General features: G+C 62.2%; 55 protein-coding genes and 2 pseudogenes (1 of these 57 only partly in view). 37 read left to right on the top strand and 20 right to left on the bottom strand.

Features of this window, described 5'->3' with window-relative positions:
* The 10 genes and pseudogenes from C0Z18_RS02270 to C0Z18_RS02220 form a co-directional block, all read left to right on the top strand.
* Positions 1-1,078, top strand: partial view of a hypothetical protein gene (locus C0Z18_RS02270; protein WP_102643755.1) — the 3' portion only. It extends 467 nt beyond the left edge of the window; the window shows 1,078 of its 1,545 coding nt (coding positions 468-1,545); its start codon lies off the left edge, out of view; the stop codon is at positions 1,076-1,078.
* Positions 1,079-1,140: 62 nt separating this feature from the next.
* Entirely contained in the window at positions 1,141-2,517 is a 1,377-nt protein-coding gene (locus tag C0Z18_RS02265; RefSeq protein WP_102643990.1) for an MATE family efflux transporter, read from the top strand.
* 12 nt (positions 2,518-2,529) lie between these two features.
* Positions 2,530-3,510: a methyltransferase gene (locus tag C0Z18_RS02260; protein ID WP_102643754.1), complete on the top strand. Its 981-nt coding sequence runs from the start codon at positions 2,530-2,532 to the stop codon at positions 3,508-3,510.
* Positions 3,511-3,540: 30 nt separating this feature from the next.
* Positions 3,541-3,996, top strand: coding sequence for a ParB N-terminal domain-containing protein (locus tag C0Z18_RS02255; protein ID WP_102643753.1), 456 nt, complete (start codon positions 3,541-3,543; stop codon positions 3,994-3,996).
* A gap of 5 nt (positions 3,997-4,001) precedes the next feature.
* Complete coding sequence (locus C0Z18_RS02250) at positions 4,002-4,763, top strand: thioesterase II family protein (RefSeq protein WP_102643989.1); 762 nt, start codon at positions 4,002-4,004, stop codon at positions 4,761-4,763.
* Between the two features lie 73 nt (positions 4,764-4,836).
* Positions 4,837-6,282 carry an ABC-F family ATP-binding cassette domain-containing protein gene (locus tag C0Z18_RS02245; RefSeq protein ID WP_102643752.1) on the top strand — a complete coding sequence of 482 codons (1,446 nt, stop codon included), beginning with the start codon at positions 4,837-4,839 and terminating at the stop codon, positions 6,280-6,282.
* On the top strand, positions 6,279-6,797 hold the full coding sequence (locus tag C0Z18_RS02240; protein ID WP_146013920.1) for a hypothetical protein: 519 nt from the start codon (positions 6,279-6,281) through the stop codon (positions 6,795-6,797). The genes C0Z18_RS02245 and C0Z18_RS02240 overlap by 4 nt, the downstream gene beginning before the upstream one ends.
* A gap of 276 nt (positions 6,798-7,073) precedes the next feature.
* A pseudogene (locus C0Z18_RS33875) lies at positions 7,074-7,507 on the top strand (STM2901 family protein).
* Positions 7,504-7,875 (top strand): DUF1493 family protein, encoded by a 372-nt coding sequence (locus C0Z18_RS02230; protein ID WP_102643750.1) that lies wholly within the window; start codon positions 7,504-7,506, stop codon positions 7,873-7,875. The pseudogene C0Z18_RS33875 and the gene C0Z18_RS02230 overlap by 4 nt, the downstream one beginning before the upstream one ends.
* Positions 7,876-8,238: 363 nt before the next feature.
* Complete coding sequence (locus C0Z18_RS02220; RefSeq protein WP_102643749.1) at positions 8,239-9,768, top strand: tyrosine-type recombinase/integrase; 1,530 nt, start codon at positions 8,239-8,241, stop codon at positions 9,766-9,768.
* Between the two features lie 26 nt (positions 9,769-9,794).
* Here C0Z18_RS02220 and C0Z18_RS02215 read toward each other — a convergent pair whose 3' ends face one another.
* The 10 genes from C0Z18_RS02215 to C0Z18_RS02165 form a co-directional block, all read right to left on the bottom strand.
* Positions 9,795-10,220, bottom strand: coding sequence for a hypothetical protein (locus C0Z18_RS02215; protein WP_102643748.1), 426 nt, complete (start codon positions 10,218-10,220; stop codon positions 9,795-9,797).
* Between the two features lie 218 nt (positions 10,221-10,438).
* Positions 10,439-11,689, bottom strand: a complete 1,251-nt coding sequence (locus C0Z18_RS02210; protein WP_102643747.1) for a hypothetical protein — start codon at positions 11,687-11,689, stop codon at positions 10,439-10,441.
* Between the two features lie 11 nt (positions 11,690-11,700).
* On the bottom strand, positions 11,701-12,267 hold the full coding sequence (locus tag C0Z18_RS02205) for a hypothetical protein (RefSeq protein WP_102643746.1): 567 nt from the start codon (positions 12,265-12,267) through the stop codon (positions 11,701-11,703).
* Between the two features lie 9 nt (positions 12,268-12,276).
* Positions 12,277-12,852 (bottom strand): hypothetical protein, encoded by a 576-nt coding sequence (locus tag C0Z18_RS02200; protein WP_102643745.1) that lies wholly within the window; start codon positions 12,850-12,852, stop codon positions 12,277-12,279.
* Between the two features lie 774 nt (positions 12,853-13,626).
* The gene (locus tag C0Z18_RS02195) at positions 13,627-14,724 is read right to left on the bottom strand and encodes a sensor histidine kinase (RefSeq protein WP_146013919.1); all 1,098 of its coding nucleotides are present in this window, start codon (positions 14,722-14,724) and stop codon (positions 13,627-13,629) included.
* Positions 14,711-15,403 (bottom strand): response regulator, encoded by a 693-nt coding sequence (locus C0Z18_RS02190; protein ID WP_146013918.1) that lies wholly within the window; start codon positions 15,401-15,403, stop codon positions 14,711-14,713. Before C0Z18_RS02190 ends, C0Z18_RS02195 begins: the two co-directional genes overlap by 14 nt.
* Before the next feature lie 298 nt (positions 15,404-15,701).
* Entirely contained in the window at positions 15,702-18,326 is a 2,625-nt protein-coding gene (locus tag C0Z18_RS02185) for a DotA/TraY family protein (RefSeq protein ID WP_102643742.1), read from the bottom strand.
* Positions 18,327-19,292: 966 nt separating this feature from the next.
* Positions 19,293-19,649, bottom strand: coding sequence for a hypothetical protein (locus tag C0Z18_RS02175; protein ID WP_102643741.1), 357 nt, complete (start codon positions 19,647-19,649; stop codon positions 19,293-19,295).
* Positions 19,650-19,682: 33 nt separating this feature from the next.
* Complete coding sequence (locus C0Z18_RS02170) at positions 19,683-21,155, bottom strand: DNA primase family protein (protein ID WP_158244189.1); 1,473 nt, start codon at positions 21,153-21,155, stop codon at positions 19,683-19,685.
* 175 nt (positions 21,156-21,330) lie between these two features.
* On the bottom strand, positions 21,331-21,555 hold the full coding sequence (locus C0Z18_RS02165) for a hypothetical protein (RefSeq protein WP_102643739.1): 225 nt from the start codon (positions 21,553-21,555) through the stop codon (positions 21,331-21,333).
* Between the two features lie 1,046 nt (positions 21,556-22,601).
* On the opposite strand from C0Z18_RS02165, the gene C0Z18_RS02160 reads away from it, so the two are divergent.
* From C0Z18_RS02160 to C0Z18_RS33870, 3 genes and pseudogenes are all read left to right on the top strand, one after another.
* Positions 22,602-23,156, top strand: coding sequence for a hypothetical protein (locus C0Z18_RS02160; RefSeq protein ID WP_102643738.1), 555 nt, complete (start codon positions 22,602-22,604; stop codon positions 23,154-23,156).
* Positions 23,153-23,515 (top strand): hypothetical protein, encoded by a 363-nt coding sequence (locus tag C0Z18_RS02155; protein ID WP_102643737.1) that lies wholly within the window; start codon positions 23,153-23,155, stop codon positions 23,513-23,515. The genes C0Z18_RS02160 and C0Z18_RS02155 overlap by 4 nt, the downstream gene beginning before the upstream one ends.
* A gap of 75 nt (positions 23,516-23,590) precedes the next feature.
* A pseudogene (locus C0Z18_RS33870) lies at positions 23,591-23,707 on the top strand (helix-turn-helix domain-containing protein); the annotation flags it as partial.
* Here the strand turns inward: C0Z18_RS33870 and C0Z18_RS33365 are convergent.
* A complete protein-coding gene (locus C0Z18_RS33365; protein ID WP_233216848.1) occupies positions 23,708-24,058 on the bottom strand; it encodes a hypothetical protein in 351 nt (116 codons plus the stop codon).
* Here C0Z18_RS33365 and C0Z18_RS33865 point away from each other — a divergent pair.
* Positions 23,978-24,490 carry a helix-turn-helix domain-containing protein gene (locus tag C0Z18_RS33865; protein WP_408646958.1) on the top strand — a complete coding sequence of 171 codons (513 nt, stop codon included), beginning with the start codon at positions 23,978-23,980 and terminating at the stop codon, positions 24,488-24,490. The genes C0Z18_RS33365 and C0Z18_RS33865 overlap by 81 nt on opposite strands.
* On the opposite strand, the gene C0Z18_RS02145 is transcribed toward C0Z18_RS33865, so the two are convergent.
* A complete protein-coding gene (locus C0Z18_RS02145) occupies positions 24,399-24,794 on the bottom strand; it encodes a helix-turn-helix domain-containing protein (RefSeq protein WP_233216846.1) in 396 nt (131 codons plus the stop codon). The genes C0Z18_RS33865 and C0Z18_RS02145 overlap by 92 nt on opposite strands.
* A gap of 129 nt (positions 24,795-24,923) precedes the next feature.
* Here C0Z18_RS02145 and C0Z18_RS02140 point away from each other — a divergent pair, with 129 nt between their 5' ends.
* Genes C0Z18_RS02140 through C0Z18_RS02125 form a run of 4 tightly spaced genes read left to right on the top strand, consistent with a single transcriptional unit; the run spans position 24,924 to position 27,775 of the window.
* On the top strand, positions 24,924-26,048 hold the full coding sequence (locus C0Z18_RS02140; protein WP_158244188.1) for a hypothetical protein: 1,125 nt from the start codon (positions 24,924-24,926) through the stop codon (positions 26,046-26,048).
* Positions 26,049-26,066: 18 nt separating this feature from the next.
* Positions 26,067-26,810, top strand: coding sequence for a hypothetical protein (locus C0Z18_RS02135; RefSeq protein ID WP_102643733.1), 744 nt, complete (start codon positions 26,067-26,069; stop codon positions 26,808-26,810).
* Positions 26,807-27,160, top strand: a complete 354-nt coding sequence (locus C0Z18_RS02130; RefSeq protein ID WP_102643732.1) for a hypothetical protein — start codon at positions 26,807-26,809, stop codon at positions 27,158-27,160. Before C0Z18_RS02135 ends, C0Z18_RS02130 begins: the two co-directional genes overlap by 4 nt.
* Before the next feature lie 33 nt (positions 27,161-27,193).
* Positions 27,194-27,775, top strand: coding sequence for a hypothetical protein (locus C0Z18_RS02125; RefSeq protein ID WP_102643731.1), 582 nt, complete (start codon positions 27,194-27,196; stop codon positions 27,773-27,775).
* A gap of 74 nt (positions 27,776-27,849) precedes the next feature.
* Here the strand turns inward: C0Z18_RS02125 and C0Z18_RS02120 are convergent, their stop codons facing one another.
* Positions 27,850-28,317: a hypothetical protein gene (locus C0Z18_RS02120; protein WP_102643730.1), complete on the bottom strand. Its 468-nt coding sequence runs from the start codon at positions 28,315-28,317 to the stop codon at positions 27,850-27,852.
* Positions 28,318-28,474: 157 nt separating this feature from the next.
* Between C0Z18_RS02120 and C0Z18_RS02115 the strand changes: the two genes are divergently transcribed.
* The 4 genes from C0Z18_RS02115 to C0Z18_RS02100 all read left to right on the top strand — a co-directional run bounded on the left by C0Z18_RS02115 (position 28,475) and on the right by C0Z18_RS02100 (position 30,117).
* Complete coding sequence (locus C0Z18_RS02115) at positions 28,475-28,660, top strand: hypothetical protein (RefSeq protein ID WP_102643729.1); 186 nt, start codon at positions 28,475-28,477, stop codon at positions 28,658-28,660.
* A gap of 105 nt (positions 28,661-28,765) precedes the next feature.
* The gene (locus C0Z18_RS02110) at positions 28,766-28,966 is read left to right on the top strand and encodes a hypothetical protein (RefSeq protein ID WP_102643728.1); all 201 of its coding nucleotides are present in this window, start codon (positions 28,766-28,768) and stop codon (positions 28,964-28,966) included.
* 202 nt (positions 28,967-29,168) lie between these two features.
* Entirely contained in the window at positions 29,169-29,456 is a 288-nt protein-coding gene (locus C0Z18_RS02105) for a hypothetical protein (RefSeq protein ID WP_102643727.1), read from the top strand.
* A 34-nt stretch (positions 29,457-29,490) separates the two neighbouring features.
* A complete protein-coding gene (locus tag C0Z18_RS02100; RefSeq protein ID WP_102643726.1) occupies positions 29,491-30,117 on the top strand; it encodes a LytTR family transcriptional regulator DNA-binding domain-containing protein in 627 nt (208 codons plus the stop codon).
* A gap of 6 nt (positions 30,118-30,123) precedes the next feature.
* Here C0Z18_RS02100 and C0Z18_RS02095 read toward each other — a convergent pair whose 3' ends face one another.
* The gene (locus C0Z18_RS02095; protein WP_233216833.1) at positions 30,124-31,014 is read right to left on the bottom strand and encodes a hypothetical protein; all 891 of its coding nucleotides are present in this window, start codon (positions 31,012-31,014) and stop codon (positions 30,124-30,126) included.
* 166 nt (positions 31,015-31,180) lie between these two features.
* Here C0Z18_RS02095 and C0Z18_RS02090 point away from each other — a divergent pair, with 166 nt between their 5' ends.
* The 7 genes from C0Z18_RS02090 to C0Z18_RS32580 all read left to right on the top strand — a co-directional run bounded on the left by C0Z18_RS02090 (position 31,181) and on the right by C0Z18_RS32580 (position 37,151).
* A complete protein-coding gene (locus tag C0Z18_RS02090) occupies positions 31,181-31,756 on the top strand; it encodes a hypothetical protein (protein ID WP_102643725.1) in 576 nt (191 codons plus the stop codon).
* A gap of 283 nt (positions 31,757-32,039) precedes the next feature.
* Complete coding sequence (locus C0Z18_RS02085) at positions 32,040-33,332, top strand: MT-A70 family methyltransferase (protein ID WP_102643724.1); 1,293 nt, start codon at positions 32,040-32,042, stop codon at positions 33,330-33,332.
* The gene (locus tag C0Z18_RS02080) at positions 33,289-33,948 is read left to right on the top strand and encodes a MerR family transcriptional regulator (protein ID WP_146013914.1); all 660 of its coding nucleotides are present in this window, start codon (positions 33,289-33,291) and stop codon (positions 33,946-33,948) included. Before C0Z18_RS02085 ends, C0Z18_RS02080 begins: the two co-directional genes overlap by 44 nt.
* 216 nt (positions 33,949-34,164) lie before the next feature.
* On the top strand, positions 34,165-34,701 hold the full coding sequence (locus C0Z18_RS02075; protein ID WP_102643722.1) for a PAAR domain-containing protein: 537 nt from the start codon (positions 34,165-34,167) through the stop codon (positions 34,699-34,701).
* Positions 34,698-35,402, top strand: a complete 705-nt coding sequence (locus tag C0Z18_RS02070; protein ID WP_102643721.1) for a VRR-NUC domain-containing protein — start codon at positions 34,698-34,700, stop codon at positions 35,400-35,402. The genes C0Z18_RS02075 and C0Z18_RS02070 overlap by 4 nt, the downstream gene beginning before the upstream one ends.
* Positions 35,403-35,406: 4 nt before the next feature.
* On the top strand, positions 35,407-36,474 hold the full coding sequence (locus C0Z18_RS02065) for a type VI immunity family protein (RefSeq protein ID WP_102643720.1): 1,068 nt from the start codon (positions 35,407-35,409) through the stop codon (positions 36,472-36,474).
* Positions 36,475-36,551: 77 nt separating this feature from the next.
* On the top strand, positions 36,552-37,151 hold the full coding sequence (locus C0Z18_RS32580; protein ID WP_146013913.1) for a hypothetical protein: 600 nt from the start codon (positions 36,552-36,554) through the stop codon (positions 37,149-37,151).
* Here the strand turns inward: C0Z18_RS32580 and C0Z18_RS02060 are convergent.
* On the bottom strand, positions 37,083-37,622 hold the full coding sequence (locus C0Z18_RS02060; RefSeq protein ID WP_102643719.1) for a hypothetical protein: 540 nt from the start codon (positions 37,620-37,622) through the stop codon (positions 37,083-37,085). The genes C0Z18_RS32580 and C0Z18_RS02060 overlap by 69 nt on opposite strands.
* The gene (locus C0Z18_RS02055) at positions 37,619-38,485 is read right to left on the bottom strand and encodes a hypothetical protein (RefSeq protein WP_146013912.1); all 867 of its coding nucleotides are present in this window, start codon (positions 38,483-38,485) and stop codon (positions 37,619-37,621) included. The genes C0Z18_RS02060 and C0Z18_RS02055 overlap by 4 nt, the downstream gene beginning before the upstream one ends.
* A gap of 628 nt (positions 38,486-39,113) precedes the next feature.
* On the opposite strand from C0Z18_RS02055, the gene C0Z18_RS02050 reads away from it, so the two are divergent.
* From C0Z18_RS02050 to C0Z18_RS02025, 6 genes are all read left to right on the top strand, one after another.
* Positions 39,114-39,374: a hypothetical protein gene (locus C0Z18_RS02050; RefSeq protein WP_146013911.1), complete on the top strand. Its 261-nt coding sequence runs from the start codon at positions 39,114-39,116 to the stop codon at positions 39,372-39,374.
* A gap of 44 nt (positions 39,375-39,418) precedes the next feature.
* Positions 39,419-39,844 carry a hypothetical protein gene (locus C0Z18_RS02045; RefSeq protein ID WP_146013910.1) on the top strand — a complete coding sequence of 142 codons (426 nt, stop codon included), beginning with the start codon at positions 39,419-39,421 and terminating at the stop codon, positions 39,842-39,844.
* A 93-nt stretch (positions 39,845-39,937) separates the two neighbouring features.
* A complete protein-coding gene (locus C0Z18_RS02040; protein ID WP_102643715.1) occupies positions 39,938-40,351 on the top strand; it encodes a hypothetical protein in 414 nt (137 codons plus the stop codon).
* Positions 40,352-40,638: 287 nt separating this feature from the next.
* Positions 40,639-40,953: a hypothetical protein gene (locus C0Z18_RS02035; RefSeq protein WP_146013909.1), complete on the top strand. Its 315-nt coding sequence runs from the start codon at positions 40,639-40,641 to the stop codon at positions 40,951-40,953.
* A gap of 452 nt (positions 40,954-41,405) precedes the next feature.
* Positions 41,406-42,980 (top strand): hybrid sensor histidine kinase/response regulator, encoded by a 1,575-nt coding sequence (locus C0Z18_RS02030; protein ID WP_102643713.1) that lies wholly within the window; start codon positions 41,406-41,408, stop codon positions 42,978-42,980.
* Between the two features lie 193 nt (positions 42,981-43,173).
* Complete coding sequence (locus tag C0Z18_RS02025; RefSeq protein WP_102643712.1) at positions 43,174-45,735, top strand: type IV secretion system DNA-binding domain-containing protein; 2,562 nt, start codon at positions 43,174-43,176, stop codon at positions 45,733-45,735.
* Positions 45,736-45,874: 139 nt separating this feature from the next.
* Here C0Z18_RS02025 and C0Z18_RS02020 read toward each other — a convergent pair whose 3' ends face one another.
* Both C0Z18_RS02020 and C0Z18_RS02015 read right to left on the bottom strand, forming a co-directional pair.
* On the bottom strand, positions 45,875-46,648 hold the full coding sequence (locus tag C0Z18_RS02020; protein ID WP_102643711.1) for an EAL domain-containing protein: 774 nt from the start codon (positions 46,646-46,648) through the stop codon (positions 45,875-45,877).
* 339 nt (positions 46,649-46,987) lie between these two features.
* On the bottom strand, positions 46,988-48,565 hold the full coding sequence (locus C0Z18_RS02015; protein WP_102643987.1) for a methyl-accepting chemotaxis protein: 1,578 nt from the start codon (positions 48,563-48,565) through the stop codon (positions 46,988-46,990).
* Positions 48,566-48,762: 197 nt separating this feature from the next.
* Between C0Z18_RS02015 and C0Z18_RS33820 the strand changes: the two genes are divergently transcribed.
* Positions 48,763-49,884, top strand: a complete 1,122-nt coding sequence (locus C0Z18_RS33820; RefSeq protein WP_158244187.1) for a GAF domain-containing protein — start codon at positions 48,763-48,765, stop codon at positions 49,882-49,884.
* Between the two features lie 162 nt (positions 49,885-50,046).
* Here the strand turns inward: C0Z18_RS33820 and C0Z18_RS02005 are convergent, their stop codons facing one another.
* Together C0Z18_RS02005 and C0Z18_RS02000 are read right to left on the bottom strand one after the other, a co-directional pair.
* Positions 50,047-50,274 carry a hypothetical protein gene (locus C0Z18_RS02005; protein ID WP_102643986.1) on the bottom strand — a complete coding sequence of 76 codons (228 nt, stop codon included), beginning with the start codon at positions 50,272-50,274 and terminating at the stop codon, positions 50,047-50,049.
* Between the two features lie 342 nt (positions 50,275-50,616).
* Positions 50,617-52,671, bottom strand: a complete 2,055-nt coding sequence (locus C0Z18_RS02000) for a DNA topoisomerase 3 (RefSeq protein ID WP_102643709.1) — start codon at positions 52,669-52,671, stop codon at positions 50,617-50,619.
* Between the two features lie 178 nt (positions 52,672-52,849).
* On the opposite strand from C0Z18_RS02000, the gene C0Z18_RS01995 reads away from it, so the two are divergent.
* On the top strand, positions 52,850-56,023 hold the full coding sequence (locus C0Z18_RS01995; protein WP_102643708.1) for a relaxase domain-containing protein: 3,174 nt from the start codon (positions 52,850-52,852) through the stop codon (positions 56,021-56,023).
* Positions 56,024-56,403 lie beyond the last annotated feature (380 nt).

Raw genomic sequence — 56,403 nt, 5'->3', positions numbered from 1 at the left:
GAACGGCATCAGCGAGGCGGCATTCCTGGCGTTGCCGGGGCGCTTGCGCAGCCGGATCGAAAAGCATGGCCTCGTGACGCCGGAGGCCAAGCAACCGTATTTGGAGCGATTCTTCGGCGAGCACTGCCGGCTCGACGACGCGCTGCTCTCGGAGTTGCCGGCGTTCTATCGGCCCTACCTACCCGATTGCTCCGGCGCCGCGACCGACTACCGGCTCAACCACGACATCTTTTTTTCGAGCGGCGAGATGGGCGACGCACTGCGCGCGCAGATCCCGAACCTCGCGTGGGCGGATTCGTGCAAGCCGAGCATTTGGGTGCGCGATCCGGTGAGAGACATCGTCTCGATGTACTGGCTGACCGACGCGCAATTGCGGGACCTGCGCGCGTTGAAGGATTCCAGCCGGCAGGCCGCCGATCTCGACGCCGCGACGCGGCGCTTGTTCGTCTATTGCGGCGTGCTTCACGATCCCGCGCGCACGGCGCAGGCCAGAGCAGCGTGGGCCGAGCGTCTGCGCGAAGTCGGCAAGCAAGTGGACGAGAACGGCTGCTTCACGTTCGAAGGCATCTTGCCGCCGATCGAACTGGCGATGAGCCGCAAGTACCTGCGTTTCATGAAGGAACGCAAGTTCCTGCTGCTCGACCGCGCGAACGGCAAGACCGAGGAGCGATTCTGGATCCATCGCGACGAATTCACGTTCTACTTGCAAGGCCAGATCAGCACTTTGTTGAACCAAGTGCTGCCCTCGCCGGTCAAGCCCGGGCACAACGCGCTGACGATCTACGAATCGGGCGCCACGTTGCCGCGTCACAAGGACGACGTGAAGGCGTTTTCATGGGTCATGTCGCTTCCCGTGGAGACGCGGCCGGAAGGCAACAAGGACGAAGCATGGCCCATCTACGTCGAAACGCCGAAGGCGATCCACAAGGCCATGCTTCAGGCGGGCGACGGTCACGTCATCGATCCGCAGATGCCCCATTGGCGCGATAGGCTCGCCGACGGCCGCCTGAGCATTTTGTTGCTCTGGTTCGTTCCGCACGACTATCGCGGATTCGTGAACGGCAGTTGGATCGACTGATCGGCGCGGCCTCGCGCCGCGATCGTTTCGAGGGCGGCGAGAGCCGGAACATAAAGGGAAAAATGCAGAACAACCGTTTCTTCTATTGCAGTGAAATCGTCAGGCTCGCCACGCCGATTCTCGGTGTGCGCATCCTGTACATCGGCGTCAATTTCATCGGGATGCTGTTCATTGCGCGCCTCGGCGTGCACGAACTGGCGGCGGGGGCGCTCGTCACCGCGCTGTGCAACACGGTGACGGTCGTCGCCATGTCGCCGCTGCTCGCGGTCGGCATCGTGGTCGGACGCCTGCTCGGCGAGGGCCGTCCCGATCAGGTGGGCCCGGAGGTGAGGCAGGCCTGGCTCGTCAGCATCGCCGTGGGCGCGCTGGCCGCGCTCGTGCTGCTGGCTTTGCCCGCCTTGCTGACGCGGCTCGACGAGCCGCGGGAAGTGCTGCCGCTCGTCGGCCCGTACCTGAGAGCGATGTCTTGGGGCGTGATTCCGTCGCTGCTGATGGCCAGTTGCCACCAGATCTTCTTTCCGGTGCGCAAGGGCTATCTGGTCTTCGCGTTCAGCGTGCTCAATCTCGCGCTGACGCTCGGTCTCGGTTACGCGCTGATCTACGGCCGCCTAGGGCTGCCCGCGCTGGGCATGGTGGGCTGGGCCTACGCGATCTCGATCGTGAACTGGCTGTTGATGCTTGCGATGGCGGGCTATGTCTGGCTGTCGAAAGATTTCGCCCGTTATCGTTTGTTCGCCAAGCGAGGCTGGTGGGACCGCGCGCGACTGTCCGCCTTTATGCACATCAGCCTGCCCATCACGTTGCAGTTCTCCAGCGAATTGTTTGCGTTCAGCGTGATCAACATCATGGTCGGCTGGCTTGGCGTCGGCGCGCTCAGCGTGCAGCAGATTTTGATCCAGTGCTCGACGGTCGCGTTGATGATTCCAATGGGCGTGGGGCAGGCGAGCTCGATCCTGATCAGCATCGCGGCCGGCAAGCGCGAACTCGAGTCGACTCGCCAGATCGGCATGACCGGACTCTTCGTGGTATCGACGGTGCTATGCGCGATCGCGCTCGTGTACGTGCTCGCGCCCGCTTCCGTGATCGGCTTGTATCTGAACGTCGACAGCGCGGGCAACGCCGGACTCGTCGAGCTCGCCCGCACGATGCTGATGGTGACCGCGCTCGCCCAACTGGTCGACGGTGCGCGCAATCAGTTGCTCGCCGCGCTGCGCGGCGTGCGCGACGTATGGGTGCCGATGTGGACGAACATGGCGCTGCTCTGGTGCGTGGGCCTGCCGCTGGCGTATATGCTGGCCTTTCCGATGAAGCTCGGCTTGCTCGGCATCAACGTGGGATTCCCGAGCGCGATCGCGATCGGCGCGGTGCTGATGCTGGCACGTTTTCTTGGAAAGACTTCGGGTGCGTCGGCCGTCGCGGCGGCGCGCGCGTCGAATTGAATGGGGAACCGTATGCGGCAAGACGATGTGAGACAACTGCGGCAGTGGATTTACGGGTACCAGATCGCCCAGGCCATCCACGTGGCGGGGCGCCTCGGCATTGCCGACCTGCTCGCGCACGAGACGCTCGATTGCGGCCAGCTCGCGCGCAGGGCCGAGTGCGATGCCGACGGCTTGCGCCGGCTGATGCGGGCGCTCGAAACGATCGGCGTGTTCCGTCAGGAAGGGGAGGACACCTACGCGCATACCGACATGTCGCGCTTGTTGATCAGCGGCGCGCCCGATTCACAGGACTTTGCCGCCTGCATCTACGGCGACGAACATTATCGGGCTTGGGCCGAACTCTATACGTGCGTCAAAACGGGAGAGCCGCGCTTCGGCGCACTGTATGACACCGATTATTTTTCGTACCTCGAGCGCCAATCCGAAGTCGACGGAAAACTCGGCAAGTACCTGGAACACGATTCGGCGGGACGTCTCTCGGCACTGCTGGACGCCTACGATTTTTCATCGACGCGGCATCTCGTCGACGTGGGCGGCGACGGCCGCATGCTGCCCACCTTGCTTGCCCGGTTTCCGGCGCTGCGCGTCACGCTGTTCGGTCCACAGCCCGTCCATTTGCACGACGATGCCGATGGCCGGAGCCTGCATGTCGGGGGCGTGTGGCACAGCGCCGTGCCCGCGAACGGCGACGTGTATCTGCTATCGCAGATCTTGCACCGCTTCGATGCAGACGGCGCTCGCGCCGTTCTCGAAACCTGCCGAGCCGCGATGGACGAGCGCGCCGTGCTGCTGATCCAGGAGTATCCGGTGCCGGAGGAGGGATCGCTTGCGCCGGGGCGCTGGATGGATCTGAACATGATGGTGGTATGCGGCGGGCGCGAGCGCACGCTCGGGCAATACGAGGCACTGCTCGAAGCCGCTGGCCTCACGCTCGTGCGTTGCCGTCAAGGCGCCGGCCAAAGCGCGGTTCTTCAATGCGCGCCGGCCTGAGCGGCGCGACGCAGGCATCCCAGGTGGCTCATGGCATACGACATTGAAATTCGACCGTTGTCGTTTCTTCGCGCATCCGAGGAAATCGACGAGCGGGCCGCGGTGGCGCTGGCCGGCTCGATCGCCGGCGAAGGCGTCTGGCGCGCGCCGATTCCGGTCGAGAAACGCACGGGCATCGTCATGGACGGCAACCATCGCAGACATGCGGCGGGCCTGCTCGATTTGACGCACGTGCCTTGCATCTTGCTCGACTACGACGATCCGAAGGTATCCGTGTCGGACTGGCGCACCGGCGCGCCGTACGATGTCGCCCGCATTTTCCGCGAGGTGATGCGTGCACAGCGGCTGTTGCCCTACAAGAGCACGCGGCATGTCTTCGCCCCCGAACTACCGTGCTCGTCGATCGCCTTGTCGATGCTCAAGCGGCCGGCGCCGGAGCGTATTCGATCCGAGCGGCCCGCCCGCCTCTTCACCGAACCGGAGTGAATTCGATGACTTATCCGACACCGTGGTTGATCCGTCCGCCTCGATCCGATGCGCAGTGGCGGCTGTTCTGTTTTTCGTACGCGGGCGGCAGCGCAGCCGACTTCTTGCCGTGGCAGGCGAAGCTCGCACCGCGGATCGACGTATGTCCGTTACAGTTGCCGGGGCGCGGCGGACGGCTGCGCGAGACGCCGATGCTGTCGCCGGCCGAGGTCGTCGATGCGGCGTTGGATGCCGTGCGTCCATACTGCGATATGCCGTTCGCATGCTTCGGCCACAGCCTCGGCGCATTGCTGGCCTTCGAGTTCACGCGGCGATGCCGTACGCTCGGCTTGCCCATGCCGGTTCGATTGATGGTGTCCGGTTGCGGCTCGCCCTCATCCGAGCGCGATACCGAGCCGCTGCATTTGATGGACGACGATGCGCTCGTCGCGGCGCTGCGGCGCTACAACGGCACGCCCGTCGACGTTTTGAACAATCGCGAGCTGATGGAGCTCGTGATGCCGGTGATACGCGCCGATTTCGAGCTGGTGTCGAACTACGTCTATCGGCCGCTACCCGCGCTCGATGTGCCGTTGACCGTGCTGGCCGGTCGTGGCGATACCCATGTGCGGCCCGGGCAGGTCGAGGGGTGGCGCGCCGAGACGACGGCCGCGTGCGACGTGAACTGGTTCGACGGCGATCATTTCTTTATTCGACAGAACGCGGACGACGTGTTGCGCCTCGTAGAGTCGGCCCTCGTCGAACCGCGCGACGCCGTTCTTGCCTAATGTTTTTTGCACTTATGTTTTTTGCATTTTCGCGGCGCGGATGTCGCCGGAACCTTCCACAGGAGATACGCCTATGCATTTGATCGAACTGAAAGGCGTCGACCTGACCTTCCCGCATAAGGTCTGCTTCCGGCAGTTCAGCACCGTCGTGCAATGGGGACAACGTATCGCGATCGTCGGCGAGAACGGCGCAGGCAAATCGTCGCTATTGCGCATGCTGCTCGGTGAACTGCAGCCGAGCGAGGGCAGCGTGGCGATCGCGCCTGATTCGAAGATCGGCTATGTCGCGCAGATCCAAGACGAGGAGGGCGGATTGAGCGGAGGCCAGCGCGTGAACCGCGCTCTGAGCCGGGCGATCGCCGATGCGCCGGATCTGTTGCTGCTCGACGAGCCGACCAACCACCTCGACGCCGGCAATCGCCGTTCGCTGTCGCGCATGCTGCAAAACTACTACGGCACGATCGTGATGGTGACGCACGATCATGAACTGATGAACCAGACGTGCGACCTTCTTTGGCACATCGGGCATGAGCACGTGGACGTGTTCGAGGGCCGCTATGCCGACTACCTCGCGGAGCAGGAACTGAAGCGCGGCGCACTGGAAAAGCAGATGGCCGCGATCAAGCGGGCGAAGCTCGATTCGCACGATGCGCTGATGCAAGAGCAGGAGCGGGCGGCGCATGCGCGGCAGCGCGGCATCAAGAGCATCCAGGACCGCAAATGGGCGACGGTCAAGTCACCGACCAAGCTCGGCCGCGGCAACACGACGGCCGGCCGTAAGCAGTCGGAGATCCGGGAGGAGCAGCGCGAACTGGCGGAGCAGCTGGCCAGCTTGCGGCCGCCCGAGATCATCACGCCACGATTCCATCTCGACGGCGGTGCGCGATCGCGGCAGAGCGTATTGCAGATCGGCGACGGTGCGGTCGGCTACGACGGCGAGCCGTTGCTGAGCGGCATCCATCTCACGATGATGCATGGCGACCGTGTCGCACTCGTCGGCCGAAACGGCAGCGGCAAGTCCACGCTCGCGCGCGCGATCCTCGGCGACGAGCGGCTGCGGCTGCATGGCGATTGGATCACCCCGGCCAAGGACAAGATGGGTTACGTCGATCAGCACTACGACAATCTCGACCCGAACGCGACGGTGCTCGAAACGCTTGCGCGGGTGGTGCCGGAGTGGTCGATGGCGGACCTGCGTACGCACTTGGCGTCGTTTCTCTTCCGCCAGACGGCGTCCGTGGAGGCGCCGACGAGCACGCTCTCGGGCGGCGAGAAAGCGCGGCTTTCGTTGGCTTGCATCGCGGCCGATCCGCCGCATCTGCTGATACTCGACGAGTTGACGAACAACCTCGATACGACGATGCGCGGTCACATGATCGAGGTACTGGCTGCGTATCCCGGGGCGATGCTGTTGATCTCGCACGACGAGGCGTTTCTCGATGCGGTGGGGCGGGTCGAACGTTATGAATGCGAGCCGGTGCAGGATCAGGCCCTGTTGCGGACTCGGGCGGGTTCATGAAAACCGAGGGTGACGAAGATACAGATCGCGCCCTGTCAACTTTAGTAGACCGCCTTGCTTTCGCAACGGCGGCTGTGGCAGGCTGCCCGATTCGACACCATCATGGGGGGGTATGCCAATGGTTCGCGCTGTATCGTGCCGATGGCAAGATCGATGATGAAACATTCGCCAACGGCGTGCGGCGCGACGCTCGCTGTGCAGGGCACTACGGTCAAAGCTTACGGTACGGTGGAGGTCCGCTAATGAAGTGGGTCCGCTACGGCGTAAATATCATTGCGACGCTCGTGCTTGGTCTCCTGCTTTCACGCTGGATTGACGGTCTACCCTATGAATTCCCGGTGCTGCCGGCGTCGATTGCGTTCGTGATGCGGGCTTTGGGCATGGATACCATCAGGAACGCAGACGATATCGAAACGGTCGGTCTGCTGGTCATCATCGCGGCCTCGATGCTAGTGGCTGCCGTGCTCGTGTGGCTCGCGAATATCGCGTTGCGCCGCTGGCGTGCCGCTGCATGAAAAAAGCCGGCACACGCGGTGCCGGCGAACAGCATCTGGCTATTCCGAGGGCCGTTCCGGAACTTGAGAGATGGTCATCCTCTCTCAACCGTTCCGGCTGTTCTCACCGACAGAGAGAGCGCGAGATGGAAAGAGAAACAGGACGACGAAAAGGATTCGTCCGACTAACGTATGCGTCCCGGCGGGCCCATGTCCCGCTCATGTAAAGTACCGGCTTCGCGCGGGGTTCCAAACGCTGAGAGAGCAGCGTCCCACGCGAGGTGAACGGAGAAAAGAATGAGCGATAACCGGTACACATACGGAATCCACCAAAATCTCACGCCCGCTGACCTGTTTGTCTACGTGGCACTCGATGAGACTCGAAAGCAGCTCGGCTTTGATGACTTAGCTGCCGCGTCCGCTGTGTTGCTCGGTCAGGCCGACGTGCCCGTACCAGGCAAAGTGCCGGTGCGACCGAGGGCACATCGGTCGCTTCGCTAACTGCTCGTAAGCTGTTGCCTTTCAAGGTGCGCGTTCGGCTGCCGATGATTACTAAGGTTGGGCTTAGCGGCGTCCGAATCGCGTTTACGCGCAATCTCGGCGCATTCGTCGGCCGAACGATACCGGTCATCGGCGAACTGTTCTTAGCGCGAGACGCGTTCATGATCATGCGTAATACAGTGGTGACCAACAACCGCCTTGCGAAACCGGATGATCGGCTGTCCCTATGAACGATACAACTTGGGAGCGCCTAGAGGAGTTCGCACGGGAAGAGCTGGGTCGGCCTCTGTTTGGCGGTCGACTGAACTTACAGCCAACATCGCGCCTTGAGGAAGACCTCGGCCTAACAGGGCTCGACGCCGTCGAATTCATCGATAAGTGGGCGGAGACGTTTAACGTGCAGGCGCAGGGCTTTCCGTATAGACGCTACTTCGGCCCGGAAGGTCAGCAGCTACTCTCATCGTTCCTGGGGCTGTTTTCAAAACGGTTTCGCCGGCCGGCGCTCGTACCGTTGACCTTGGGGATGTTGGCTGACGCCATGCGCCGTGGGAAATGGGATACCGCCGAGATCGAGGCCACGGTCAATAGAGGCAATTGACGCACGATACCGCCGAACCCATACGTTAACGCGGTCGGCACGTCGTTGACAGTCGGCAAAGAAAAAGGGGTTGCGCTCACACGCAACCCCTTACTTTCTTGGTAGGCCGTACTGGATTCGAACCAGTGACCAACGGATTAAAAGTTCGTGGTTTTGCAATATTTTCCGGTTTTGGTGGCCCGGCGATCACACGTCGATCGGCCTGAAAGCCTTATTCTACCGTTGATCTCGTTCTCGAAAGGGAAAATAAGGCCGAATAAGCGGGGAGCCATGGCGGGTGATTTCCGGAGCCATGGGAGCCATGGCGGAGCCACGCGATGCTAGAATCCGAGCACTCAATCGGCTCGTTTCAGTGCGCTCGACATGCAAATAAAAATCACCCAGGATGTCCTGGACCAGCTCCAGTTCGACGCCGTTCCGACCGGCCTTGATGCCCGAGGAAAGCTCGTCACTGAACCGAACCATAGAGGCGTCGACTACCTCGTCCGCGACAGTGAGATGAAAGGGTTCGGCGTGCGGGTCTCGAAGAACGCCATATCGTTCTTCGTGCAGCGGAAGATGGGCGGCAGCACATCGGTGAAGCGAGCGTTGGGGATCTACCGCAAGGAGCTTCACACCGTTACTGAAGCTCGTAAGAGGGCCGGCATCTGGCTCGGCCTGATGCGCAGCGGCGTGGACCCGCTGCTCGAGATCACTGAGCAGAAGGAGCGAACGGACGCGGCCAAGGCTCGCCAGAAGCGGACGTTCGGCTTGGTTTTCGAAGCCTATATGGACGAACGCAAGAGCCAGGTCGCGCCGAAAACGTACAAGGATTGGGTGCAGGTTCAAAGGTGGATGGCCGACACGGAGTTGTGGTGCACCCCGTTCGATAAAGTGACGCCCGAGATCGTGGGTCGCAGCCTGGCGTACTGGTACGCGCCCAACCCGGAGTTCGACCGGGATGATCCGGTGAAAGCACAGCTATCCCCTTACCTCCGTGATATCAGCAGCGGTAACAAGATATACCGCACGTTGTGCGCAGCGTATAACCATGCGGCGCTCAGCGATGTCAATGGGCTGCTCGACAAGCGCGCTACACCGTTTTCGATCTACCGCAGGCGGAACCCATTGCCCCAGGCTCGGGCTCGCACCACCGTATTGCCGACGACGAAGACGTCCGGTGAGAAGTGGCTAAAAACTCTCGGGACGCTTCACGCGGACCCTGCCCTGACCGTCAATGTTGCCGCCGACTACCTGCTTTGCGTCCTGCTGTGGGGCGGCCGCCGAACGGAGACCCAAAAGCTGACGTGGGACTGCGTGGATTTCGAAGAGAAGAGTGTGACGTTCCGCGGCACCTTGACGAAAAATAAGATCGAGCATGTGTTCCCGTTGACGCCGTTCATCGCGGAGCTGCTGCGGCAGCGGCGCGAAAAGAACTTGTTGCCGCGCGGCTCGGTGGTCGCGACAGCGCGAGAGCCTGAGCACTGGGTGTTTCCGTCTCGGCAACGGGGCAAGCACATTGTCGACGTGCGAAGCCTGCTTGACCGATGCAACGCAGCGAGCGGATTGCGCGTGGGGCTGCACGACCTCCGGCGGACGTTCGGTACGGAACTCGCGCGGGACACGGCCGGCGACGTCGCGATGGTCAAGGTGGCGATGAACCACGCCCAGGCACGTGACGACGTGACGCTCCGGCATTACATCCAGGAAAAAGTCGAACTCTTGCGCCCGTTGTACGAAGCGCGCGAACGCCGGTTGATGCGGCTGGCCGGGTTGATCGAGGAGCCGGAAGTAGCCGAGCCAGCACCAGCGGGGCCGGCTGCATCGATCGGGGCCGAGCAAATCCAAAATATTCTTAAAGATCCGGCGCTGCGTGAGCAGCTTTTGCGCGCGTTGCTAACTCCTCAATCTTGATGCTCCGCGTCGCCGTGGCTCCCTCTTCAAGAGGTCGGGACGCCCACGCACGTTGAGCTTGCCTGGCCGGTGTACGCCGCGCCGTCCATTTGTGCGAGCAGTTCGCGCCCGCAGTTGGCATGTACGCGCCAGGTGCGCACCACGACCCCGCTCACGGAGCACCGCGCCGAATCGTAGACAATTCCGGTCGTGCAGTAACCCATCGCCGCGAAGTTTGCCGTGTCGTTGTATCCGCCGCACGTGTCTTGAAGCTTCATCCACCAGCCGTAGCCAGAGATGGCGTTGCCGGCGATACCGCCGTCGTACGTTTGTCGGTGCAGGAAGAGCGCTGTGCAGCCGCTCGCCGTCGCGGTTTGGTACCGGTAGTGTTCCGTGAACCGTTGAGCGTGTGCGGGGGCGGTGAGCAACGCGAGGCTGGCGAGCATCGCAGCTAGGAGCGGTTTGGAGGTCATGGCGGTTTCCTCGGTGGAGTCGTCGTATTCACCATTGCGGAGAACGCCATGCGCGGCAACGCCCGGATGGGCATGCCGGACGAGAGGTCTACCGAGTGGAGGCTCGGCCCATTTGTGCCATGACACATCGGTGCCAATAATCCATTGAGCCAATGTGAGCGGGCGCATGAAGCAAATCGCCCGACCCAGGCCGGGCGGTGCGACGGGGTGCCGATTGATCAGTGGATCGTCTTTCGCAGTTCTTCGAGCTGCTGCCGCGTCTGCGGATCCAGGTCGCTCGACAGCAACGCCGCCAGGATCTTGTTCGTGTCGTCCTGCCGCTCGACCTGAAGCATCTGAATGCGCGACATCTCCGCCAAGAGCCGGATCGTTTCGCGTCCGGTCTCTTCTTGCGTCATCGTGGCCACGCGGCTCTGCCAACTGTCGGGCCCGGTTGCGTCCGCCCATCGGCTGTACACGTCGTACCGCAGGAGCTCCCATTCGGATGGCACGGCCGGAAACGGCTGACCCGGGAAGAGCTGGGCGAACTTCGCCTTCGTCGCGGGATCGTTCCAGGTCTGCCCGACCGTCTCGCCGTTGACCGTCTGCTGAGCCAGGGCTTGGTTCGCAAATCGGATCGAAGCGATGTTGCTCAACGCGTCCGCAGCAGCGGAGAGGCGCGCGCGGAACACGTTGGCCTCGGCGAAATACTCCGCAGCCAGCGGCGTCGCTGCGGCCGACGGCGGCGGATCTTGCGGCGGGATGGGCGACACCACGTTGCGGATCACGGCCTTGGCCGCGTCCTGTTGCGTGCCCGAGGCGAGCGTTACGTTGGTCGGCGTCGACGCGTCTTTCGTCGGCGGCGTCGTCAGTGTCCCGAGCTCGATGTCCGCGCCCGGCAATGGCCCAACCGCCGAGCAGCCGGGCCGTTTGTTCGTCACGTCCTGGGCCGAGCAGTAGTTCGCCCGGTTCAGCACTTCGGCCTTTTCGGTGAAGCCGTTCTGGTTCTCCGTCATCTTCGCCTCGATGTCCGCGTCGATCGACAGCTTCGACGCCAGGGTCGCGGCCGAACCGGCGCCGCGCCCGGCGGCGGCCGTCGTTTCTTCGCAGCCGCCCACGTCGTCCGCCCGAGCGATCCGGCGCTGGGCGACGATCGTTTCCGCGCGCCGACGCCGATCGGTCGTGTCGTTCATCGCCCAGTTTTGATCGGCCGTCGCGTTCGCATGGGCCAACTTGTCGTTCATCGACGCGATGGTTTCGACCAGGCCGTTGCCGCCGGTGGTCGAGCCCATCAAGTAGCTCAGGATCGATTGCAGCTCGCCGATGATTCCGCTCAGGCCGGAGTTGGTCGACGTGAAGCCCGTGACGAGCGTGGTGTTGACGCCCGGATCCCACACGACGTCGGTCGCGTAGGCGGGCGAAGCAGCGCTTACCGCACCGGCGGCAAGCAGGGCAGCGAAAGTTGCGCGCAACGAGAACCGTGATTTCATGCGACCTCCAATCAGAACAGCGAGCGGATGGTGTTCCACCCGGACGTGACGGGCGCCGATGCCTGGCCGCTCACGGCACCGGACGGGGCACCGTTCACCGTGACGCCGCCAGCGCCCGTCGTAACGCCGACCGAGCCGCCCATCGACGGCATGCCGGGAATGCTGTTTGTCACGCCTGCGGTCGCGGTGTTGATCTGGCCCGTGACCTGTTGCGCCGTCGCGTTGATGCCGCTCGTCGCGCCGGCGATCTCATTCCTCGCAGCGGTACATGCTTTCTGGATGGCCGTTGTCATCACACCGTTGATGATCTGGTCCATGGTCGGCAAGTGAAACCCGGTGTTGATGGTCGGCCAGATCGACGACACGCAGCCAAACGCCCCGCCGCTGGCCGAGGTGACCGGCGATTGCTGCAAGTCGTGCAGAGGCGCGGCAGCGTCCGACGCGTCCTTGGCGATCGCCGCAGACTGCTCCGCCTTGATGTTGGCTTCGACTTGCGGATTGCACGCGCGGGCGGCGAACGCCGGAGCGCTGGCCAGGGCCGATACCGCAAGAACGAGGGCGAGAGACGGTTTCATCATGTCGCCCCCTCAGTGCTGGCCCGGATCGCGGCGACCGGTCTCGTCAACGACGACCATCGACCGGCCGGCCTCGTCGATCACCGACACCACCGGCATCGAGGCGGGAGGGATCCATTCGCTCGGCGAGCGCAAGAAGATCGCCACGCCGTCCAGATACCGGTGCCGCAACTGAAACGACCACAGCGCGTAGCGGAACCACAGCGCGCCGGCGATCGACGCGGTGAAGAGGCCGCTGAGGATGAGCGGAAGGGACGCGGCGCCGCGCTGAACGACGGCGCAGGCGAGCAGGGTGACGAGAAAGATGAAGGCGACCGCACACACCCAGGCGGAACGGGCGAACGATGCGTGCCGTGCCGACAGGTCGGCCTCGCTCAAGCCGACGGCGTGGTACTTCGCCGCGAACGCCGCGCGGTTCGGAGGATCGGAGAGCTTCGACCACTGTGCGCGCGGCGCCGGCGTGAAGATCTGCCGGGCGGCGCCGCGCAGGCTCTCGATGGTTTCGCGGTGCTGCCGCTCGCCGAGGAGGGCGCCGGCATCGCTGCGCAGTGCCTTCGCGGCTTTGATGCCCCAGGTTTTCAGTCCCATGCCGTACTCCGTCAATGGTGCCCAGGAAGGAGGGCTCAATTGACGTTACGGCGGGGAAAAGGCGCGGGCAATGCGAGAGAGGAGAGGGGCGATGAGCGGTCTACCGTGAGGGTCTCGGTCGTCCCTAATCGTCAAAGGTTGGCCGAGGACTCAGATAGTGGGGAGTGATCGCGAAAAAGGCCTGCGTGTGCTGGATTCCAGGCTTTGCAGCGTCGCTTCACGCCTATGCTTTCGGCGGTGGTTCTTATCAACGACTCGGGGGAGCTATGGTTGCACGGAATAAACTTGTTGTCGGCAGGTACTACTGGGTTGTGCCGGAGCCGGCGCCCACCGGATGCAGCGAGTGGGAAGATGGGTTGCAACCGGCGCGTTTCGTTGGCCGTGACTCGAACGGCGCTCCGCTTTGGACCTGCGTGGGTCTCGACGGACCCACGAACTGGCCAATGCGGTGGATTGGAAATCGTTTGCGCGGGCCGACGAAAGCATTGGAAGCGTTACCACAACCGCCGCTGATGCCATCCCGTTTGCGCGGGAGTGCCGCCGGTTCAGGGGATTAGATCTTCAGCCGCTAGATGGCGCCGCGAGGTTTCGGGACGCACTTGCAGGCCGTCGGACGTGACCAACGACCCCGTGGCGCTAGTCTCTGACATTCACCGACGAAGCGCCCGTCGCTCTAACGGCAACCCTAGGCCGAGCAAGCCGGCCCGTCAATTGCCTCTGGGGCCCGCGGAGGGCGAGTTAACGGTTATGCAATTGCGCCAAAGCCTAAGCCGCTCACGCCAGGTTTTGATATGGCAAAACAAACGAAAATTTATTGGTCGCAAGTGGGATTTTTCCCTTTTTTTCCCCGGTCGATTTGCTGCTAACATCTATGCGGAAGTCGTGCGCCTTGGCGATAATCGCTGCCAGATACAGGCCAACACCACGACCGTCCTTCAACTCCTTTGCCCATTTTCCGCGGCTTCTCTTTTCGAAAATCGCCTCTATCTCGATAGGCTCAATCAGTGGCCCCACTGTGCAGACCGACACCTCAACGCCGTGCCCATGGTCCAAGATAGAAACGTCGATCGAACCTTTCACATTGTATTTAACGGCGTTTGACAGTAGCGCAAATGGAACAAGCTTGAAGCTGTCATACACAAAAGCATTTCTATAGCACTCGCCCTCTAGATAAATTCTGACGCTTCCGCTGCCATCGTTATTTTCAATTCTAAAAATTGAGACGAGCTTTTTGAGTAAGCCGTGCACGCTAACCGGATGCTTTTTCCCGTAGGTCGCTGCGTCTGGGTTGAAATATATCGAGAGTAACTCAAATGAATCTGTCAGGAGGTCAGATGATTTGATCAGGGACTTTAATTCGGGAGAAACGTGTTCGAGCAGTTGGTCGAGTCCGCCTGCTCCACCAGAATGTTGTCTGACAAGGCGTTCTGCAATTGTTCCAATTTGCTTTACCAGTCTTATGGGGTCATGCAACGGATCCAATAGCTCTGCCTGCCGCTGCAAGAAATCTTCTTCAATCTGAGCGCGAAGTCGTCGCAGTGAGTTCAACCAGAAGTCCAGATCTATTTGAGAAACTGAACGCCCTTTCAACCCGTCTTTGAGATATTGATTGAATTTCGTCTTGTTGTTTGGGCCGCGAACGCCATAAACTGTGATACGTTCATCCGCAACGTTGCACACGAAGTAAGTCAGTCCGTGCTCGCACACATGCTCACCTGGCACATCGTCCCCGACGCATTGCCGAGCCTCGCCGCACTTCCGCCGGCAGATATCCGACTCGTCAAGTCGACTACCACTGACAGAGCCCCCATCCATTATCGTGGGCCAAGGTAGATGAACCGCCCCTGAGCCCAATAAACTAATCAGTTTCACGTGCAATCATCCTCGCAAGCTTCAACATCGCACTGCAGTCATGTTCGTTGACCCCCTCTTCAAGCAACGAACTCCGCAAGGCGCCAACGTCACGTCCATTTCCCGAGACGGTGAACTTGCGCACAGCTTCGACTACATTAATCCTCGTTTTCCGCCTCAGTCGATCGAAAGCCAATCGACCATGCTCCAGCACTTTTTCAGGATCGAAAATCTCACCGGCAAACTGTTCGATCACCTCTTTGCACTCGTGCGCCGTCAGGGGTTTCTTTTTGTAGTCGTCTGCTAGCTTGAAGAAACGCGTTGCGGTCGGATCGAAGGTTTGACCGGATACCGCGCAAATCTTCTGGTAGGGATTCGAGCTGCGCAACTTCTCAATTAGCTTTAGCCCTCCGTACTCTGGGTCATCTTTAACTACGCCCTTCATATCAAGAAAAACGATATCAAAGCTCGATAGTTTATCGATATCTGACAGTTTTACTTGTTTGAATGTCTTGATCTGGAAGCCTCCTCGTCGCAATTCGGTTGCGGGAAAATCGCTGATCTGATCGTCGACAATAGCGATTTGAGCTAAGCTGCCGACCTTATCGATGGACCAGGTGGTGGCAAATCCCTTTGGTAAGAGCGAGTCGAGGTTGGATTTTTTTCGAAAAAACTTAATCCAACCAAAAACTACCCCCAAAAACATCGTCGATGGTATGCCAATGCTAAAAGCGTTAGCTAGCCACCCCGCGGCCGAGAAAAAGTTAATGATCTTAGTTAGCATTGTAAAAATAAGTATCAGCTCTCTCTTGATGGCTAACGTTGCTCCTATGATGATCGGAATATTAGCACCACGTGAGGGTTTCTGAGAATGCCTATTTCCCACAATTTTTGGCTGCTCTCATGCTTGGATCGACGGAAAGAATGGCAGGCACCTGAAGCTGGCTTCGCATGACCTTAACATCGAGTCGCCGCAGTTGATTGTCTTGTGCCATGGGTCAAGTGCGCCTGTTTTCCTTCCCACCCCTCTCCGCCTGGCTTTCCAGTGATGCTTGAAATGCCGCCAGGTCTTCCGCGAGCGTGGTCCTACGCTCAGTGGCGGGGCGTTCCATCATTTGCGCGACGCGTTCCTGCGTAGTCGGCTTCTCCTCCGGTGGCTGCGGTTCGGGCGCTGCCGTCGGACCTCCACTGTCCTGCGGCTTCCCGTCCCGAGCGTCCGCTTCACGCGCGGCCGGAGCCGCGCCGCCACGAGCGCCCGCCGCGCCTCCGTCCGCCGCGCCTCCGTCCGCCGCCTTCGCCGCCCGCCGTGCCGAACTAAGGCTGCCTTCATCGCCCGCGGCATCCTGGCCCGGCTTGCCCTTCGCCTCGTCTTTTTTGCCAGCCGGACCTTCGACCTCGGGCTCCCGCGGCCCAACGGCGATGCCCGCATCACGGTCCGGCGTCGATCCGCCACCTTTGCCCTTGCCGTTCGGATCCCGTCCGAGTGCGTTGCCCAACCCGCCGCCAGCGGCACCGGCGATCTTGGTCGTGTGCGCAAACGCAGCCACCATTTTGTTGTGCGCGGTCCCGTCCATTTCCCTGATCGTCGAGCCGAGCTGGCCGGCGCCGTTGCCGATCCACGTCAAGATCTGGTCCGGGATGACGTGGATGAGCGAGAAGGTTTTGCGGATGATCAGGACCATCGTCGTCACGAACATGACGCAGCCGGCCAGGGTGATGAACAGGCCGGCGAAGTGGCCCGACGTCACGCTCATGTGAAACGCGATGGCGAACGTGCCCATGACGAACCCGCCGGCCAGGGGCAGGATTTCGATCGCCATGCAAAGGCCCAAAACCATCAAGGCGGGGCGCACGGTCAGCGAAAGGATGAGCGAATAGCCAGAGGCCGCTTTCCCCGTTTCTTCGCCACTGGGATGCAAGTGCATGCACATCCAGATCGGCGCGGCGATCACCGCTTCAGCCAGCGTCACCACCCAGGAAAACACCGCGGTGTACCACATCAGCGTCGGGATCATCGGGAGATACACCGCGAGCATGGCACCTCCGCCGACCAGCACGGAGAACATTAGGGCGAACGGGCCGGAGATGAGCGTGTAAACCAGTTGCATGACGTTGCTGACGCGCGGGATGACGCCGAGCACCGACACCGACGACGCTGCGGTGAACGCGCCTTCGCCCCACCACATCATCGAGTGGCCGAGCTCGACCGCGGCGAGCAGCGGGTTCGCGTTCACCTGCCCGCCACCGCTGAGCGTTGAGTCCACGACCGATTTGCCGGTCGCAAACCACGCGATGATGCGGTCGGCCCCGCTGCCGCCGTCCGCGTTGTTCTGCGCCAGGCCCGTGGCGTCGCGCCGGGCGGCGTCCGCCAGGATGTCGTTGGCCTTGTTCAGATTGACGTCGATGTCGTCGACGAAGAGCGACAGCGCTGCGCGGCTCGCGCTCGACATGCCCTGGGAAGCTGGGATTGCGCTGATCGCCGCAGCGATGTCGGACTGGGCTTTGACGATCTTCACGTAATACAGGCCCGCGTAGGCCCAGCCGTCGGCGCGCATCGCGTTGATGTAATCGGCGTCAACCTGCTGCGCTGCGGCGGCCTTGCCGATCTTGGCGATGGCCTGGGCGTAGGCGTTCACGCCGACGTCGATGGCCGCCGCGGCTTGCTGCGCTGAAACCTTGCTGTTCGGATCGACGATCTGCTTCGCCAGGGCGTCCATCGCTGCTTGCAGGGCGGGCAGGGCCGTCTGGTGCGCTTTCTCGACGGTCGCCGTAACGTTCTGCACGTTGACGAGCTGTTCCTGGGTTTGGCCCGTTGGCTCGATGCCGCTTTTCGACGGCGGGGCCGACAAGGTCAACGTGACGGAGCCGCACGCGGCTTGCAGCCCGAGCCGGTCGCTGGTCTCGCCGTACGTGTAACCGGTTTGCACCTGGCCCGATGACGACGTGTTCGAGAACGGCGTCGGGCCGAAGGTCATCGACCCGAACATCCGAGCGCCCATGCCGCCCGAAGCGCGGTCCTTCTCGATCGCCTGGTTGGCGGATTCGGCGCAGACGTTGGCCAGCAGCAGGCTCGTCGCGAGCTTGCGCACGTTCGACGTCATGTCGACGCCGGTGTAGACCTGGCCGTCGGAGCCCAGCGGGTTTGAGGCGAACTGCGACCACACCATGTCGGCGAGACCGATCCCCTGGATTGCGAGCCACACGACGATCGCCTGGGCTGCGCAGAAGCCCTTCATCGTGGGAAGGATCGCGGCCGTACCAACGCTCGTGCGGACAGGGATCCACATCGTGCTCCACTTCTTGCCGAGCAGCGCGCCGTCGTGTGCCGTGGACATGGTGCCGGCGATGATCGTGTAGCCGGCGAAGATGCCGCCGAGGAACAGAACGCCGGCGTTGAACGCGCCGAGGATCCCGCTCAACGGGCTTGAGCTTCCATCAACAACTGGGCCGAACAGCGGCTTCACGAAAAGCTTCATCGACATGTCGCCCGGCACGGGAGCGAACAAGTCGGCCGCGTGCGCAGGCGCTGCGGCGAAAAGCAGCATCAGGGATACTAGGCCGAGCAGCCCGATCAGCGACGACGTGCGAGCACGGAAGAACGAGAAGTGGGGAAGCGTGATCATAGCCGAGGCTCCGAGCGTGAGGACGCCGATGGAGATCGGCTTTTCTCAAGCTAGCGGAGCGAGGGCGGTGAGCAATGGGATGGCGGGAATGGCCGATGGGCGGTCTAGCAAGTGGAGCATGCTTGGCCGTCGTCGGCCACGTTTGACGACCGGCGAAACGATAGGGAATGCGCCAAGCGCTCGAGAGCGGGACTGTGTATTACTCTTGAGCCGCTGTCCGGGGGCGAGATGTACGCTGGTGTCGTACCGAGGAGGCCTCCGCTCCCGCTCATCTCTACGATAGGATCGCGATGGAAAGTTTGCCAATCTTCTTGCGGCAAGTTCGCAATCGCTCGAAAGAGCACCAACGCGCCATGCGAGTCCTGGCACGCGAGGGCCTTGCTGGCCAAATGATTGCGGTGCTTCGCCAGGAGCTTGATTCGATGGTTCGGGTGATCTACTTACTCACGCAAGGTATCGAGCGCAGAACAAGACTGATTGATGCATCGGTCGGCGGAGAGAAATGGTCCCAACCCGGTTCCCGTGCGTCTGTAACCGATAGAGAAATGATTGATCTCGCGCAGAGCCTGCAAGGTTGGACTCGGTCGGTCTATAGATTTGGTTGCGCATTCATTCATCTCTCAAACCTTCACGACTAAAACGATCGAGACCCTCTGCATCAGTTGCCGCAAGAGGAATGCGAAGCGCTTTTGGCTCATTGTCGTTACTATCATGGCGGCCCCCATGGTGACGACATTCGGTTTGCCGACTTGGTCCCGTATCTGCCCAAGGTTCTTGAAAAGATCGCTGATAACCTCGAGTGCTATCTCGCGGAGCTCGAAGGCGGTCGCTTATATGGCGCGGAGGATCTGTAACCAATGCGACGGGATGTGCTGCAAACCCATTCGTTCGTTCACATGCGGCCCTGCGATCGTTCCTGCCCCCGTAGAGGCGATCATCACCTGTCCGCGTGAAGGGCTCGTTCGCTCACCATCGTCCGCTGGGGACGACCGCGATCGACAGCGGCGCGTACGGATCGTCGTACGCCGTGAGGTGTCGCAGCGGCCTCACGCCGTCCACGCCCAGGTGAATCGCCCCCGCGCCTTGATGGTCCAGCATCAGGAGGCCGCGGTTCGAATCGTGCTGCAAGACGTCGTGCAAGCGAGGCCAGAACGCGGACTCGGGTTCGGGCCCGGCGCGAAACGCGCGGCACTGGTCGCAGTAATGGGCGTAGATCGACCCTTTGCCGGTCCACACGGTCGGATCGACGCGCACCCGCTGGTTGTGGGCCCAACTGAGAATCAGGTCGAAGTCGGACACGTGGCGTTCGGTGATGGTGGCCATGGTGGGCTCCTCGTGAGTGGATGGGGAAGGGCGTTAGCGCCCGCTGCGCAGCGACGGGACGCCGTCGACGTGCAGCGGGACGGCGAGAACGCGCCCGCCTTCGTGCCGGATGTGCGTTTCGTCCTTCACGCCGGGCAGCAGGGCGCGCAGCCGGATCCAGAACATCCGGTCCTGCACGATCTTGTTCGGGCTGAAGCCCCATGCCTGGCATTGCTCGCGAAACGCCTGATACGCCGCGGTCTTGCCGGTCAGGAGGCTCGTGTCGACGCGAACGTCGTGCTCATGCACCCAGCGCGCCAGCGGGTCCGTGTCGTCCTGGATCTGCATTTCGAGCGCGCGGACTTCCGGTGGCGCTTCGTCCGACGACATGAAGCGGCGGCGTTTCATCAGCGACACCGCGCCGGCCAACAGCCAGTCGAGCACCACCACCATCTCCGCCGGATTTTCCGTCACCTGCTCGTGCCAATCGGTGTCGGTGCCGGACGTGTTGTGAAAGGTCGCCGTCATCGGGATCGCGCAGATGCGACGACGGAACCCGACCGAATGATCGTGCGCGCGCAACGTCTCGTTCATCGAGAGTAGGAACGTCGCCTTGGGCCGGATCTGGATCGGGTCTTTGTTCTTGCGGTTGATCTGCTGCGGGTCGCGCCCGACCCAGGACTTGAACTTCTTCGCGTTGACGGTCTCCGATTCGTCCACGCGCACGAGCGTCGCGTTCACCAGGTCGCCGGTCAGGAAGTCTTTGTCGAGGTTTTCCAGGTCGAAGGCGGCCACCTTGGCGTGGAACGCGGCGATGATGTTCGAGAGCGTGCCTTTGCCGTTACCGCCGCTGCCGTGCAACCAGATCGCCTTCTGCCAGTTGTGCGTCGTGAGCGTTGAGCCGAGCGCTTCGGCGATGTAGTCCTGGAGATCACGGCGCGGGGCGATGCGATGCAGGAACCCGCCGAACTTGCTCGCGGGATCGACCGGCCGAAGGTGATACGCGCCATCCTGGTCGACCCGATTCCAGTCGAGATCGGCCTGCACGCAGAACGTCGTGCCGAAACGTTTGGCCGGCCGATGGGCCAAGAGCTGCCCGTCGTTGCGCAGCTCAAGCACGCCGTTTCGCAGTTGCACGAACGTGACCTTCGCGTCGCCCTGAGCCGGTTCTGGCAACGCTTTGAACATCACCAGGTACGCCATCGCGCTCTCGACCATCGAGCGCGCTTCGCGCTTGCTGAACGCTTTCTGCTCGTGATCGCGGAGAAACTCCATCGCGCGCCCGACGAGCTTGCGCTCGGACACCTCTTCCCAATACACGCCGGTCCAGCGGTACAGCGTTTCGTCGTTTTCGCCGCCAGTGATGAGATCCGGGTCGTCTTCGAGCGACGCGGCAAACTGCATCTCGACCGAGGCGTCGGCGTCCATCGCTTGCGACAGCGACCCGGCGCCGGGGGCCGGTTTGGAGCGCCGGGGGCGGGCATTCCGCGATTTCGCCGTCGGCAACGGCGTCACGTTGGTCGGCATCGTGCCGACGTTCATGGGTTGGAAGGACACAGCAGACCTCGTGCGTGAGCAAAGTTGACAAGAGGCCGGGATGCTTTATGAATGGTGTTGGTGTACCCGGTGATGAGGAAGCCGGAATCGCTTTGCCTGGAACGTGAAGCGATTGATCAAGCCGCGCATAACCTGCGCGGCTTTCTTACTCGAGCGGTGCCGGGGCCATGAACGCGGTGACCGGGCGCGGGTTGGCCAGCCACTCGGCCACGAGCCCGCGCAGCGCTTCGGCGGGCTGGACCTCACGCGCGAACACCGCAGCTTCGAACTCGGCGCGCATGCGCTCGGCCATGCGGAAGCTCACGACCGCGGACTTTTCCCGCTTGCGGCGCAACGGCGAACGGTCCGTGATGGTTTGACAAACGGTCATGGCGGATTTCCTCAAACAAAAATCCCGGCGATTTGCCGGGATTCGGGCTGGCCGCGTTCGCGGCCCGGGTGGGAACGTTCACGGCATCGCTTCGAGGTGCCGTAGGGGTACGTTACCGTACCGTTCGCCAGAGTCAACTTCCGTAGACAGATTTGTTGATGAGGCCGAAAGCCTTGATGGAAAAGGCGTTGATGCAAGATGCCCGGGCGTTGCCAGCCCGATGCCGATCGCGGAGGTGGCAAGGGTGGCAAGGGTAGCGGCAAGGGTAAAACGCCTCTACCCTTGCCACCTCGAAGCCTTGATGGGCATGGGTTTGTGGGGTGTTTTTCTCAATTGGCAAGGGTGGCAAGGGTGAATTCAAGTTTATGTACGCGCGCGCACGCGCGCATGCACGAGAAAAACCTCCACCTACCCTTGCCACCCTTGCCAGATGAAGGCATCGGCCGGAAAGCATTGCTGGGCGTGGGTTTCCGTGGCAAGGGTAAATCGCCGGCAGGCTTGCCGTCACCCTTGCCACCCTTGCCGCTACCCTTGCCATCGCGGGCTTACGGTCGCTTTGCGGGCGCGTCACTCGGTGCGTTTGGCCGGCCTCGAAGGCAACTTCAAAACCCGTCCTGGCGGAAAAGCACACTCACCCGGAACCTCGCCGGTGGCTGAAGCCGGGCCCCGATCCGGCATTGCATCGGCGACGTGTTGCAGGGAGAACGCGGCGGGTTCGTCGCTGACGCGATGCGCCGGTGAGCGGAGGCATGCGCGGATCGCCGCGTTTTGTGCTGTGGTGCATGCGCCCTGCGGCCGGCCGATCCGCTCGCACCGCAACTAGGCCGGAGGCAGCCGACCGGGCGCTTGCGCCCAGATCCGGTAGGGGTTCCGCGGCGTGGACGCATACCGCTCATGCGGCACCCGCAGCTCGCAACAACGACCAGTGTTAGCGCTTAAAAAAATGACAGTCAGAATATTGCTAAAGGTCCGAAGGTACGGGAAGCTGGGTCATCGGATGGAGAAACATCCGCCTCATCAAGGACCCCGCGCTTCCGAGCCAAACCATGACGACCACGACCGCAGTTCCTATTCCGCTCGACGACATCCGCAATCGATTCGACGGCGACATTGTGTACAACGACCGCGATTTCCTCGACGCGATGCGGACGTATTTCCCGGACACGGATCCGCGCGTGATTGAAGTCGTCGCCTGCGCCGCCAACCAGGACGGCCAGGGCGGGGTCGACGGGATTTATCGATACCTGGAAAACGGCTTTCACAACAAAGCGGCCTTCCTTCGCGATTTTGAAAAGCATTACCCTGCGACGGAAGGTGATCGTGCTGAATGGGAAAACACCACACTGATCGCACTACCGGACAGCGAGTGCGGCCACGTCTGGGTGTTCGATTCGGACGAACGCATGTGGGATCGCATAGCGTCCTACCGTCGTCAGCAGGAAGGACGAGAGCTACGCGAGGTCGCCTCTCGTGTTATTGGCAAAAAGTTTTTTATTCGGAGTGCTGGTTTCGATATTGCCAAGCCGCGGAAGGTACGAGAGATTGAATCCATAGGCCAGGCACGCGACCGGGCCGCACACTCCACCGAGGACCGACCATGACCGCTACCCTGACTCGCGAAACCCGCACCGACATTCTCAACAACGTGCGCTTGCACTTCATCGACGAACGAGCGATGGGACTCGACCCGTTCGACCGCACGTACTACTTGAACCTGCTGCTGACCATCGACGGCGCCGACTTCGGCGTCTCGTATGTCCGCTGCTTCGACGGGGCGGTTGTGCCTGCGCATGACCGACCAGGCTACGACGAAGCCGGCTTAGCTGGTGCCCGGCAAGCGCTCATCGACGCCCACGGCGACGACGGCGAGCGCTTAGCCTACGACCTCGAGCGCCGGTGTTTGCACGTCGCTGAGATGGCCGCCGTTGCGCACGACGCGACCTGGGCCGAGGCCGCATAGCCAACGCGCCGCACCGGCTCTCCGTGCCCGCCTGACGGCGGGCTTGTCCGTACGAACACGGAATCGGAGAGCGCGATGGAAAAGACCTACTCACTCACGATGGCCCAGGCCGCACGTCGGCTGGGCGTTTCCTATCCAACCGCTCGCCAATGGGCGGTGCGCGGCGACCTGCCGTGCCACGTTGAGCAACCCCTAGGCTTTTGCAGCAGAACGTTCAACGAGGCAGACCTCGACGCGTTCGCGGCAAGGCGGGCGGCCGAGACCACCATCGGCGCCGACGAACTGACGACCACGCAGGCGGCGCAAATCGTCGGGCACCGATGGCCCGGTGCGGCCAGCCTGCTGTTGAGGAGCGCTGGCGTTCCGTTTCGAAAAATCGGGGCGCGCCTCGTCTTCACGCGCCACGCGGTCGAAGCCTACGCCGCCGCGCACCCGCACGCAGCCTGGCTCCGCATCAGCGACGTGGTCCAGCGATTTCGAGTGACCCGGGCGACGGTCGAGCGGTGGGTCGATGATGGGCGTTTGCCGTGCGAGCGGGATCACCGCGGGCGTCGACGGTTCCGCCAGGCAGACGTTGACGCATTCCGATGGCTGGCCCGATCAACGCGAAACCTCGACAGGGTCAGGAGCGAGCGAAAGAAGCGGCAAGAAGCGGTTCGGCAAGTACGGCTTGAGGCGCCGGAGCTGGGCGCGAGCGATGCAGCCCGATTCCTGGGCTACGCGAGCCCGATCTCCGTCTGGCGACTGGCGAACGCCGGAAAGTTGCCATTCACGTTGAACGAGCGCGGGCGACGGCGATTCGCGCGGGCGGAGCTGGAGAGATTCAAAGCGAGGAACGGAGCGCCGAAGCGAGGGCGGCCGAATGCGGTGTGCGGCGAATCGGTCAGCGTCGGTGCTGGCCTTTCCGAAGCAGCGACGCCAAGTTTAGCGCGTTGTTTACAACCAAAGCGCGCTCGGGTTGGGGCAGATCTTTGAGCGACCGGATCAGCGCTCGCGCTTCATCCTCTGGGTTTTCCGATACCTGTAGCAGTAGTTCCTCGATCGGGTAATCCAGTAGGTCACAAAACTTCGCCAGCCGCTCGAGCGAAATCGCGACCTTGCCGCTTTCCATGCGCGACATGGTCTCCTCGGCAACGCCAATTTTTTCGGCCAGCACGGCCTGCGTCAATCCCAGCGCCCGACGACGATCGGCCAGGCGTTGACCAATCCCGTCGATCAACGCTCGTCCGTTTCGCTGCTTCGCACCCTTACCCACGGTCACACCTGCAAAAAGCATCATTGATGACGTGAAGTGTCAGGCGTTGCTTTAGTCATTAGAATGATGAAAAATGCAGGTTGGAGGAGTTTCATGACGGATTTTGCATCTTTTGGGGTTCGGCCCACAACATCGGGGATTTATATGGGAAATATGAAGACGCTGGCAGCGGCAGCCCTCTCTGCTTCGCTTGCCGCCTGCGGCGGTGGGGGCGGAGGATCGTCGGGCGGTACATCGACAACGTCGTCGAGCCAGTCGAACGGCCAAGCGCTGCTCGCCGCGTATACGGTCCCGGCGTCGATCGCCGCGGATAAGGTCCAGAACTACGGCACGCCGTTCTCGGCCGGCAACACGTACCTCCAAGCCAACTGCGCCGTCGCTGGCGAAACGAGCACGACGGTCTATGTCACGCCGAACACGGTTGTCTACGCGACGACCGGCGTCAGCGACAAAGCGCAAGCGCTTGCGGCCGACCTGGCGGAGCAGGGCATCGCCGCGGACAAAGCGTTCCTGGGTTTGAGCACCGGCACGGTCGGCTACGACGGCACGCGGATCAATGTGTGCGTCGATAGCTCGCTGGGCGCGAGCATCGGCGAAACGGGGACCGGGGTGAGCGGGCAGGGCGCGCGCGATGTTTTTCAGGTGATGAGCGCCGACTCGCCCAATTTCGATTCGAGGTATCCCGGAGCAACCAGCCTGGCGAGCTACGGCACGCTCTACACGCACGAACTCATGCACGTCGCGCATGAAGCGCTGCTCGGGCCCGTCGCCCAGGGCGCGCTCGAACGCTGGTTCGCGGAAGGCTTGGCCACGGCCGCGGTCGGCGCGCCGCTCCCCTCGAAAGCCACGATTCTCGGCTACGTCGACAGCCAGGACTTGATCACCGCAGCCGGCGTGTCGGACATGAACGTTTATCCCGCTTATCAAGCGACGACGCAATACATCCTTGGCGGCAACGGTGGCCTGAACTTCGGCGCGAAGAACATCCCGGCCTTCCTATCGACCGTGAAGGCCAATGCTATCGCGGCGTGCCAGGCGCCGATCCCGTCGGGCATCGGTGAGCCTTCATACCTCACGGACGGCATGCCGGCCGGCACGTACAACACGTGTTACCACTCCGGCGGAGCGGTCGACCAGCGCGTCACGGCGGCGTTCCACACCACGTTCAACGCCACCTTCAAGAACGCGGACAACACGCCCTTGTTGCTTCACGTCGCCGACGGAGCCAACAGCCTTGAAGCAACCCTGCATGCACGGCTCGACGCCTATCTGCCGTGACCGGAAAGGACTTTCGCTATGAACCGTCATGCACTGCGGCGTTTGGGCGCTGCTTCCGCCCTGCTGTGCCTATCCGCTTGCGCCGATGTTTCAAACGGACTGAACGCCGCGGTCGACAAAGCCAACGCCGCGTTTAACCAGGCGCTTGGGAGCCTGAGCGGTGGATCGGCCGGCAGCGCGAACGCCAGCGCAAGCGGTCCGGTCTACACGCCGATCAGCGGGGGCAATTCGTTGTCGGGGCTTTTCACGGGGCAGAACCAGCAGCGGGCGAACTATGGCCAGATTCCATACCCGCGCGTCGCCCTGGATTACTTGACCTACGGCGCAAATCTGCCGTGCTGGAAGATCCGCGCGACGATCTGGTCGAACGCCAGGCATTCGCACGACGAGACGTTCCAGATCTGCGACGTGCCGATCGTCGTGAAAGATGCGATCGGCCAAGCGGGCACGCTCAACACGCAAGGCATCATCGACAAGATCGACGGGACGCGCGCACCGCTGAACGTGGCGAACACCGGCGAGCAGCGCACCCGCGGCCCGCTCCCGCCGCTTCGCCCGTTGAGCGTTCAGCTGGTGTCGACCGGCCCGATGTTTCAAGGCAATCCGCTCCAGACTCGGCTCGATGCGATCAACGCGCGGATCGCATACGTCTCCGGCTACGTGCCGCTGGGTGATAGCACTCTCATGAGCGTCGTGAGCAGCGCGTTCTACGACTACCGCATCTGGATCTGGAAGTTCGAACAGGGTGGAATGCAATCGTGATCGACGCTGCCCGTCAAGACAACATCAACTTCAACAACGAGAACATCATGTCGTTCAACCCAACGCACCGTCATTCCTGCGGATTCGGCCGCTTCCGGCTCGAGCTGGATCCGAACAGCCGTCAACTGCTGATCAAAACCGGCTGGTTTAGTGCGCCGCAGATCATCCGCTTCGACCAAGTCCGAACCGTCGAGGTATCGACATCGAACAACATCCGCAAGCCGTACGTGCAGATCAACACGACCGACCTTGACCGGCCGCAGCACCGCGTGTCGTTTCACACCGGCGGTGGCGCTGAGCAATGGTACAACCGGCTTGGCGCAGCGATGGACATGCAGGGATTCCGTTAAAAGCCAAAAAACAAGGCCATAGAGGCAGTCGTCATGAACAGCAAAAAGCAAACCCTCGCATATGGTGCGTTGATCGCCATGGCCGCAGCGCTGACCGGGTGCAGCGGTGGACCGTCGAAAGGCGATTTGAAAGACGGCCTTGCCGCGTACTTCAAAGAAAAGCCGCAGCAAGCGTGCTGGAACGTTGAAAACAGCCAAGCGGTTCAGTGGCCGATCCGCATCCCGATCGCGGGCATGGACAAAACGCAACGCGGCATTCTCGACGGCGTGAACCGCTCCGGCGTCGCGACCGTGATGAGCGCGCCGGTGCAGGAAGGCGACGGCGTGACCGTCATGGCGCTGACGATCACGCTGACGGACAAGGGCAAGGATGCGAAGGCGTGGGATCCGAAGAAAGGCTTTTGCGTCGGCACACGCGAGGTGCAGGACGTCAACGAGTTCACCGTGCCGAACAAGGACACGGAGGGCATGACCGATGTCAAATTCACGTGGCGTTACGACGATTTGCCGAGCTGGGTCGATCGGGACAACTTCCCCGAGCTGCCCGGCATGACCGCCCTGGTCAACGACGAGGCGATGATGCAGAAAACGAACAACGGGTGGCGTGTGCAGTGACATGCCCGTTGGTGCGCCAAACGTGTAAGCCCGCCGGTGATGGCGGGCCGTGGCCGGTAAGCGCCGGGCGCTTGTCAGAGCCGCGTATGTTGACGCGACAGAAGCGGTGCGTCCGCGCTGTTCGCCGCGACCTCGTGCAGCGCCTGCGCTTCCAGCGTGCCGAGCCAATCGAGCGATTCGTTGGTCACCAGCGGCAGGCCGGCGTTGATCGCCGGGGCGTGCTCGTCGAGGACGCGGCGTAGGGCGAGAACGTCGCGGTGTTCCGCCCCATGCAGCGCTTCTTTATGCGCCTGAGACAGGCAGTGTTTGAGCTTCGAGAAGGGCCAAGCACGGCTCGGGCTGCGGATGAGCGCGCAGCATTCGAACTCTTTGTCCGGCCACCAACGGCTGGCGTTATCGTAGCTGCCGGCCGGCTTTCCGCCACGCTCGTAGTCCGCCAGGGCTTTGATGGCGGGAGTTTGGCGATCGGCTGGGATGGTCAGCCAGGCACGTTGATGCTTCGTGAGTTTCGGGACAGCGTTATTTGCAGTGTTCGTCATCATGGCTCCTTGGTAGCAGACCGGAATGGTCTGGTACTGCGCCGACCCGCACGTCAGGCGGGCACTGGGGGGAGCGTTGAGGCGGAACGTGGCTCGCTGCTTACGCCTCTAGTACTACCTTGTTCGAGAAAAAATGCAATATGTTCCGGCGTAAAAATTTTTGAACGATCATCTTTCGATCACGGCGACAGAGTTCGCCGCTTGGCTGCTCTCGCCGCAGGCGATCGGGCCGTGTCCCTGGTTCGTCCGGCAGGCGGAACCATCGACGTTGACGTGCCGCCGCGCACGCGAACCCGACGGTGCCGCAGCCGACATCCTGGCAGCCCTGTCCGAACTGAGCCAATGATCGGTAGACCGTTCATCCAAAAAAAAGATCGAAAAAATATTGCGTTGCCTAACGTACCTGGTAGCGTACAGAGAAGCACTTCGGACGCAAACGGCGGAGGTCGGCATGACGTTTCTCAATCAAGTGATCGATGAACTCCGTGGCTTTCACGCTGCATGGCTGGACTGCCGGCCGCTCGCGATCGCGGGCTTGACGCTCGCCAGCGCACTCCGCGTCGGGCTGCACGACACGTTCGCCCTTGGCTTGGCTTTCGTAGTGTTCGCAGCCCTCGCGTGGGGCAGCGAGGTGCCCGATGGCAAAGCATGACCAACACGACGTTCGACGTGAATCGGTGGGGCAGGAACGATGTGCTCTTCCGCAACACGGCGGGACGTCGATGACCACCTCGGGCCATGTTAGCCGCCACGTTCCGCGCGCTGACCGACCCTTTCAGGGCGGCGCACGGAGCCGATCGGCGGCTCTTTGAGGCCCAACGTTCATCGCCCGCGGGGCGGATAAGGAGCACACCATGCATCACCTGACCACGTTTCAACTGCTGCTCGTCGCGATGGCCTGGGCCGTCGGGCTCCACTTCGTCCGCGCTGGCCGTGTTGCGCTGAAGAACGCCTGGCGCCTCGAACACGCCGGTGCGGCAGGCACGGACTTCGACGCGATCTGGGACCACGACCGCGCCGTGAAGCGGGAAGGCACGAAAGCCGCGCTGAGCCTCGCCGTCGGCGTCACGACGCTGGTCCTGATCGGCGGCTTCACGTTCGTCGTCGCCGTCGATACGTTCTTCGCCACGTTCGGTCATTGACCGACGGCGCCGACCCGCTTTCTCGGAGATCGTCATGGACCTGTCTGCCGCGAACATCGACCGCTACATCGCTGAGCGCGTCCGCGCGGCGCGTGAGGACATCGCCAGCGAGCCCGAGGCCGCCTCGGTCGCGGACGATCCCATGTACGCGGACGACATCCGCAAGCGCCCGTTCGTCAACTTCCGCGGGGGGAAGATTTACCGGCGGGTGGGCAAGCGCGAGATCATTTACGAAATCGCACCCTGGCAGATTCGAGCCATCCGCGCGTGCGACAAGCTCTCATGCATCGAGACGCTGGACGGTCAGGAACACCTGTGCGACGGGACGCTGAGCGAGTTCGTGCGGATCTTCCCGTCCGAGCTGCTGCGCGTACGGCGCGACTTGGTCGTCAACCGTTCGCTGATCAAAGAGTTCCACGTGTTACCGCGCGGCTGCGGCGAAGCGAAGCGTCGACAACTTGTGGTCGACGGCCTGCCCGAACCGGTGGAGGTTGCGCGGCGCCAGGTTCCGGAGGTCGAGCACCTGATTCTCGAGCAGGCCGAGTTCGACCGCATTTTCGACGAGCTGGCGCCGACGGAGGATCCGATGGGCGTCAAGCTGGTTGTGCCGCGGCACCAGAGGGGGCACTTTGCGCGGTATTTGCCGGCGATGAGCGCCTAACGACCACTATGGCTTACGGGCAGGCGCGGTACTCGCCTCGACGGCCTTAGATTTCGCAATCAAGCGGATGCAGGCGTGGATCGTTGCAAGGTAATAATAGAACATCCAGCTTAACCAAATCGACGAATCGTAGTCGGTTTTCTGGTCTTTACGATGATGCCGAATGCCAAAGTTGTTGGCCAACTGAAACAGGTCGGCCTCGTCTTTCGAGTTCAAAACGGACTTGGCCTCGGTTCTTAAAAACTCAAGCACATCGGCCAGATCCCGCACAGCGTCTTTCCGTTCAGCGAGGGCACGGCGGCGATACTTGAGCTTGGCGGCTTCGATCCGATCTCTGACGTTTGTGCTATCGGGATGTGGGATTTCAGCGGAGAGCATCGGCGCAAACTCATCCTCGGCCAACGCCAAGATTTCGCCATTCGTGGAAAGCTCAAAGCCACGCCCGTAGTCCGCCAGGATGTCGTTCATCTCCTGGCGGAAGATTTCTCGGCCGGCTCGTGGGTCAAACTTGGTGTAGTGCCATCCACACTGGTTGTACTGATGGTATTCCCCATCGATACCCTTGGAGGCGTGATCGTGGAGAAATTCGATCATGTCGAACAGATCGTCCTCCGAATACGCGCCTAGTTTGTCCCAAACCGGCCAGAGTTCCATTGTGCGTAGCTTGCGAAAGACGAACAAATTGATGTCCTTGCCAGCCTTGCCTTCCACATCCCCGGCATCTACGCAGGAATAGCCGAACCATTCCTGGAACAAGCCGTCTTCACACAATCTGTCGAAAGCCGCCTGGAAGAAACGCTTGAAATCAACCAGACTGAACCCCTCGCCAGGAGGTCGCTTGCCACTCCTGACGGAATAGTAGTTTCGGCGCGGGGGAGCCTGGTCGCGTGCGCTCATCGCTGCTTCCTTCCATGCAAATGAAGATCCCCAAATAATAGGCCACTGTGATTGGCTCAGTCGCGCACATGCAACCTGCGACTCAAGTGTGCGCGGCATGTGCAATGCTGGGGTGTGGCTGCCATGCGTACAATGCCCTGATCGTCCGTTCGTCCGAAACGCATCCATGGGCCGTCCCCGTCTCCGCAGGAATCTACCGCCGCTCGTCGAACTGCGCCCGTCTGGTTTCCTGGGCACCGAAGTCCCGCTCGACGGACGACGGTTCGTCTTGAAGAAAGTGTTGGTCGCGATCGCCGACGGCAAGGACGTATTCATCCTGCTCGCCGATGGCTTGCTCGTTCGTGCGCAGACGTCGCTCGACGTCATGGAGATCGTCTACCCGGCGCTGTTCGTGCGCGTCTCCCGTGAGCTGCTCGTACCGATCGCACGCGTAACGGCGATCGAGGCGCTGCCGTGCGCTCGCGGTGCAACACCGCATCGATTGCTGACCGTGAAGGGCTTGGACGGCGACCACGTTAAGACGCTGATCCAGCTTGCTCACAAAAACCTGAAAGACCGAGTCGGTGTGAGCCAGGCTCGGATGGCCGAGACGCTCGCTCGCATCAAAATCCGCGACCGCTTCGTCGACGAGCGCATCAGCGTTGCCCGAGCCCGGATCCCTGCGGTCACGACTGCTTTGGTCGCTTACGAGGCCGAGACTGGACGCCGCATCAAGCGGCACGGCCACATCGCCGACGCTTGATCGGATCACCTCCGATCGTTCGCTCGGAGATCTACGTTCCCCACCGCCCGCCTGTCGGCTCCCGTTCACAACGCTCGTCGGGCAAGCCGTGGGGTTGCCCTCGCGTTGCAAACCGGTGCGGCCGTGGACAACGCAGGCACGGTGATGGCGGGCTTTGCAACCCCACCGTTTCGTCATCCCAGCCCCACAGACTTTCTGCGTTTTCCGGGTTAAGGTAGGGTGGTTGAGCGATTTTTAAAATCGTCAAATCGGTTCCGCTGCACCCACAACCAACGGAGCCATTATGACGAAGCAAACCGCAGTTCAATCCCTGATCGCAACGCCCATTCTCGACGCGATCCAAAAGCTCAACCCTGCTTCGACCGACGAGCAACGCACCGCGCTCGAGCAGAGCTTGCGCGAAATCGGCCAGGTCAACGACATCATCACCGCGCACAACGGTGCCTTCGTGCTGGACGGTCGCGATCTGCTGGCCGCATGCCAGGCCGTCGGCATCGAGCCGCGCATCCGCGACCTGGGCGAACTGGCCGACGACGAAATGGCCGCTTACGCGCATCACGGCAACGCCATGCGCAAGGAACTGCCCCCCGGCGCCCGTGCGCTGATGGCCGCAGCGCGTGCGACCCGTACGCGCGGCAGCAACCAGCATGACGCCGCAGCGGCACCCACGATCGCCCAAGCGGCGGCCGACGCCGGGGTGTCGAGCGACTCGGTGCTGCGCGCGAAGACCGTCGCCGCGTCCGGCTGCGATGCGCTGATCACCAAGGTGGCCGAAGGCGCCATCCCGGTGTCGGTCGCGGAAAAGCTGGTGAAGGCGTCGAAAGGCGACGCAGCGTTGATCGAGCGGATGGTCGAGTCGGGCATCGGCCGTGTCCAGCGCGAGTTGTACAAGGACGAGGTTCTCAAGCCCAAGCGTGAGCGTGCGAAGCAACTGGTCGCGAGCAATCCGATCGCCGCTCATCAGCTCAACGACTTCGCTGAAGGTTCCTTCCAAGTGATTCAAGCCGACTTCCCGTGGCGCTACAGCGAGTCGAGCGATGGGATGGCGGATCCGTGCCATCACTACCCGACGATGTCCCTGAACGAGATCAAGGCGATGCCGATCGGGCGCCTTGCGGCCGAAGATTCCGTCTTTTTCATGTGGTGCGTCAACGCGATGCTGCCGGAAGCGCTCGACGTCATGAAGCACTTCGGGTTCGAGTACGTGCACAACATTGTGTGGGCGAAGGATTCGCACGTGATCGGAAACGGTGCGGTGATCAGCTGCCACGAGATGTTGCTGGTCGGGCGCCGCGGCCTTGCGCTCCATCAACCCCGTGTGAAGAAGATCCCGTCGTGGCACGCGACGGAGGGGCAGCGTTTCGCGCACAGCGAGAAGCCGGCCTGGTTCAGCGAGCAAATCGACCGGGTGTACGGCGACTGCACGAAGCTCGAGCTGTTCGCCCGGGCCCCTCGTGCCGGCTGGACGACGTGGGGCAACGAGCTGGTGCTGCCGGACGCGCCGAACCTGGAGACGGTGACGAGCAACGTAGATGAGGAGGCGAGCAACGACAAGACGTTCGAGCAAGCGATTTAACCCTGACAACACACCCACCAAACGTCTTTTCCCCCTTTTGGAGAACAACATGGAAATCCAGTGCACCAACGCCGAACTCGCCAACTTGATGCCGTTGTTGGCGAAGCTGCCCGCTTTCAACCTTTCGGTTGTCGATACTCGTCGCGGCGTCGTAGACGGCGCCGCTGCGAAGGCTGCTCCGCCGACCGTGAAAGTGCCGTCGTCGTCCGTTCTGCCCGACGCTGCGCTGGTGCAATCGGCCGTTGTCGTGCCGAACGTGTCGGTGCCCGCGACGCATTCGGCACCAGCAGCGTGGATGACGGCCATGGAAGTGGCGAACCTGTTTGGTTACGACAGCTCTCAGGGCGGTATCGCACTCATGAAGCGCGCCGGCATCGCGCCGAAGGTCGGCACGCGTTCGGTGTTTTACGATCGTGCAGCAGTCGAACGCTTGAAGGCACAGTTCGATGAAACGCTGTCGATTCAGGACGCTGCGGAACTCGCCGGCTACCAAAGTGATTGTGGCTTGTACTATCACCTCCAGCGTCGCCGTATCACGCCGACGATCGTTGCGGGACGGACGCGCTTCAAGCTGTCCGACGTCGAGCAGTTTATGAAGCTGCGCGGCCGCCCGTAGCCGTAGATTCGCCGATATGGTGAAACAGTAACGCGGTTCGTATCACCGGTGCTACGGCACTTTCAAACGCGACTCGTCGGGAGGCAAGCCCGACACACGCTCCGGTTGGTCGGGGGCCGACGATCCCTGCAAGACGTCTCGTCATCGTCATAAGGTAGTCCAATCGATTCCTCGGATGATATATTTGCTCCACAAAAATCCGAGGGTGTACTCAAAATGAGTTTCGCATTCATTCGGGAGGACGATACGACCTCCCACGGCGGGCGTGTGCTCGCCTGTTCGCCAGCCAACAAGTCGGACGACAAAGCGATCGCGCTGCTGGGCGATATGACGTCGTGCCCACGTTGCGGCGGCGTTTTTCCGATCGTGAGCGTCAAGAACCTCGGCGTCAGTTTCGATGGCCGCCCTGTCGCCTCAGAAGGCGATAAGACTGCTTGCGGCGCAACGCTCATTGCGTCATCGCGCGGATGCACCGCGTCACCGACATCGGGAACCGGTGCACCGGTGGGAGGCGGAAAGCGTGTGGTATCGCAACTGGCCGACTCCGCGCAAGAGGGGCCATACAAGGGCCGGTTTCAGGTGCTCGACGACAGCACTGGGCAGCCGATCGCGAACCACCCGTATACGGTCACATCGACGGCTGGCCAGACCATCACGGGCCGCACCGATGCGAACGGCTTCACCGACTGGCTCGAAAGCCATGCCACCTCCTCGCTCACCTTCGACCACCCGGGATCAACGGGCAACGCATGACGGACTATGCAAAGGGTTCCGGCTCGGGCTCAGTCGGATCGGGGCAAGGGCAAACGAACACCGTGCGGTTGCGTCCGAACACGTTGGATCCGCAGGACCGGCGAGTGATCTGCTCGGCGATCTGCAAGTGCGACGCGATGCCCTCGATCGGAAGCGAGGGCCAAACGTTGAAGCAGCAGTGCGTCAGCGGGCGATTGAGAGCGATGGACGCGCTCACGGACCATCAGAGCCCTTATAAGGCCGAGGTGAACTACGACATGAGCCGTGTGCCGCCGGCGCCGATCATGGACTCCGGTATCGCGACGAAGACGCACGATTACCTGCCAGGCTGGATCCAGAAATATTGGCCCGGCGGCTTGGCCGATTACACGCCTGGAGTGGGCAACATACGTCGGCCCGACGTCGTCATTGTGAACGACCCTTCGTTGCCACCCACGCAAGACAACCTGAAATCCGTGGTCGAAATTAAGTTCGGGGACGACAGCTTCACCAAGACGCAACGCGATGCCTACGAGCGCATTGCGGGCGATCCTGCTAAGGTGGTTGCGATGAATCCCCAGGACTGCGGTTGCGACGATGACGCACAGCAATCAGAAGCGCAATCGTCGATTTCCGAGCAAGCGGGCGATTTGTTTTTGAAGGGACTGCAATCGTTTTTGCGTAGTCCTCCGCCTGCGCTACCCCCTGTTTTTGCACCGTGAGCCTATGAACAATCAGGAACTTCAAGCCTGGGCAAGCGATCCATCGCGTGCCGGCACGCTTCCCTACGCGGTGTTCGAGCCGCGGTATCCGCACGACGGTGTGGGCGCCGCTCTCGTGGTGCGCGGGGTCTTGTACTTCAAAGGTGGATACAGCCGCGATGTTCGTCGCGCGCTGACAACGTGCTTCGAGCAGTACAGCGCCGTTGCGGCCGATGCGCTCCGCTGGTTCTGCCAGGACGGCAAGCGGCCGATCAAGATGGCGAAGGCTCCTACGGTAGCGTCGCTCGCGAGCAGTGTTAGCGAGGACGAATCGTTCACGTTCGTGTATTCGAGCGCGGATGCCATTCGTGAAGCAGCGCTATACGAGTTCACGGTATTCTGCCTTGAGAAATGGCAGGCGGCGATGGGCACGAGAGGGCTTGATGTCCTGGTGTTCTCGCTGCCGGTTCCTCTGGTTAAGGCAGATCCCGAGCTTATGCCGAGGCTCTTTGGCACGTTCGCCAACTTGTTGAACGCCGTCCATGGCCACGCCGGGTACGCCGTGAACCTGCCGCCGACAGGGCGGGAGCAGAACGAGAGCAGCGAATACTTCATGTCGCAGCAACTCGGGCCTGGTATTGACGTCGGTGACCCGCTCGCGACGAAGCTCCGCGATCTCGTTGATCGCATCAAAACGGTGGATTGGCTGACGCTCATCGATGACGGAATGTTAAAGCGCGTCGGCGACCTTTCAGCGTTGCAATCCGAGTTACCGAAGGATTGGTTCAACCTGACGCCTTGCGCGCAAGGTTTGCTGATTCGCGCGGGTGTGCTTCCACAGGCTGGGACACCGCAAGGGGACCGTGAGCCGATCGCACCGCCTCCGGCGTATGTGGTGCTCAACGCGGCGCTGCGCGACATCCAGGCGGATACCGTCTCCATCCTTCAGCGCGGGACCGTCAACGGTGACGCGCCGGTGTACAACTCGAAGCCGAGCAGTGATGCCTGGCTTCGCCGTTTCGACGTATCGGAGGCGGGGTTGCTGGAAGCGAAGGCCGCTGTCCTAGATACGCAGAAGCTCAATCCAGATTAGCGTGTCGCGCGAGCGTCATGCTCGCGCTGCGTGTTGTCGCAAGTACTCGCTTTTTCGTTGACGATTGACTGCCTTAAATGACCGAGCAAATCACTTCATGGGATCCGTGGGTTTACATGCGCACCAATTCGTTTGGTCGCCGGCCGCTCATCCTCGGTGAAGCGCCATCGCCGCAGGCTCCGACTGTTTCCTGGTCTGCAGACGCAAAGAGCACCCGAAATCTGGCAACTCTCATATTCGGATCGGCGGCAGAGACCGACAAGCTGAACCGCTCGTTTGAGATGCGAAACGTATTCGAGACCCACCCGGGAAGGAGCAGGGACGGATTCTCCGTGTTCGATTCGGATGGCGCGGCGACCACGCTCCAGCAGCAGTCCGATGCTGGCCTCTTCGACGATCGGGTGACGTTTTTCCTAGGTCTGAGAGTTGCCGCCGGCCTTTGCCGTACACCATCATACGAACTTGCTTTATCGGAGGATTGTCGATTTATCGCAGCCCATGGATGGATCGATTGGCTCCCCGTCGAGGGGAGTTCTGATGCGCTTGGTTTGTTTGTAACGGTGCCGCACCCGCAGTCGTACGACTTGCGCTACGAGCCCGAAGATCTGCTAAAACTTTCCGCGTTGTTCCGTGCTGCGCTCTTGTTGCCGCCTCTTGATTTCCCCTTTGCGTTCTGATGACAACGGGCTTCGCGTGACCGCGTGCCTGAACGCCTCGCCGCGAAACCGTTCATGATCCAGCGGTACGACGTTGGCACGCGTGATCCAGCCAGGGATGACCGGCATGATCGTCCAACCCTCCCGTTCCAGTTCCACTGCTACCTCGTCGATGTCCGCCGGTATGGAGAACGCGATACGGTGCGGCCCGATCCGGCAGACGCCCGCCTCGGGCCAGTGAAACGCCATCTCCCTCCGTCGTTCACCCGACACAGTGCGCATCAGCAGCGCGGCCCATCCCTCGTTCGGTTCGACGTAGAGCAGAGCGGTGCGATCCGACCGCACGACGTTCAGCGAGACGTCGTGCGGCACGAACACATCGTCCGTCTTCACTTTTCCCACGAGGTCGCGCAGCGTTTTTCGGATGAAGCCGGTCGGGGAGGCGGACGCGATGACATCCGCGTACAGCTCGTCGACGTTCAGATCGGTCATTCGTTTATCTCTGCGCGAGCAGCGCGGCGGGCCAGGGCCATCCGCTTCCAGTAGCGCACGACGTCCTCAATCCAGACGTCGGCCGACAGCGTCACCCACCAGCGACCATGATGCTCGTCGGGCAGTGAGATCGGATCCCACGCGGGAAACCGGATCGCCATCGTCGGCGGCAGATCCACTTTGACGAGCAGCGCGTTCGCTTCGATGAACAACCAGGCCGCCGCGTGCCACGACTCGCGCGGCAAGCGGAAGACTGTCCACACCCGGTCGGGCGACACGTCGACGGCGCCGAAGGTACGCTGAAGGACAAACATCAGGCCGTCGCCCTGGGTGGACGGCAGCGATCCGGCCGGCCAGGCGAGGAAGCCGTATTGCATGAACACGTTACCGAGCACGCGGAAGCGGGGCTGCTCCCAGCGTTTGCGCAGCACGGTCTCCGCACCGGCCGCGGTACGAGCCGTCAAAGGCACGACGTGGTTCAAGGAAGCGTGCAGCGCGCGCAGGCGCCTCGCCCGTAGTTCGTCGTCGATGTCGGTGCGCCACTCCAGCAGATCGCGCGCGGCTTTGACGGCCCGGCAGTCGATGCAGCAGGGCACCACGTTGTCGTAACCGGAAACGCAGCCGCCGCTCTGCGCCGGGATGACCAATGCAGCGCAGGCGGGCCTCCGGCCGGCGGTCATGTCCCGTTGCGCGGCGATGAGGCCCTTGCAGTAAATGCAACGCAGGTCGCCGTCCCCATGCGCGTCTTTTCGACGCCAGGGACGCATGATCGGTCGGAATCGCTTGGTCTGCTTCAGTACGTCGATGAACACAGCGGTCAGCGGTGCAGCATCGGGATGCTCTTGGATGATGGTCTGAGTCATGCTCCTCTCCGTTTCGGAACCGGGGCGTTCGCCGGTCTCGCGGTACACCTTGGCGCGACGGGAGGCAGTTGGCAACGATGCAGAGCGATGTACCGACGTGCGGGCTACCAGCGCGACCGACGTTGCGGTTCCGCCCGCGCGGCGATGAGCGGTGGGCGGTGAGAACATGAGGAATGGCAGGGCGGCATTCGCCGCTGGAAAAACCAGAATGGCTCCGCTGGGCGCGACGCACGACCCGCAGTGGCAGGGCTGCGCGCGAGCGATTGGGCGGCAGAAAAAACTGAAACCCGGTCAAAGCCAACGTCAAAGACCAGGGATCTACACCATATACCCTCTGCACCTGGCGGTGCACTGCGCTCTGCTACGTTTTGCTCTCGGGAAGTCTTGCCCCGTGGCGCTGCCCGCTGCCTTCCCGTTAACGTTATTTCTGCCTTCGCCACGCTCGACCGAAACACGTCGAAGCTGGACCACCACAAGCGAAGGCGTTGCCTTCTGGTAGACCGTCCGTCCGCTTTCGGCGAGAAGGCCACGCGAAGGCGTTGCTTTCCGCGCTGGCTCTGGTTGACTGGAATCGTCATCAACACGCCGGAGCAAACGCATGGCGCGCATCCCGTTGAAAAACCTAACCTTGCGCGTGCCGCTCGACACGTACAACGCGCTGCAAAACCTCGCCGACATCGACGGCTCGACCATCACGGACCAGCTTCGTCGCGCGGTCATGCTTCACATCGAAGGGCGCGACATCGAAAAGCTCATTGGGGAACGCCTCGCCGCCGACCATGCGCTGCACCGGGACGCCATCAAGACCGCGATGGAGCGGTGGGGCGATCAGATTTCCGCCGCGGTCGTCGCCAACCTGAATGCGGCCATCGGCTTGCCAATCGAGTAATGCGTTCTCCCGACTTCATTCAACGTTTCAAACTGGAGGCTCCCATGCTTGCTCATCCTAATCCCTTGCTCTGTCCGATCGTGCCCCCGGTACCGAAAACCGAGTCCGAGCAAACCCGGGCCGCGCTCACCCAGGTATCGACCGACATCCGCTTGCTGCACACGCTGCGCCGACTGCAAGCCAAGTGCATTCATGGCCAGGACTTCATCGACGCCCGTGCCTATGAGCGCGAGATCGATGCCCTGGCGTGCCGCATCGACGGCTTCCTTGAAGCGCTCTCGTGCGTCGGTGCGATCGGCGCAGGTTCCGCCTTCATGTATCAACGAGCCGCCGGCGCTGCCCAGCGTCCGATCGCCGTGAACGGTCCGAGCGGTGGTACGACGAAGGCGTACAACGAGTGGCGGACGACGGTGGAACGGCTGTACGTCGACAGCGCACTCACGATGGACGATGTGCGCGGCGACGCCTGACGCCGATTTCCGACGAGCGGTTGCCGCAGACCTTGCATTTTTCTGTGCGTACGAGACGGTACCTGCGTGCCATTTATCACTCGGAGACCCAGCATGAGCACGGAACAAAACGAGCAGCAAACCCAGGAGATGCAACATGCCCGATCAAAGGCCGTGGAGGCGAACGTTACCGCGATCTTCGCGGAGATGCGCGCGGCGATCGCCGACGCGTTACAGGCCCTGCCCCGCGGGACGCGCAACAAGGAGGTTTTGGACTTGACGAACGCGGCGGCGACGGTGTCGATCCAAGCCTTGGGCAAAGCGCCTGAGGGAACGGTCTGGCGGATTGATCGGTCGGTGCTATCGCAGACAGAAGCACGGTCGGAAGCCAAAATGGTCGCATCGACGGCGCTGTCGAAGGGGAATGTGCCGCGGGGCGACGTCGAACATGCGCGGCAACGGTCCGAGTGCGCGCGCCAGTGCGATGAAAAACGCGTTGGTACAGGACTTGGCAGGGCATCCGGTTGAAATAGTGCGCAACCGCTCAGGCTTCTCCTTCGCGCTGTACCGGGTCGCTGCCATTCAGGCGACGGCTGTGCTGCTCGGTGAACGACACGAACGCACGAAGGCAGGCTCGGCCCGCTGGTCCCTCTTTCAGTTCCGGTGGCTCTCCTGGCCTCAGGCTTCATCCAAACGCCGAACTTTATGCGATTTGGCTTGATCGCTGTCAAACGGCCGTTGCATTGCATCCACCAAGATGTCCGTCGTAAGCAAAACGACGACGACCGCCACGGGGATCGGCTAAGGAGCCAAACGTGGGCATTGGAATGATGGCTAAATGGATCGGGTTTACCCCCGAGCCTGAATTGGTGCGGACCGCAGCGGAATACCTTGTTATGCTGTCGCCGTACGCTAACCTGTTGCAAAACTGCGAAGTGGTGGTGGAGTTGGAGGACGAGGAAGGGACGAAACGTTACCGCGCCTGCGTGTTTCTGTCGACGGGTTCTGTTCAAGACGAGGGGCCGGTACGCACGTCCGCGCTTGACCCTATCGACGCTCTTCGGGGGGCGTTCGAGGCTGCAAAAGGGCAGCTAGAGAACATGCTTCGAAATCGGCGATCGTCTCCATAGTCCATGCCCGCACGGGTGCCGCTATCCGGATCAATGCAGTGCTTACCGCTGACTGCCGATCGTCATTGCGCTCCTCTGACTCGAACAGGCGAGGCGGCCAAGTAGAGCGCCGATAGGTTGGCGATTCGATGGTGCGGGAAATTTGATACTGGTCTGCGCTGGTTGTTCCGGTTTAGAGAGATACTAGCGATGTCTGCCAGTGCGCTCTTTCCCCGGGAGCGTACGGTATACAGGTGGCCACCTCGCAATTGAGAAGTCACCGCTTGCACCGGCGCAATGCGTGCGCCGGTGCCTTTTATTTTGATCGAAACTCTTCTTGAAAAACGGGGCCGGGCCGCGAACTTTTGGCGCGCGGAGCCGTCGATGAATCCGTACCCTAGACAACGTGGCACGAACGAGTGGTCCGTGCCACCAGTATTTCCTATCGCCCTATCAACGGCCAGCGAGCGGATATGACCGATTACAAGTTGCGTCCGCATTTGGAGTCACCAGCAGAGACGCTGGATAGGCTCAGGCGTGCTGCGGAGGCCGCCAAAATCGGTACGTTCTACGTTCCTTTGCCCGCTCACCGGATTTATTGGAACGCTCGTTGTAAGCAACATTTCTGGCTACCGGCGGATACACCCGATGATGCGATCGACATGGATCTGTTCTACCGGTCCATTCATCAGGAGGATCGAGAGCGAGTTCGGGCCGCAGTGGACGCGTCGGTAGGAATTGGCGAGCCTTACGACGTCGAATACCGGACCGTCTCGCCCGGCGGTGACGTCCGATGGATCAGGGCAAAGGGTAGCACGACGTTTGAGGGCGGACGTCCGATCAGGTTCGACGGCATAACGGTGGACATTTCGACGCAAAAGCAACTGGAGGCGGAGCGTAATGCGCTGATCTCCAACGAGCGCATGCTGCGACTCGCGTCGCAATCCGCGAACGATGCGAAGGACGCGTTCATTGCTGCCGTGTCCCACGAGTTGAGGACGCCACTCACATCGATCCTGGCGTGGGTGGACCTTCTGACCCAAGGCGCGGACGACCCAAGTTTCGTTAGAAACGGCATGATCATTATCCGTCGCAACGTCTTGGCCCAAACTCGGTTGGTCGATGACTTGCTCGATGCGAGCCGGGTCAGCAGTGGAAAATTCGTTTTGAACAAGGCGAACGTCGGGATCGCCGGCTGTCTGAAAGCGGCTTTGCAAGACATCCGCCCAGTCGCAGAGAGGAAGGGTGTGCTCATTGCCGACCTGGTTGCCGATGAGGTCGAAGTGTTTGGCGATGGTCCGAGGATCCGCCAAGTCTTCGGCAATCTGCTCAGCAACGCCATAAAGCATACGGAGCAGGGCGGAACGATCGTGCCCTGCGTAGCAACTCGCGGTAGCGCTGTCCGTATCAGCATCGCAGACACTGGCGCCGGGATTCCCCCGGACAGACTGAATGACATCTTTGAGCCGTTTGTCCAGATCGGTGGTGCCACGACCGCCGGTTCCGCAGGGCTCGGGCTCGGCCTTGCCATTGCGCGAAGTATTGTTGTCATGCACGGTGGCGATATAACGGCCGACAGTGCCGGGCTGGGCCAGGGATCCACTTTTACGGTGATCTTGCCGCTGCCGGGTCAGCGGCTGCTGGCAGAGCCACCGTTGGAGAGCGCGTTGTATAGATCTGCCCTGAAAGGGAAAACCGTGCTTCTGGTCGAGGACGACGCGGACTCGCGCGAAGCCCTGGCGATGGTGTTGCAGCTGGGTGACGCCACCGTGCACACCGCAAGCTCGGCGGAGGATGCTGACAGGACGCTGATAACCGTTACCCCGGACGCCATCGTTTCCGACGTGGGGATGCCCGGGGAAAACGGCTACACGTTTATGAGACGTTTGCGCGACCAGGGTATTAATGTACCTGCGGTCGCTCTCACCGGGCACGTGCGCAAAGAAGACGAAGTGAGCGCGAGGGACGCTGGTTTTGATGCCTACCTAGGTAAACCCGTTGACCCAGCGAAATTGCTCTCCGTTATCCAACGACTGTTGGGGGCCTGATAGACGCAGCCTGGGTTCGGGGAAGGGTGTTGGCCGAGTGTCACGCGCGAACGGCGCGTGTGTCGAGGGCATAGCTCCCCGTGCCGTCTTGCCGTCGCGTTCGCTAGACCGGTCGTCGCACATCGGGCGGTGACGATGGTTCAGGGGGCCTGCGTCCCTTACGTTGAAAGAGGATCAACGTTCGAGCACGCCCATGAGCAAAGCATCGCATCCGTCCGACACCTCGGTCTGGACTCACTGGTTCGGGCCACTGCCGCAAAACCTTCCGCCCAGCACGCCGGTCCGCTACGTCGGCGAAGCGCTGGTGCTTGGGACGCTGACGTTCGTCGTTCTCGCCCTCGCGCTCGTCGGCGGCCTTTGGCATCGGCTGCCGGTGTTCGGCGACGCGTTCACGGCGTACATCGGACCGAACGGCCAGGTCGTGCCGCTGCCGCTTCACCTGAAGCTCTGGCTGGAGATTCCGTTCTCGCTCTGGTCGCGCGGTCGGTTCTTCGGCGCGCAGGTGTCGGCGTACGCGTCGCTCGTCCAGCAGTTGCCGTTCGCCATGTTCTACGGCCGGCTGCTCTTCGCTGCTTCGCTGGCCCTTGCCGTCGCTACCTACATCACAAAGCTGGCGCTGCGCCCGCGCGATCGGCTGATCCACGTTGCGGGCGAGCGCCTGCTGCGTGGCACCGAGGCCGAACGGGCGGCCCAGCTCGAATCAAACGTGGTCAAGCCGTACATCTGGTTGCACCCGTCCCTGGCGCTGTCGAAAGACAACATGACGGAGCACGTGCTGATTTCCGGCGGCGTCGGTGGCGGTAAGACGCAGATCCTGCACCGCACGCTCCGGCAGATCGTCGCCATCCAGCACCGGCAATTGTGGCGCGACATCGCCGCGCTGCTCGAGTCGGCGTCGACCACCGACACGCAGCGAAACCGCCTGCTCGCACCGTTGCGGGCGATAGCGCTGCAGAAGGGCGAGACCGCGGAGCCGCAGGCCACCGACGTCAAATCCTGGCGCAGCCGGTTCAAGAAATCGGACGCCGAAACCAGACGCGAGCTGCGCCGGCTGGTGGCCGCCCTCAACGCCGAGCTGGGCATCCGGCCAGATCCGGAGCGGCCGAAAACGAAGCTGCTGCTCTACGACCGAAAGGGCGACTTCACCGAGCGCTACCCGGACGGCGTCATCGTCTCGCCCTGGGACGCGCGCTCGGCGGTTTGGGACATCGCGAAAGACTTGGTCGACGTGTCGGCCCGGCGCGCGATGGCCAGCATCCTGAGCCCCACGTTCGACGGCGACAAAAACAAGTGGCTGAACGACGGCGCGGCCGGCGTCATCTACGCGATCCTCGAATCGCTGTACGCTGACTTCGGCATGAGCTGGGGCTGGCACCAGCTGCTGGAGCGCGGCGCGTACCCCCACGGGCAGCTCTACAAACTTGTGCAGCAGCACAACCCGGTCATCGCGAAGACGATCGCCGACGCTGACAACATGGGCACGCAATCGATCCTCGGCGCGGTCGGGCAGGCGTTCACCGTCGTGTCGCAGCTCACGCTCGCATGGGGCGACGTTGGTCCGGAGCGCCCGCGCTTCTCGATGCGCGAGTTCCTGGACGACCGTTACCAGGGCGAGCCGATGCTGATCCTGCGCAACGGTCGCGACGAAAGCTTGGCCAAGGCGTACATCTCCGTCTTGTTCAACGTCGCGCAGACGCAGATGATGAACGTCGAGGACACGGACAACAGCCACAACGAGGGCCGCGCCGTGTTCTTCGTGATCGACGAGTTCACCTCGATCGGTCGCCTCGCGGTCGAAGCGCTGACGGCAGTGGGGCGCAGCAAGGGCTGCATGGTCATTCTCGGCTTTCAGGACAAGGCGCAGATCCACAGCACGTACGACCAAAACTTCGCCAGTTCGCTCGAATCGATGGTCGGCACGAACGTCGTGTGCCGTCTGGGCCCCGGCGACACGCGCGACCGTATGACTCGGCTGATCGGCGAGCGGTTGGTCGGCACGGTCAACGTGAACACGAGCCTGTCCGCGGGAGGAACGTCGAGCACCACCGCGTACAGCGAAAGCAAGCGGGCGTTGATCGACCCGTCGGAGCTGACGGCCCTGGGCAAGATCGACGTGCCGAAGACGAAGGAAAACCCAAAGGGCTTCGCGATCCGGGCGATCGTGCTGCGCAACGGCAAGGCCAAGCTGCTCGCGTTCCCGGGCGTCGTGCTGCCGAAGGTCCGGCCGTTCTACGTCGAGGCGGATTGGTGCAAGCCGTATGGTGCCATGTCGGCAGGCGGCGGTACGGCATTCGCAGAGTTGGCGGCCGGTATCGCGGAGGGCGTGAGCGCTATCACCGCCGCGCCTCATGCGCCGGCCACGCAGGTTGTCGCCGACCACGACAACGGCGAGGTCACAGCAGCATCGGTCCTGGCGACACCTCGGGTGGTGGAAGCCGCACCAGCGACCAGCGTCGAGACCGTGGTCACGGTCACCGCAGCGGACGCGGAGTACCAGGCGATGTTCGACGAGCTCGATGGCGTGACGAACAGTCCGCCGGACATGGGCGAGGGCGGTGATCCGATGGCCGAGATCGCTGGCGTGGCTGCGGAGCAGGTGGCGACCACCGCAGCGGATGTGGTCGCAGGCGCGCTAGGCGACCACCTGGTCGAAACCGTGACGGCCGGCGTGAAGGCGCTTGATGCGTCGGGCGGAGCTTCGGATCCGAGGCCGCCGAAGCAGGCCGTGCAGTTTCGGCCGGTGCTGCTGGATTGATGACCGATCAGCTTGCCTCAATGCGAGGGTAGCCACAGATCAGGGGCTTCTGTGGACAGCTTACAAAGCCGGGTGTCGATCGCAAGAACCGGATTCACCCCGACATCGAGGATTGTGCTCGGTCCTGGAGCAAGGCGGTCTACATAAACGAGGTTTTATCGAGTTCTGGCAAATGGCGGAACGCCGGTTTTGCGAACAGATAACCCTGCATGAGTGTCACGTCCTCGGCCAAGAAGAAATCGCGCTCGCCCTTTGTCTCAATGCCTTCTGCGATCACCCGAATACCCAAGTCATTAGCGATGGACAAGATCCCCTTGACGATCCGTTGGCGCACCGAATCTTGATCGATGTTCCGAAGCAGAAACATGTCCAGTTTTACGATGTCAGGCTGGAAATCCACGAGCAAGGCCATCCCCGAGTAACCCGAGCCAAAGTCGTCGATAGCAGTCAGAAAACCATATTCCTTGTACGATCTAAAGACGTTGACGATGTGCGTCCGATCTGCGATGAATTCTCCTTCGACAGTCTCGAAGATGATCTTGTCGAGCGGAAAGCCATGTGTTTCTGCTGCCGTCAGCGTCGTTCGGATGCATGCTTCGGGCCGGTAAACGGCATTCGGCATAAAGTTAATCGATAGGTGTGCGTCCAGCTTCAGTTCAGCCGCTGACGCGATGGCCACTTGTCGGCATCGCTGATCGAACGGGTACTTGTTCTGTTCGTCCATCTGGGACAACACCGCGCTTGCCGGTTCGCCGTTTGCCCCTCTCACCAATGCCTCGAATGCGAAAGGCTTTTGGTCTCTCATGTCTACTATAGGTTGGAACGCGAAGCCTATGTCCATTGACAACGCATTCCCCTGCTTGCACGCACTGCACCCTCGCGAAGGGAGTGACGGCGACGGAAGTTTGTTCATCCTGAAAACCCTCGTTGGCCGATTCTTGCTGCATTGCGCAGAAGCGTCGGCACCAGCGGTCAGGCACCTCCGAGGAGGTGCATCCGCCAGGTGTGTCGATTAGGCGTCGATCGGGGAGTAACGAGTGTTAGGCCGTACACCTGCCGGAACCGAGCGTATAGAAGACGGCGGGATTGCTTCAAACATGCTCTCTCGGCCGTTTAAAGGAGCCGAAGGCACACAGCGCCGGATAGCGTGTGCCGTTGGCCCGGGTTACTCAGTTAACGGCACGGCGAGCAGTTGCTTTAGTTGCGGTCTTAACGTGCGAAAACGGTGCGTCCCCTCACCGGATATCGAAGGTCACCCTTCTGCGTCCAGCCGAAAAACGGCCACGGAGTCGGCGAGCATGCGTCCCTGGTCATCAAGTGCTTTTGACGCCGCAGCGACTTGCTCGACGAGTGCCGCGTTTTGTTGCGTCACTTCATCCATCTGCGTGATTGCCAGATTAACCTGCTCGATGCCACGGCTTTGCTCTGCCGATGCCGCCGCGATCTCCTCGGTGATGCTGTTGACGCGGGCCACTGCTTGGGTGACTTCCGTCATCGTCCCGCCGGCTTGGTCGGCAATCGCAGCGCCGTCTTGGATCTTGCCGACCGAGGCACCAATCAGCTCCTTGATTTCCTTGGCGGCACTTGACGAGCGTTGTGCCAACTGGCGCACCTCGCTGGCCACCACCGCGAATCCTCTCCCCTGATCGCCGGCACGGGCCGCCTCCACCGCAGCGTTGAGCGCGAGAATGTTCGTCTGAAAAGCGATTCCTTCAATGATGCTTGTGATGTCGGCGACTTTGTTTGAGCTGGCACTGATTTCCGACATCGTGTCGACAAGCAGGCCAACCGCCTGGCTGCCTTTTTCTGCGATGCCTGACGCTTCGCTCGCAAGGCGGCTGGCGCGGCTCGCGCTTTCGGCGTTCCGGCTGACGGTGGCGGTTAACTCCTCCATGCTTGATGCTGTCTCCTGCAAAGCAGCAGCTTGCTGTTCGGTCCTCGACGAAAGGTCGATATTTCCGGCCGCTATCTCGCGCGTGCCGGAAGTGATGCTGTCCGCCGAACGTCGTGCTTGGCCCAGCAATCTGACAAGGCTTTGCTGCATCGCCGACATCGATGCCAATACGCTACTCGAAGGTGCCGCATCCGCTCGCGGAATGTGGCTGAGATCTCCGTCGGCAATACGCTTAGTAATCTCCGATAATTCGAAAGGCTCTGCTCCGAGTGTGCGCAGCACCTTTCGCGTGATGACGACGCCTGACAAGACGGCGACCACGACTGTGAAAAGAACGATAGCGATCAAGTGGAGCCGTTGGCGTGCGTAATTCTCTTCTGCTTGGGCGACCAACTGCTCGCCCCGAACGCGCGTGTATTCGCCGTATTCATCGGTTGCAGCAATGAGAGCAGCAAGTAAGGGCCGGCACCGCTGGTTGATTTTCGTCGTCGCCTGCTCGCGCCGATTATTGACGGCATCGTCGACGATATCGAGAGCAACGGGACCGTAGTCTTGCTCCACAGAAGCAATTCGCTCAACCAAGGCTCGCGCGCGACCACCGTCGTCACGAACATTCGCGACCATGCCTTCGAGCTCGCTCAGCGTGTGCTGGACGTCTTCGTGCGCTTTCACGACCTGGGCGTGTTCCTTCGGGACGTCGTCCGGGTTTTGCGCCAAGGTCAAGTCGCGGGCCAGGATCGCACGCTCATCGACGCTCGAGCGTATGCGCGCGGCGAGCTGTGCGCGTCGAGCGACGCCATTGACGTAAGAGCTGAAGCGTTTGTCTGCGGCGCTGAGCTGTGAGAGCGCTAGACCGCTCACAATAAGTACGAGCAATACGAGGACTGCAAAGGCGTACGCCAGCGTCGATCGCACCGATATTGGTCTTTTTTCCATCATTACCCCGTGAAAGAACGTGTCGAGCGGGTCGACGAACGTTTTCTGAATTTTCCGAATTTTCCGATTAAACGCCGCGGTTCGCCCGGAAAACCGAGGTCATCCCTCAAATTAGGCGCGAATCGGCTCGCTGGTCCATGCGATTGCGGTATACTACATTCCGATTTTGCCGGTTTGGTGACAAAAAGGAGACACCTGTGGAAGACCCTGTGTTAACGACCCACGAAGCTGCGCGCCTTCTCGGTGTCTCGGTGCGTACGGCGCAAAACTGGATCGAGAGCGACATTCTTGACGCCTGGAAGACCCCCGGCGGGCATCGCCGTGTGCGCGAAAGTGCGGTGCTCGAGCTCAGAGATCGACTGGCGCAGGGAGCGGCGCGGGAATGCCCGCGCGTATCAGTGCTGTTGCTGGCCGGCTCCGAGGTTGCCGATTGTTGTCATGAAAAGCTCTCGGCGATACAGGGGGTCACTATTGAACGGACCGCCGACACCCTGTCGTCGCTCGTTGCGGTCGGGCGGCTGTTACCGACGGTCTGCGTGCTCGAAGTGCTCGCCGGAGCGTGGGACCGTGGCGCGATGGTGGGGCACTTGCTCAACGATCCTTCGCTCGAGCATATGCGGGTCGTGGCGGTTTGCGATTCGATCGGACGCGGCTATCTCCAAGCGTTCATCGCGCATCCGCGGCTTTGCCTCGTGGCGCACGAAAGCGCCTCGGCCGCGGATGACGTCGCTCATCTGGTCCGCACTCCGTTTTTGGAAGATTCGGCAGCGGCCGCCGAATGTGACCTTCCGGAGCTGCCTTACCCATTACCTCCGAATGAGCCAGGTAGGTTGTCGGCGGTTCGTCGTGCGGGCCTCGTCGATACACGCTACGAGGCCGAGTTCGACGAAATCGCTGAGTTTGCGGCCCGCACGTTGCATGCCCCGATTTGTCTTATCAGTTTGCTCACGCAGGACCGGCAGTGGTTCAAGGCTCACTTTGGGTTGGAGGCGCGACAAACGCCGCGAGCCTGGGCATTTTGCAACTACACGATTGCGAACGATTTCTTCGCCGTGCATGACGCGCGTGAAGACGAGCGGTTCCAACGCAATCCGTTGGTGGTCGGGCCGCCTCACATTCGGTTCTACGCCGGAGCGGCTCTTCGTGACGTCGAGGGCTTTGCCCTCGGGAGCCTTTGCGTGATCGACCGTTCGCCGCGGGTGTTAGATGCTCAGGAGCAGGGGACGCTCCGCCTGCTTGCCGGCCTCTTGACCGATCGAATCAATCTCGCAATAACGACGCGCCAGTTGCATTCGCGCAGGCCGGGTGCGGCGGTGTAGTTTCGGAGCGAGAGCATGTTGCCCTAGGGCAGCCTTCACCTTGGGCTCCGGGCCCGCCTCGCAGGTGCGGCAAGGTTCCGCTGTGGCCTGCGACGCCTATTTCCGTCAAAGGCAATTGCGGAAAAAGCAACTTCGCGCTGGAGCATTCCGGCGAGCAAGCCATCACTGATGGCCGCGCTCAATCGAGTCGAGAATAAGTTGCCGATGACGGATGAAGTTCCGAAGGATAGCGTTCATCAGACATAGGAGATCCTCCGCCAAAGCCGCATTTAGTCCTGCGGCCGTCAGGTTCTCCACCCGCGCTTGTTGGACCGAAATGAGGTACACGGCGTAGCGGAGACGGTTGTTGGCGCTAAGCAGGTGCGCCTGTTCGTCGACTTTCGCTCGCATGGAACAGCCTCCCGCACCGCCTTCGACCTGAACGGTTCCGTCGCGATCCGCTGCGTCATTATGTGGCATTCCGCGCGCACGCAGCAATATGCCAACCGTTTGGCGAGATTCCGCACGGCTGGAAGACGATCTGCCTCGCGGAGGTTCCAGAAGGCGTTCTAGGGGTCATCGCATCCATGTTGGAAATGTACGCTGGTATGAGAATCGACAGACCGTGAGTCTTTGCGACGAAGAAACGCGGCGGCGGATGGCTGACTAAACGGCCGCTTTCCCGCTGTTCGGCAGTCCTCTTCGGGTCGGCCAGCGCCAACAACATTCAGCCGTGAAAAATCTCCGGAGCATCTATTTTTTCCATTCTTTGTGGTCGCAAGCCGGCCAAGCCGTGCATCCAAAGAACGCCTTGCCGCTGGCCTTCGCGGTTTTCTGAACCATGTGCCCGTTGCCGCACTTCGGGCACGGCTTCGCGTCCTTCGGCACCGGCTTGTCCGACGCTCGCGGTTTCGCTTCGCACCCGGGCGGAGGCGGCGGCAGCTTGGCGGCCCTGGCCGAATCGACCAGCTTGCGCAGCGCCTCGACCATCTTCGCTTCGAACACCGGTAGCGGCACGCGGCCCTCGGCGATGCCGTCCAGCAGCTTTTCCCAACGCGACGTCAGCCCGGCATCGGTCAGCGTCGGCGGCAGCGCCTCGACCAAGATCTGCCCCAGCGGGGAGGCCGAGATCGTCTTGCCTGTCTGAACGATGAAGCCTCGCTTCAGCAGCGTTTCGATGATCGCTGCGCGCGTCGCGCTGCGCCCGATGCCGTCCAGGGCGCGGAGCTTTTTCTTTTCCTCGGGATCGTCGACCAGCCGGTGCACGTGCCGCATCGCGTCGAGCAGCGTGCCTTGGGTAAATCGCGGCGGTGCGGACGTGCGACCTTGGTCGGCTTTCGCATCGTTGACGCCGACGGCCTGGCGTTCCTGAAGCTGGGGCAGCGTCGGCGCGTCGGCCGGCGTCTCGCTCGCGCCGAACAGCACACGCCATCCCGCCACGCGCACCACCCGCCCGCGCGAAACGAAACGGTGGCCCGCCGCTTCCACCTCAACGACCGCCTTGTCGACCTCGCACAATGGCATGAACTGCGCGACGTAGCGCTCGCTCACCGCGCGGTAGACGGCCAGCTCGACGGGCGACAGCGATGCCCAATCTGGAGCGGTGCCGGTCGGGATGAGACCGTGGTGCTCGCCGAGCTTCGCATCGTTCCAGGCACGGCTGACCAGCGTCGGGTCGGCTTGCTGCGCGAACCCGGCCAGGTCGGCTACCGTGCGCCCGACCGCCGCGAGCACAGCCGGCGCATCGGCCAACTGCGCCGTGGCCAGCCACGGGCAGTCCGTGCGCGGGTACGACATCGCCTTCTTCTCGTACAGCGATTGCGCCGCCTGCAACACCTCGGTGACGGAATGGCCGTCCTTCGCGTTCAGGGCGCTTTGCAGCCCGGTCAGCTCGAACGGCATCGGCGCAGGCTCTTTCGCCGGCTTGCGCTCGTAGCGCACGACCGTGGCTCGACCGACGCCTTTCACATCGGCGACGACGCGCTCGGCCGCCGCCTGGTCGACGAACCGGTCGCCGGTCGGCTCGTCGCTGCTGTCGCCGTCGTCGTCGTCACCGGCACTGTCCGAGGATGCCGCACCGGCGGCACGCTGGGCGCTGAACTTCGCCCAGAAGGGCACGTCCGGTCGGGCCGGATCGGCGAACTGGGCTTGCACCGTCCAGAACGTATTTGGCACGAACTGGGCGATCTCGCGGTCGCGTCGCACCACGATCGCCAACGTCGGCGTCTGTACGCGTCCGACGGACAGCACACCACCGTACCCGGCCTGGCGCCCCAAAACGCTGTATGCGCGCGTCATGCTCATGCCGATCAGCCAGTCGGCGCGCTGCCGGCCGAGGAACGCGTCGTACAGCGGCTTGAACCGCGTGTTGTCATGCAGGTTGGCCAGCTCGCGCTTCACCGTCGGCTCGTCGAGCGACGGGAGCAGCAGGCGCTTCACAGGCTTCGTGTTGCCCAGGGCGATCAGCAGTTCGTCGATGATGCCCTGGCCCTCGCGCCCGATGTCGCCAGCGTTGATGACCTCGTCGCAGCGGGCCAGCAGCCCTTTGATTGTTTTGACCTGCTCGACCTTGTCGGCCGACGGCTTCAGCTTCCATTCGGTCGGCACGATCGGCAGTGTGTCGAATGACCAGGTTTTGAACGTCGGGTCGTAATCCTCCGGCGGCACCTGCTCGAGCAGATGGCCGACGCACCAGCTCACGAGCCAATCCGGACCTTCGACGTAGCCGTCGCGCGGGTGACGGGGGCCGGGCAGGAAGGACGCGATGGTTTTGCCCATGGCGGGCTTTTCGGCGATGAACAAGCGCATAGGTGGACCTCGTGCGAAGCGGCCGGACGGCCATCGGGTCAACCTAAAAAACGAGAGAGGAAGGGCAATAGGGTGGGCGTTGATTTGCGACAAGCGGTCTATCGACGGATGCTGTGTGGCTTGTCCGAGCCACGGGCTTTGATAGCCTGGATCGAGATCAACCGCTTCGAGGTTTGCTATGACCGCTCGCGTCACCCCGCTCGATTCCCGTGGCCACGATCGCAAGGGCGGCGACCACCTCGATTACTTGGAGCACGAGGGCGGGGCGTATCGCTACTACCAAGGCAAGGACGGCCAGCTCCACGATGCGACGCAGTGGTGCGGGGCTGGCGCCGAATCGCTCGGCCTGGCTGGCCGTATCGATTTCTCGATCGTCCGCAAGCTGGCGGCAGGGTTCGGCCCGGACGGCAAGGCCAAGCTTTGCCAGAACGCAGGCAAGGCCAGTCATGAGGTGGGGGCCGACGTGACGTTTTCGGCGCCGAAAGCCGTGTCGGCGTTGTACGCCAAGGCGACCGTCGACGAGCAGCGCGAGATCCTGCGCGTGCAGCAGGCCGCCGCTGCGGCCGGCATCGCGTTTTACCAGCGGTCGTGTACGAGTCGACGTGGCAAGCAAGGGCACGAGGAGATCGGCATCCAAGGGATGGTCGCCGCGTCGTTCACGCATTTCGACGCCCGCCCCGTCGAGGCGGATCCGGCCGTGCATACCCACGCGTTGGTGCTTGGCAACGGCAAGGCCGTCACCATCGACCCGCAGCTTCACACGCACACGTTGCTGTTCAACACGGTGCTGTGCGACGACGGCGTCTGGCGCACATTCAACACGGATCAGCTCATGCGGTTGCAGATGGCGACCGGCGCGATCTACCGCGCCGAGCTGGCGAAGGGCCTTGCCGAGCTTGGCTACGGCATCGAGAAGCAGGTCATGGTCGACGCAGACGATCGTCCAACCGGCGACATCAGCTTCGGCGTCGTCGGGACCACGCCCGAGGAGTTGGCCGAGCTCTCGCGCCGCACCGAGCAGATCAACGAATACGCGGAAAGCCACGGGACGGATCGGCTGACGGCCGCGAAGCGCTCGCGCAACGACAAGGACTGCCCGCCGCACGACGACTTGACCAAACACTGGTCCGACCGCCTCGACGACCTGCGGACGCGCGGAGCGCTGCGCTACCGCCACGCGAAGGACATGAAGGGGCTGCCGTCGAACGTGGGCGGCGCCAGCCTGGACGCGATCACGGATCAGCTCGAAGCGCACGAGGTCTATTTCACGCGGGCTGCGGTGATCCAGCGCGTCGCCCTGGAATACGTGGGCGTCATGTCCGCCGGGGACGTCGAGAAAGCGGTTGACGCGCAACTGGCCTCGAATCGCTTCGTGGCGCTCGACAAGACCGACGACCACGGGCAAGCCCTTTACACGTCGCAGCGGCAGATCGACCGTGAACTCTGGATGGACGCGCACAGCCGCGCCGGCGTCAGCAACCAGGCCGTCCGTTTAAACGCGGAGGCGGTACAGGCCGCCATCGCCGAGTTCACCGCGAAGAAGGGGGCGCCGTCCCTGGAACAGCGGGCGGCGATCGAACGGGTCACGATGGGCACCGGAACCGTGGCGATCATTGAGGGACGCGCCGGCACGGGCAAGAGCTACACGAGCGAAGCGATCAAACGGGCGTTCGAGTTGGAAGGCTACACGTGCCTGGGCGCCGCCATCGCCAACGCCGCGCAGAAGAAGCTGGAGGCCGAATCCGGCATGGCCAGTTCGTCGATCACGTCGTTGCTGGCTCGGCTCGACCGCGGCATGCCGTTGCCGAAGCGCTGCGCGATCTTCGTCGACGAGATCGGCATGGTCGATAGCCGGAGCTGGTACCGACTCAAGCGGCACGTCGCCGCGGCGGAGAAGGACGGCGCCGTCGTCAAGCTGATCGGCTTGGGCGATCGGAACCAGTTGGCGCCGGTTGGCGCGGGCAACCCGATGCAGGCCGAGGTCAAAGTCGTCGGCCGCTCTTTGCTGACCCGCATCCGCCGGCAGCGCGACCGGGAGGATCGAGTCACGTCATCGATGTTCTACGGCCAGAACGCCCAAGACATCATCGGTATCGAAGCGATCGAGGCGAAGCTGAAAACCCTGCCGTCAGGCCCATCGACCGAGCGCGACCGGCTCGAGCGGGAGCGCGAACGACTGGACCGCAAAATCCTCGGCGACGCAATGGCCGGCGGCACTATCGACGCGGCCGCTGTCTTCAAACGGCTATGCGACCGTGGCCAGGTGGCGCAGGCTGAGGATTCGGTCGCCGCGATGCACCGCTTGGTCGACGATTACTTCGACGCCCGGGCGACGGCGGACATTCCCGATCCGCACCGGCCGGGCGCGTTCCTGGCCCGCGCGGGCGAGCTGCTGCCACCGTCGGAGAAACTGATCCTCGGCTCGACGCGCAGCGACGTGGCGGCGCTCAACGACGCGGTCCGGTCCGGGTTGAAGCAGCGGGGCCTGCTGCGCGACGGCTATGCGGTCAAGACGATCCAGTCGAACGGCGAGTACAAGGTGCTGGAACTGTCGAAGGGCGACCGCATCCGTTTCGGCGCAGCCAATACGAGACTGGACGTGATCAACGGCACGACGGCGACGATCGAATCGATCCAGTCGGCGAAGGACGGGCGAGGCTACGATCTTGTGTTGCGCGAATACTCCGACATCGCCAAGCTTCACGGCCGAACCATCCGTTTGAACACCGAGGACGAGCGCCACCTGTCGCATGCGTACGCGGTCACCGTTCACAAATCCCAGGGCCAAGGTTTGGCCTGGGTGGGTGCGCTGGCGAACGCGCGCATGCTGGACAAGGCGGCGGCCCTCGTTGCGTTCACGCGGTCGAAGCAGGCGTTCCGGTTCTACGCTGGCCAGATGGACTTCAAGGGCCTGGCGGAAGCCTTCGCCCGCGAACGGCTCAAGCGGAACGCCATCGATTTCGCCACGCGGGCGCAGCGTCAGCGCTTGGACGAGAAGCGGCAGGAGCGCGACACCACCATCGCGCAGCAACGCTCCGAGATCGGGGAGCGAGAAGCTGCGACGGCGATGTCGCACCGGTTCGTGAGGGCGACACGGGCGTTGCGCGAGGCGTGGCGAGACCGACGGGATCGGCATGCCCGAGAGCGCGACGAGCGTCTGCTAGGCGTGCGTACGCCACTCGAAAGGCTGCGGGTGGTTGCGGCCCACGCTCGCCGTCCGTTCATCGATGCGCTCGATCGTTGGCGCGGTCGGTGGAGCGTGCGGACGACGGTAGTTCCGGAGGCGTCAGGCCGGCGTGATCCTTTGCGAGAGGCTCAGATCAAGCGGGCGCACCAACCGCAACGGATGTAGCTGAGGCGTGCGGCGCGATGCTGCAAAGGTCGATCTCGCTCGAAAGGCGACCCAGGGTCGGCGAATGCGCGAAATCGACCAAAAGCGGCCTCCGAGCTTTCTCGTTACCGGACAGTCGCGACGCGCACTTCGACGGCAATATGGCGCATAGTGGGCCACCCGGATTTCCAGTCCAGGCCGGTCTGCAAAACAACTCCCACCTGAAGAGCATTGGAGAGCCAGATGAGCTTCCCTCGGTTTTTCGCCTTCCAAAGGTCTCGGGTTATGCCGCCGCGCCCTTGGTCTGCTGAGCCTTGATCCAGTCCTGAAGAAAGCGTTCCGGAGAAACAAAGCCGAGTGACGAATGACGACGACTGCGGTTGTAAAACACTTCGATATAT

This window comes from Trinickia dabaoshanensis, from assembly GCF_002879885.1.
Taxonomy (GTDB): Bacteria; Pseudomonadota; Gammaproteobacteria; order Burkholderiales; family Burkholderiaceae; genus Trinickia; species Trinickia dabaoshanensis.
The sequence above is the reverse complement of the archived record's forward strand: the minus strand, read 5'-3'. Positions and strand labels throughout refer to the sequence as shown.

Excerpts from the sequence above, each read along its gene's own strand:
- C0Z18_RS02265 (WP_102643990.1), top strand. The coding sequence starts at position 1,141 with ATGCAGAACAACCGTTTCTTCTATTGCAGTGAAATCGTCAGGCTCGCC.
- C0Z18_RS02260 (WP_102643754.1), top strand. The coding sequence starts at position 2,530 with ATGCGGCAAGACGATGTGAGACAACTGCGGCAGTGGATTTACGGGTAC.
- C0Z18_RS02255 (WP_102643753.1), top strand. The coding sequence starts at position 3,541 with ATGGCATACGACATTGAAATTCGACCGTTGTCGTTTCTTCGCGCATCC.
- C0Z18_RS02250 (WP_102643989.1), top strand. The coding sequence starts at position 4,002 with ATGACTTATCCGACACCGTGGTTGATCCGTCCGCCTCGATCCGATGCG.
- C0Z18_RS02245 (WP_102643752.1), top strand. The coding sequence starts at position 4,837 with ATGCATTTGATCGAACTGAAAGGCGTCGACCTGACCTTCCCGCATAAG.
- C0Z18_RS02240 (WP_146013920.1), top strand. The coding sequence starts at position 6,279 with ATGAAAACCGAGGGTGACGAAGATACAGATCGCGCCCTGTCAACTTTA.
- C0Z18_RS02230 (WP_102643750.1), top strand. The coding sequence starts at position 7,504 with ATGAACGATACAACTTGGGAGCGCCTAGAGGAGTTCGCACGGGAAGAG.
- C0Z18_RS02220 (WP_102643749.1), top strand. The coding sequence starts at position 8,239 with ATGCAAATAAAAATCACCCAGGATGTCCTGGACCAGCTCCAGTTCGAC.
- C0Z18_RS02215 (WP_102643748.1), bottom strand. The coding sequence starts at position 10,220 with ATGACCTCCAAACCGCTCCTAGCTGCGATGCTCGCCAGCCTCGCGTTG.
- C0Z18_RS02210 (WP_102643747.1), bottom strand. The coding sequence starts at position 11,689 with ATGAAATCACGGTTCTCGTTGCGCGCAACTTTCGCTGCCCTGCTTGCC.
- C0Z18_RS02205 (WP_102643746.1), bottom strand. The coding sequence starts at position 12,267 with ATGATGAAACCGTCTCTCGCCCTCGTTCTTGCGGTATCGGCCCTGGCC.
- C0Z18_RS02200 (WP_102643745.1), bottom strand. The coding sequence starts at position 12,852 with ATGGGACTGAAAACCTGGGGCATCAAAGCCGCGAAGGCACTGCGCAGC.
- C0Z18_RS02185 (WP_102643742.1), bottom strand. The coding sequence starts at position 18,326 with ATGATCACGCTTCCCCACTTCTCGTTCTTCCGTGCTCGCACGTCGTCG.
- C0Z18_RS02175 (WP_102643741.1), bottom strand. The coding sequence starts at position 19,649 with ATGGCCACCATCACCGAACGCCACGTGTCCGACTTCGACCTGATTCTC.
- C0Z18_RS02170 (WP_158244189.1), bottom strand. The coding sequence starts at position 21,155 with ATGCCGACCAACGTGACGCCGTTGCCGACGGCGAAATCGCGGAATGCC.
- C0Z18_RS02165 (WP_102643739.1), bottom strand. The coding sequence starts at position 21,555 with ATGACCGTTTGTCAAACCATCACGGACCGTTCGCCGTTGCGCCGCAAG.
- C0Z18_RS02160 (WP_102643738.1), top strand. The coding sequence starts at position 22,602 with ATGACGACCACGACCGCAGTTCCTATTCCGCTCGACGACATCCGCAAT.
- C0Z18_RS02155 (WP_102643737.1), top strand. The coding sequence starts at position 23,153 with ATGACCGCTACCCTGACTCGCGAAACCCGCACCGACATTCTCAACAAC.
- C0Z18_RS02145 (WP_233216846.1), bottom strand. The coding sequence starts at position 24,794 with ATGATGCTTTTTGCAGGTGTGACCGTGGGTAAGGGTGCGAAGCAGCGA.
- C0Z18_RS02140 (WP_158244188.1), top strand. The coding sequence starts at position 24,924 with ATGAAGACGCTGGCAGCGGCAGCCCTCTCTGCTTCGCTTGCCGCCTGC.
- C0Z18_RS02135 (WP_102643733.1), top strand. The coding sequence starts at position 26,067 with ATGAACCGTCATGCACTGCGGCGTTTGGGCGCTGCTTCCGCCCTGCTG.
- C0Z18_RS02125 (WP_102643731.1), top strand. The coding sequence starts at position 27,194 with ATGAACAGCAAAAAGCAAACCCTCGCATATGGTGCGTTGATCGCCATG.
- C0Z18_RS02120 (WP_102643730.1), bottom strand. The coding sequence starts at position 28,317 with ATGATGACGAACACTGCAAATAACGCTGTCCCGAAACTCACGAAGCAT.
- C0Z18_RS02110 (WP_102643728.1), top strand. The coding sequence starts at position 28,766 with ATGACGTTTCTCAATCAAGTGATCGATGAACTCCGTGGCTTTCACGCT.
- C0Z18_RS02105 (WP_102643727.1), top strand. The coding sequence starts at position 29,169 with ATGCATCACCTGACCACGTTTCAACTGCTGCTCGTCGCGATGGCCTGG.
- C0Z18_RS02100 (WP_102643726.1), top strand. The coding sequence starts at position 29,491 with ATGGACCTGTCTGCCGCGAACATCGACCGCTACATCGCTGAGCGCGTC.
- C0Z18_RS02095 (WP_233216833.1), bottom strand. The coding sequence starts at position 31,014 with ATGAGCGCACGCGACCAGGCTCCCCCGCGCCGAAACTACTATTCCGTC.
- C0Z18_RS02090 (WP_102643725.1), top strand. The coding sequence starts at position 31,181 with ATGGGCCGTCCCCGTCTCCGCAGGAATCTACCGCCGCTCGTCGAACTG.
- C0Z18_RS02085 (WP_102643724.1), top strand. The coding sequence starts at position 32,040 with ATGACGAAGCAAACCGCAGTTCAATCCCTGATCGCAACGCCCATTCTC.
- C0Z18_RS02080 (WP_146013914.1), top strand. The coding sequence starts at position 33,289 with ATGAGGAGGCGAGCAACGACAAGACGTTCGAGCAAGCGATTTAACCCT.
- C0Z18_RS02075 (WP_102643722.1), top strand. The coding sequence starts at position 34,165 with ATGAGTTTCGCATTCATTCGGGAGGACGATACGACCTCCCACGGCGGG.
- C0Z18_RS02070 (WP_102643721.1), top strand. The coding sequence starts at position 34,698 with ATGACGGACTATGCAAAGGGTTCCGGCTCGGGCTCAGTCGGATCGGGG.
- C0Z18_RS02065 (WP_102643720.1), top strand. The coding sequence starts at position 35,407 with ATGAACAATCAGGAACTTCAAGCCTGGGCAAGCGATCCATCGCGTGCC.
- C0Z18_RS32580 (WP_146013913.1), top strand. The coding sequence starts at position 36,552 with ATGACCGAGCAAATCACTTCATGGGATCCGTGGGTTTACATGCGCACC.
- C0Z18_RS02060 (WP_102643719.1), bottom strand. The coding sequence starts at position 37,622 with ATGACCGATCTGAACGTCGACGAGCTGTACGCGGATGTCATCGCGTCC.
- C0Z18_RS02055 (WP_146013912.1), bottom strand. The coding sequence starts at position 38,485 with ATGACTCAGACCATCATCCAAGAGCATCCCGATGCTGCACCGCTGACC.
- C0Z18_RS02045 (WP_146013910.1), top strand. The coding sequence starts at position 39,419 with ATGCTTGCTCATCCTAATCCCTTGCTCTGTCCGATCGTGCCCCCGGTA.
- C0Z18_RS02040 (WP_102643715.1), top strand. The coding sequence starts at position 39,938 with ATGAGCACGGAACAAAACGAGCAGCAAACCCAGGAGATGCAACATGCC.
- C0Z18_RS02030 (WP_102643713.1), top strand. The coding sequence starts at position 41,406 with ATGACCGATTACAAGTTGCGTCCGCATTTGGAGTCACCAGCAGAGACG.
- C0Z18_RS02025 (WP_102643712.1), top strand. The coding sequence starts at position 43,174 with ATGAGCAAAGCATCGCATCCGTCCGACACCTCGGTCTGGACTCACTGG.
- C0Z18_RS02020 (WP_102643711.1), bottom strand. The coding sequence starts at position 46,648 with ATGAACAAACTTCCGTCGCCGTCACTCCCTTCGCGAGGGTGCAGTGCG.
- C0Z18_RS02015 (WP_102643987.1), bottom strand. The coding sequence starts at position 48,565 with ATGGAAAAAAGACCAATATCGGTGCGATCGACGCTGGCGTACGCCTTT.
- C0Z18_RS02005 (WP_102643986.1), bottom strand. The coding sequence starts at position 50,274 with ATGCGAGCGAAAGTCGACGAACAGGCGCACCTGCTTAGCGCCAACAAC.
- C0Z18_RS02000 (WP_102643709.1), bottom strand. The coding sequence starts at position 52,671 with ATGCGCTTGTTCATCGCCGAAAAGCCCGCCATGGGCAAAACCATCGCG.
- C0Z18_RS01995 (WP_102643708.1), top strand. The coding sequence starts at position 52,850 with ATGACCGCTCGCGTCACCCCGCTCGATTCCCGTGGCCACGATCGCAAG.